The sequence below is a fragment of the Oceanicola sp. D3 genome (genome assembly GCF_006351965.1).
GTDB lineage: Bacteria > Pseudomonadota > Alphaproteobacteria > Rhodobacterales > Rhodobacteraceae > Vannielia.
This window is the reverse complement of sequence record NZ_CP040932.1, coordinates 2330873-2385582: the sequence shown is the minus strand read 5'-3', so window position 1 is coordinate 2385582 and position 54710 is coordinate 2330873. Positions and strand designations below refer to the sequence as shown.

The 54710-nt window shown below is 64.9% G+C and carries 56 protein-coding genes and 4 tRNA genes (2 of these 60 running past the window's edge); 36 read left to right on the top strand and 24 right to left on the bottom strand.

Translation table 11 applies throughout. The annotated features are described in order from the left end of the window. From FHY55_RS12080 to FHY55_RS12060, 5 genes are all read right to left on the bottom strand, one after another. Positions 1-183, bottom strand: the 5' end (the start) of a protein-coding gene (locus tag FHY55_RS12080; protein ID WP_140014432.1) for an ABC transporter substrate-binding protein. 1053 nt of this gene lie to the left of the window's left edge; 183 of the gene's 1236 nt are visible here — the first part of the coding sequence; its start codon is at positions 181-183; its stop codon lies beyond the left edge, outside the window. Next, complete coding sequence (locus FHY55_RS12075; protein WP_140016098.1) at positions 180-800, bottom strand: CDP-alcohol phosphatidyltransferase family protein; 621 nt, start codon at positions 798-800, stop codon at positions 180-182. The genes FHY55_RS12080 and FHY55_RS12075 overlap by 4 nt, the downstream gene beginning before the upstream one ends. Positions 801-909: 109 nt before the next feature. Next, positions 910-1815, bottom strand: a complete 906-nt coding sequence (locus tag FHY55_RS12070) for a YgcG family protein (protein WP_140014431.1) — start codon at positions 1813-1815, stop codon at positions 910-912. 42 nt (positions 1816-1857) lie between these two features. Further along, positions 1858-2208, bottom strand: coding sequence for an MmcQ/YjbR family DNA-binding protein (locus FHY55_RS12065; protein WP_140014430.1), 351 nt, complete (start codon positions 2206-2208; stop codon positions 1858-1860). A gap of 74 nt (positions 2209-2282) precedes the next feature. Then, on the bottom strand, positions 2283-3107 hold the full coding sequence (locus tag FHY55_RS12060) for an isocitrate lyase/phosphoenolpyruvate mutase family protein (protein WP_140014429.1): 825 nt from the start codon (positions 3105-3107) through the stop codon (positions 2283-2285). Between the two features lie 210 nt (positions 3108-3317). Between FHY55_RS12060 and cysS the strand changes: the two genes are divergently transcribed. From cysS to FHY55_RS12040, 4 genes are read left to right on the top strand one after another with little or no spacing between them, the layout of a single operon-like run. After that, positions 3318-4712 carry a cysteine--tRNA ligase gene (cysS, locus tag FHY55_RS12055; RefSeq protein ID WP_140014428.1) on the top strand — a complete coding sequence of 465 codons (1395 nt, stop codon included), beginning with the start codon at positions 3318-3320 and terminating at the stop codon, positions 4710-4712. Then, entirely contained in the window at positions 4709-6340 is a 1632-nt protein-coding gene (gene cimA / locus FHY55_RS12050) for a citramalate synthase (protein WP_140014427.1), read from the top strand. Before cysS ends, cimA begins: the two co-directional genes overlap by 4 nt. Next, the gene (locus tag FHY55_RS12045; RefSeq protein ID WP_168222991.1) at positions 6337-7056 is read left to right on the top strand and encodes a trans-aconitate 2-methyltransferase; all 720 of its coding nucleotides are present in this window, start codon (positions 6337-6339) and stop codon (positions 7054-7056) included. The genes cimA and FHY55_RS12045 overlap by 4 nt, the downstream gene beginning before the upstream one ends. Further along, positions 7053-7829, top strand: a complete 777-nt coding sequence (locus FHY55_RS12040; protein ID WP_140014425.1) for a squalene/phytoene synthase family protein — start codon at positions 7053-7055, stop codon at positions 7827-7829. The genes FHY55_RS12045 and FHY55_RS12040 overlap by 4 nt, the downstream gene beginning before the upstream one ends. Positions 7830-7864: 35 nt before the next feature. On the opposite strand, the gene grxD is transcribed toward FHY55_RS12040, so the two are convergent. From grxD to serS, 5 genes are all read right to left on the bottom strand, one after another. Continuing rightward, positions 7865-8224 (bottom strand): Grx4 family monothiol glutaredoxin, encoded by a 360-nt coding sequence (gene grxD / locus FHY55_RS12035; RefSeq protein ID WP_140014424.1) that lies wholly within the window; start codon positions 8222-8224, stop codon positions 7865-7867. 229 nt (positions 8225-8453) lie between these two features. Then, positions 8454-8702, bottom strand: coding sequence for a hypothetical protein (locus tag FHY55_RS12030; protein ID WP_140014423.1), 249 nt, complete (start codon positions 8700-8702; stop codon positions 8454-8456). A gap of 14 nt (positions 8703-8716) precedes the next feature. Beyond that, a complete protein-coding gene (locus FHY55_RS12025) occupies positions 8717-8914 on the bottom strand; it encodes a hypothetical protein (RefSeq protein ID WP_140014422.1) in 198 nt (65 codons plus the stop codon). 8 nt (positions 8915-8922) lie between these two features. After that, positions 8923-9156, bottom strand: a complete 234-nt coding sequence (locus FHY55_RS12020) for a BolA/IbaG family iron-sulfur metabolism protein (RefSeq protein ID WP_140014421.1) — start codon at positions 9154-9156, stop codon at positions 8923-8925. Positions 9157-9217: 61 nt separating this feature from the next. Next, positions 9218-10510, bottom strand: a complete 1293-nt coding sequence (gene serS / locus FHY55_RS12015; RefSeq protein ID WP_140014420.1) for a serine--tRNA ligase — start codon at positions 10508-10510, stop codon at positions 9218-9220. A 641-nt stretch (positions 10511-11151) separates the two neighbouring features. Here serS and yajC point away from each other — a divergent pair. The 11 genes from yajC to FHY55_RS11960 all read left to right on the top strand — a co-directional run bounded on the left by yajC (position 11152) and on the right by FHY55_RS11960 (position 18915). Next, the gene (gene yajC, locus FHY55_RS12010; RefSeq protein WP_140014419.1) at positions 11152-11442 is read left to right on the top strand and encodes a preprotein translocase subunit YajC; all 291 of its coding nucleotides are present in this window, start codon (positions 11152-11154) and stop codon (positions 11440-11442) included. 33 nt (positions 11443-11475) lie between these two features. Beyond that, positions 11476-13143 (top strand): protein translocase subunit SecD, encoded by a 1668-nt coding sequence (secD, locus tag FHY55_RS12005; RefSeq protein WP_140014418.1) that lies wholly within the window; start codon positions 11476-11478, stop codon positions 13141-13143. Between the two features lie 4 nt (positions 13144-13147). Next, complete coding sequence (gene secF, locus FHY55_RS12000; protein ID WP_140014417.1) at positions 13148-14119, top strand: protein translocase subunit SecF; 972 nt, start codon at positions 13148-13150, stop codon at positions 14117-14119. Then, the gene (locus tag FHY55_RS11995; RefSeq protein WP_140014416.1) at positions 14112-14861 is read left to right on the top strand and encodes a TSUP family transporter; all 750 of its coding nucleotides are present in this window, start codon (positions 14112-14114) and stop codon (positions 14859-14861) included. The genes secF and FHY55_RS11995 overlap by 8 nt, the downstream gene beginning before the upstream one ends. 53 nt (positions 14862-14914) lie before the next feature. Beyond that, positions 14915-15670 carry a sulfite exporter TauE/SafE family protein gene (locus tag FHY55_RS11990; RefSeq protein ID WP_140014415.1) on the top strand — a complete coding sequence of 252 codons (756 nt, stop codon included), beginning with the start codon at positions 14915-14917 and terminating at the stop codon, positions 15668-15670. Positions 15671-15676: 6 nt separating this feature from the next. Then, positions 15677-16039, top strand: coding sequence for an Mth938-like domain-containing protein (locus FHY55_RS11985; RefSeq protein WP_140014414.1), 363 nt, complete (start codon positions 15677-15679; stop codon positions 16037-16039). Beyond that, entirely contained in the window at positions 16036-16650 is a 615-nt protein-coding gene (gene ccmA / locus FHY55_RS11980; protein ID WP_140014413.1) for a heme ABC exporter ATP-binding protein CcmA, read from the top strand. Before FHY55_RS11985 ends, ccmA begins: the two co-directional genes overlap by 4 nt. A gap of 115 nt (positions 16651-16765) precedes the next feature. Continuing rightward, positions 16766-17422: a heme exporter protein CcmB gene (ccmB, locus tag FHY55_RS11975; RefSeq protein ID WP_140014412.1), complete on the top strand. Its 657-nt coding sequence runs from the start codon at positions 16766-16768 to the stop codon at positions 17420-17422. A gap of 56 nt (positions 17423-17478) precedes the next feature. Next, on the top strand, positions 17479-18234 hold the full coding sequence (locus FHY55_RS11970) for a heme ABC transporter permease (protein ID WP_140014411.1): 756 nt from the start codon (positions 17479-17481) through the stop codon (positions 18232-18234). Next, positions 18227-18373, top strand: coding sequence for a heme exporter protein CcmD (gene ccmD, locus FHY55_RS11965; protein WP_140014410.1), 147 nt, complete (start codon positions 18227-18229; stop codon positions 18371-18373). Before FHY55_RS11970 ends, ccmD begins: the two co-directional genes overlap by 8 nt. Further along, a complete protein-coding gene (locus FHY55_RS11960; RefSeq protein ID WP_140014409.1) occupies positions 18370-18915 on the top strand; it encodes a DsbE family thiol:disulfide interchange protein in 546 nt (181 codons plus the stop codon). Before ccmD ends, FHY55_RS11960 begins: the two co-directional genes overlap by 4 nt. On the opposite strand, the gene FHY55_RS11955 is transcribed toward FHY55_RS11960, so the two are convergent. Together FHY55_RS11955 and FHY55_RS20525 are read right to left on the bottom strand one after the other, a co-directional pair. Then, positions 18912-20312, bottom strand: coding sequence for an MFS transporter (locus FHY55_RS11955; RefSeq protein WP_140014408.1), 1401 nt, complete (start codon positions 20310-20312; stop codon positions 18912-18914). The genes FHY55_RS11960 and FHY55_RS11955 overlap by 4 nt on opposite strands. A gap of 67 nt (positions 20313-20379) precedes the next feature. Next, entirely contained in the window at positions 20380-20556 is a 177-nt protein-coding gene (locus FHY55_RS20525) for a hypothetical protein (protein ID WP_168222989.1), read from the bottom strand. A gap of 16 nt (positions 20557-20572) precedes the next feature. Between FHY55_RS20525 and FHY55_RS11950 the strand changes: the two genes are divergently transcribed. From FHY55_RS11950 to FHY55_RS11940, 3 genes are all read left to right on the top strand, one after another. Continuing rightward, positions 20573-20905 carry an HU family DNA-binding protein gene (locus tag FHY55_RS11950; protein WP_168222988.1) on the top strand — a complete coding sequence of 111 codons (333 nt, stop codon included), beginning with the start codon at positions 20573-20575 and terminating at the stop codon, positions 20903-20905. A 12-nt stretch (positions 20906-20917) separates the two neighbouring features. Continuing rightward, positions 20918-20992 (top strand) — tRNA-Val (locus FHY55_RS11945). A 121-nt stretch (positions 20993-21113) separates the two neighbouring features. Next, a tRNA-Val gene (locus tag FHY55_RS11940) sits at positions 21114-21189 on the top strand. Between the two features lie 226 nt (positions 21190-21415). Here the strand turns inward: FHY55_RS11940 and FHY55_RS11935 are convergent. Beyond that, a complete protein-coding gene (locus tag FHY55_RS11935) occupies positions 21416-22801 on the bottom strand; it encodes a gamma-glutamyl-gamma-aminobutyrate hydrolase family protein (protein WP_140014406.1) in 1386 nt (461 codons plus the stop codon). A 253-nt stretch (positions 22802-23054) separates the two neighbouring features. On the opposite strand from FHY55_RS11935, the gene FHY55_RS11930 reads away from it, so the two are divergent. From FHY55_RS11930 to FHY55_RS11920, 3 genes are all read left to right on the top strand, one after another. Further along, a complete protein-coding gene (locus tag FHY55_RS11930; RefSeq protein ID WP_140014405.1) occupies positions 23055-23900 on the top strand; it encodes a hypothetical protein in 846 nt (281 codons plus the stop codon). A 64-nt stretch (positions 23901-23964) separates the two neighbouring features. Continuing rightward, positions 23965-24041, top strand: a tRNA-Asp gene (locus FHY55_RS11925). Between the two features lie 28 nt (positions 24042-24069). Next, positions 24070-24146, top strand: a tRNA-Asp gene (locus FHY55_RS11920). Between the two features lie 249 nt (positions 24147-24395). Here the strand turns inward: FHY55_RS11920 and FHY55_RS11915 are convergent. Together FHY55_RS11915 and FHY55_RS11910 are read right to left on the bottom strand one after the other, a co-directional pair. Next, the gene (locus FHY55_RS11915; RefSeq protein ID WP_140014404.1) at positions 24396-25265 is read right to left on the bottom strand and encodes an alpha/beta fold hydrolase; all 870 of its coding nucleotides are present in this window, start codon (positions 25263-25265) and stop codon (positions 24396-24398) included. 130 nt (positions 25266-25395) lie between these two features. Continuing rightward, entirely contained in the window at positions 25396-26775 is a 1380-nt protein-coding gene (locus FHY55_RS11910; RefSeq protein ID WP_140014403.1) for a dipeptidase, read from the bottom strand. 217 nt (positions 26776-26992) lie between these two features. On the opposite strand from FHY55_RS11910, the gene hemA reads away from it, so the two are divergent. The 3 genes from hemA to ispG all read left to right on the top strand — a co-directional run bounded on the left by hemA (position 26993) and on the right by ispG (position 31347). Continuing rightward, positions 26993-28228, top strand: a complete 1236-nt coding sequence (gene hemA / locus FHY55_RS11905) for a 5-aminolevulinate synthase (protein WP_140014402.1) — start codon at positions 26993-26995, stop codon at positions 28226-28228. 197 nt (positions 28229-28425) lie between these two features. After that, the gene (locus FHY55_RS11900; RefSeq protein ID WP_140014401.1) at positions 28426-30129 is read left to right on the top strand and encodes a helix-turn-helix domain-containing protein; all 1704 of its coding nucleotides are present in this window, start codon (positions 28426-28428) and stop codon (positions 30127-30129) included. 96 nt (positions 30130-30225) lie between these two features. Next, positions 30226-31347: a flavodoxin-dependent (E)-4-hydroxy-3-methylbut-2-enyl-diphosphate synthase gene (gene ispG, locus FHY55_RS11895; RefSeq protein WP_140014400.1), complete on the top strand. Its 1122-nt coding sequence runs from the start codon at positions 30226-30228 to the stop codon at positions 31345-31347. Positions 31348-31414: 67 nt separating this feature from the next. On the opposite strand, the gene FHY55_RS11890 is transcribed toward ispG, so the two are convergent. After that, positions 31415-32164, bottom strand: coding sequence for a DsbA family protein (locus FHY55_RS11890; protein WP_140014399.1), 750 nt, complete (start codon positions 32162-32164; stop codon positions 31415-31417). A 125-nt stretch (positions 32165-32289) separates the two neighbouring features. On the opposite strand from FHY55_RS11890, the gene FHY55_RS11885 reads away from it, so the two are divergent. Then, positions 32290-33429, top strand: a complete 1140-nt coding sequence (locus tag FHY55_RS11885) for a pyridoxal phosphate-dependent aminotransferase (protein ID WP_140014398.1) — start codon at positions 32290-32292, stop codon at positions 33427-33429. Between the two features lie 148 nt (positions 33430-33577). Here the strand turns inward: FHY55_RS11885 and FHY55_RS11880 are convergent, their stop codons facing one another. Beyond that, the gene (locus FHY55_RS11880; protein ID WP_140014397.1) at positions 33578-34078 is read right to left on the bottom strand and encodes a hypothetical protein; all 501 of its coding nucleotides are present in this window, start codon (positions 34076-34078) and stop codon (positions 33578-33580) included. Between the two features lie 64 nt (positions 34079-34142). After that, positions 34143-36302 carry a phosphoribosylformylglycinamidine synthase subunit PurL gene (gene purL, locus FHY55_RS11875; protein WP_140014396.1) on the bottom strand — a complete coding sequence of 720 codons (2160 nt, stop codon included), beginning with the start codon at positions 36300-36302 and terminating at the stop codon, positions 34143-34145. Positions 36303-36565: 263 nt separating this feature from the next. On the opposite strand from purL, the gene FHY55_RS11870 reads away from it, so the two are divergent. Continuing rightward, a complete protein-coding gene (locus FHY55_RS11870; protein WP_140014395.1) occupies positions 36566-37222 on the top strand; it encodes a hypothetical protein in 657 nt (218 codons plus the stop codon). 362 nt (positions 37223-37584) lie between these two features. Here the strand turns inward: FHY55_RS11870 and FHY55_RS11865 are convergent, their stop codons facing one another. Further along, positions 37585-38490, bottom strand: a complete 906-nt coding sequence (locus FHY55_RS11865; protein WP_140014394.1) for a LysR family transcriptional regulator — start codon at positions 38488-38490, stop codon at positions 37585-37587. Between the two features lie 157 nt (positions 38491-38647). Between FHY55_RS11865 and FHY55_RS11860 the strand changes: the two genes are divergently transcribed. From FHY55_RS11860 to ccmE, 5 genes are all read left to right on the top strand, one after another. Next, positions 38648-42046 carry an indolepyruvate ferredoxin oxidoreductase family protein gene (locus FHY55_RS11860; protein WP_140014393.1) on the top strand — a complete coding sequence of 1133 codons (3399 nt, stop codon included), beginning with the start codon at positions 38648-38650 and terminating at the stop codon, positions 42044-42046. A gap of 168 nt (positions 42047-42214) precedes the next feature. Then, positions 42215-43093, top strand: a complete 879-nt coding sequence (locus FHY55_RS11855) for a lysophospholipid acyltransferase family protein (protein ID WP_140016097.1) — start codon at positions 42215-42217, stop codon at positions 43091-43093. A gap of 6 nt (positions 43094-43099) precedes the next feature. Next, positions 43100-43912 (top strand): glutamate racemase, encoded by an 813-nt coding sequence (gene murI / locus FHY55_RS11850; protein ID WP_140014392.1) that lies wholly within the window; start codon positions 43100-43102, stop codon positions 43910-43912. A gap of 36 nt (positions 43913-43948) precedes the next feature. Then, the gene (gene argC, locus FHY55_RS11845) at positions 43949-44977 is read left to right on the top strand and encodes an N-acetyl-gamma-glutamyl-phosphate reductase (RefSeq protein ID WP_140014391.1); all 1029 of its coding nucleotides are present in this window, start codon (positions 43949-43951) and stop codon (positions 44975-44977) included. Positions 44978-44987: 10 nt separating this feature from the next. Beyond that, positions 44988-45446, top strand: a complete 459-nt coding sequence (gene ccmE / locus FHY55_RS11840) for a cytochrome c maturation protein CcmE (RefSeq protein WP_140014390.1) — start codon at positions 44988-44990, stop codon at positions 45444-45446. 69 nt (positions 45447-45515) lie between these two features. Here ccmE and FHY55_RS11835 read toward each other — a convergent pair whose 3' ends face one another. Genes FHY55_RS11835 through FHY55_RS11825 form a run of 3 tightly spaced genes read right to left on the bottom strand, consistent with a single transcriptional unit; the run spans position 45516 to position 48120 of the window. After that, positions 45516-46622: a hypothetical protein gene (locus FHY55_RS11835; protein ID WP_140014389.1), complete on the bottom strand. Its 1107-nt coding sequence runs from the start codon at positions 46620-46622 to the stop codon at positions 45516-45518. Further along, the gene (locus FHY55_RS11830; RefSeq protein ID WP_168222987.1) at positions 46619-47119 is read right to left on the bottom strand and encodes a GNAT family N-acetyltransferase; all 501 of its coding nucleotides are present in this window, start codon (positions 47117-47119) and stop codon (positions 46619-46621) included. Before FHY55_RS11830 ends, FHY55_RS11835 begins: the two co-directional genes overlap by 4 nt. Further along, complete coding sequence (locus tag FHY55_RS11825) at positions 47116-48120, bottom strand: GlxA family transcriptional regulator (RefSeq protein ID WP_140016096.1); 1005 nt, start codon at positions 48118-48120, stop codon at positions 47116-47118. Before FHY55_RS11825 ends, FHY55_RS11830 begins: the two co-directional genes overlap by 4 nt. Positions 48121-48309: 189 nt before the next feature. Between FHY55_RS11825 and FHY55_RS11820 the strand changes: the two genes are divergently transcribed. Continuing rightward, positions 48310-49677, top strand: coding sequence for a class II 3-deoxy-7-phosphoheptulonate synthase (locus FHY55_RS11820; RefSeq protein ID WP_140014387.1), 1368 nt, complete (start codon positions 48310-48312; stop codon positions 49675-49677). Positions 49678-49771: 94 nt separating this feature from the next. On the opposite strand, the gene FHY55_RS11815 is transcribed toward FHY55_RS11820, so the two are convergent. Together FHY55_RS11815 and FHY55_RS11810 are read right to left on the bottom strand one after the other, a co-directional pair. After that, positions 49772-50833, bottom strand: coding sequence for an ATP-grasp fold amidoligase family protein (locus FHY55_RS11815; protein ID WP_140014386.1), 1062 nt, complete (start codon positions 50831-50833; stop codon positions 49772-49774). Positions 50834-50991: 158 nt separating this feature from the next. Beyond that, the gene (locus FHY55_RS11810; RefSeq protein ID WP_254695294.1) at positions 50992-51768 is read right to left on the bottom strand and encodes a PAS domain-containing protein; all 777 of its coding nucleotides are present in this window, start codon (positions 51766-51768) and stop codon (positions 50992-50994) included. 145 nt (positions 51769-51913) lie between these two features. Here FHY55_RS11810 and FHY55_RS11805 point away from each other — a divergent pair, with 145 nt between their 5' ends. The 4 genes in view from FHY55_RS11805 to FHY55_RS11790 are tightly spaced (at most 49 nt apart) and all read left to right on the top strand, a layout consistent with a single transcriptional unit that may run on beyond the window. Continuing rightward, positions 51914-52798: a YicC/YloC family endoribonuclease gene (locus FHY55_RS11805; protein WP_371706928.1), complete on the top strand. Its 885-nt coding sequence runs from the start codon at positions 51914-51916 to the stop codon at positions 52796-52798. 14 nt (positions 52799-52812) lie between these two features. Continuing rightward, positions 52813-53457, top strand: coding sequence for a guanylate kinase (gmk, locus tag FHY55_RS11800; protein ID WP_140014384.1), 645 nt, complete (start codon positions 52813-52815; stop codon positions 53455-53457). Then, positions 53454-53978 carry a gamma carbonic anhydrase family protein gene (locus FHY55_RS11795; protein WP_140014383.1) on the top strand — a complete coding sequence of 175 codons (525 nt, stop codon included), beginning with the start codon at positions 53454-53456 and terminating at the stop codon, positions 53976-53978. Before gmk ends, FHY55_RS11795 begins: the two co-directional genes overlap by 4 nt. Positions 53979-54027: 49 nt before the next feature. Further along, positions 54028-54710, top strand: partial view of a cell wall metabolism sensor histidine kinase WalK gene (locus tag FHY55_RS11790; protein ID WP_140016095.1) — the 5' portion only. 313 nt of this gene lie beyond the right edge of the window; 683 of the gene's 996 nt are visible here — the first part of the coding sequence; it begins with the start codon at positions 54028-54030; the stop codon falls past the right edge of the window.

Genomic DNA, 54710 nt, shown 5'->3' with positions numbered 1-54710 from the left:
GTTGGTGGTGGTCGAGCCGCCCCAGGCGTTCCAATAAACCGTCTGCCCCTCGGCAGCCTCCAGCACGGCCTGCCACTCGTCCGTCTGGAGCCCGTCAGCAAGGCTTTCCGGGTCAGGCCCGGCGAGGGCGGGCGTGGTCAGCGCGAGGGTGAGCGCGAGGCTGAGGGTGGCGGTGTTGGTCATTTGGTCTCCTCCCCGGAGAAGGTGTGGTGGGCGAGTAGCACCCGACTGATGGCGGTGACGAGGCAGAGGCCCCCGAAGGCCCATGCCAGCGGGTTGAACAGGTGCGGCAGCGCGCAGAGGGCACAGAAGAATACGATGGTTTCGGTGCCCTCCAGCAGGCCGCCGGTGAAATAGAGTGTTTTGGCGCCGCGCGACGTGGTTTGCATCTTGGCGCGCTCGGCCAGCACGGCATAGCCGAGGAAGGTGGAGCCGTTGATGTAGAAGCTCGCCAGCAAAAAGGCCCCCGCCGCGCCATTGGTTGCCGGGTCGGCGAGGACGAAGGCCAGCGGCACGGCGGCGTAGAAGGCGAAATCGGCGCAGATGTCGAGGTAGCCGCCGAAGTCTGTCTTGGTGGTGGCGCGCGCCACCGCGCCATCAAGACCGTCCGCGAGGCGGGAGGCAAGCAGCGGCACGAGGGCGAGGACGGGCCAGCCCGCCCAGATCAGCGCGGCGGCAAGCAGCCCGAGCGCCAACCCGGCCAGCGTGACATGATCGGCCTTCCAGCCGCGCGCGGCCAGTGCTGCCCCCGCCCGGTTCAGCGGCGGGTCGATCAGTTTGCGCGCGACGCCGTCGAGCATAATGAAAGCCATCCCCATGGTTTCAGGGGGTTATGGCGTGAGCCGCGCCTGCCTGACAACCGGCTGTAACAGCGCGTGACGTGTTTGTGAGAGCGGGTGCGCGCGGGGCCTACCACTTGCCCGAGGCACCGCCCCCTTCAGACTTGCCGCCGCCGGTCTTGGCCGCGGAGGAGGATTTGCTCTTCTTCGAGATCGTGTAGCGCTCGGTGGAGCTGTGGCCGCAGGCGCCGCAGGCGGTGGTCTTCTCGCCCACTCCGGTGGAGGTTTCTGTAGAGTCCTGCACCGTGCGGCGGGTGATTTCGACCTGCCCCTTGGCGCCGCAGCTTTCGCAAACCCGGTTGGCCTTGGCCTGCTTTGACTTGAACACGACAAAACCGATCAGCGCGACGATGGCCGCGCCGATGCCGCCCATGATCGCACCGCCACTGCCGCCGCCTTCGCCCTCAGCTTCGCCGCTCGCCGCCGCCGTCTCGCCGCCACTGGCCGAGGCCGGGGTGGCATAGGGTGTGGCGATGCGGGTGATGACGGCCTTGGTGCCCTCGGTGATGCCGTCGCCGTAGCGATCTTCGCGGAAGGCGGGCAGCATCACCTCGTCGATGATCCGTGCGCTTTCCTTGCCATAATCGGCCTGCAACCCGGAGCCCAGCTCGATGCGCACTTCACGGTCGGCGCGGGCGAGGAAGATGAGGATGCCGTCGGCCTTCTCCTCATCGCCCAGCCCCCATTCATTGAAAAGCCCGGTGGTGAAGGCCTCCAGCCCATCGAACCCGCCGTAATCGGCGGTGGACATGACGGTGACAACGGCCAGCTCGACGCCGGTGTCGGTTTTCACCTTGGCGATGGCCTCCGCCAGTTCGGTTTCCTGCGCGTCCGAAAGCACGCCGGCCTCATCGAGCACATAGCTTGCGGGCAGCTCGGGGTAGCTTTGGGCCATTGCGGCGGCGGGCAGGAGAATGAGGGCCAGAACGGCCAGAAGGAAATGGGCGGGGCGGAAAACGCGAAGATGAAAAGTCATGGCGCGGATTTGGCCATGATCCCCAGCATCTGGCAAGAATTTTCAGGGCGTGAAGGGGGCGAGCGCGGCCTGGGCCTTCTTGGTGAGCCCGGCGCGGATGAGCGCGTAGCTGGTGCGCAGACGCTCCTCCACCTCGGCGTCCTCAACCATGCCCCAGGGCAGCCGCACCCAGCTGCGGTGGAAATACGGAGCCTTGATGCCGTGCCCGGCCTCGATCACCAGCTGGGCCGTCTCGATGCTGTCGGTCTTCACGCTGACACCGTCTCCCATTGCCCCGATGCAGGCAAACATCTTGCCGCCCACCTTCCAGGCATCATGGCCGCCGCCCCATGGGTCCGACACGTCGGCGCCCGGAAACCCCGCACAAATCGCGTTCACCCCAGCCCTGTCCATCGCGCCATCCTGTTCATTTTCTTGCTAAAAATATCTCTGCGGGGGTGTGGGGGTGCAAAACCCCCACTCCGAGCTCAGCCGCCGGGAGCGCCCTTGTCGATCAGCTCCTGCACCTGCCCGCCCGGGATGGTCCGGGCCAGCGGGGTAAAATCGCCCTCTGCCAGCATCGCCTCGGCGGCGTCGAAGATCACCCGATGGGTGGCGCGGGCGAGGGCGGACCCCAGCGAAACCCGCGCCACCCCGGCGGCGGCAAAATCGCTGAGGCTTGAACCGGTGAAGGCCCCCGCAGCCAGCGCGTTCACCGGCTTCTTTGTGGCGGCGCAGATGCGGGCGAGGTCATCCATCGTGGGGGGCAGGGGCACATAGATGCCGTCGGCCCCGGCCTCGTCGAAGGCGGTCAGGCGGGCCAGTGCCTCTTCCATGTCGTAGACCCCGTTCATCACCCCGTCGGCGCGGGCGACGAAGAAGAAATCGCGCCCAAGAGATCGCGCCGCGCTGGCCCCGGCGCGCATGCGTTCGGTGGCAAGGTCCGCGGGGTAGGGCAGGGTGTCGGGGTAGCTCATGTCTTCGACGCAGATGCCAGCGAGGCCGACCTCGGCGGCGAGGCGCACGGTTTCGGCCACGGTCTCTGGGTCATCGCCAAAGCCGTTCTCGAAGTCGCCCTGCACCGGCAGGTCGATGGCGGCGACGATCTCTTCGGCATGGGCCAGCGAGGCATCGCGGGTGAGTGCGCCCATGTCGCGGCTGCCCTGCACGAAGGCCAGCGCCGCCGAGGAGGTGGCCAGTGCCTTGGCCCCCATGCCCGCCAGCATCCGGGCCGAGCCGACATCCCAGACATTGGCGATTATGAACGGATCACCCGGCACATGCAGGGCGCGGTAGCTTTCGAATTTGTCCATCGTGATCTCCCTCTTTGGCCGCAGGCTGAACCGCTGCCGGGGGTGGCACAAGAGGCTTGGCAGGGGGCGGGTGGGCTGCTACTGACATCTCATGACCCGCGCCGCGATCATCATCTGCTGCATTATCCGCTGACATCGTCACGCGGGCCCGGTCTCTTTTCTCATCAGGATGAAGTTGCTAAAGCCCGCGGGGACACCCGAGGACCGACCATGAACATCTATCTGCATAATACGAAAACCCGGAAGAAAGAGCTTCTGGAGCCGGTCGAGCCGGGACGGGTGGGCATGTATGTTTGCGGGCCGACGGTTTATGACCGGGCGCATATCGGCAACGCCCGGCCCGTGATCGTGTTCGACGTGCTTTTCCGGCTGCTGCGGCACGTCTACGGGGCGGAAAACGTGCGCTATGTGCGCAACTTTACCGATGTGGATGACAAGATTATCGCGCGGGCCGAGGAATCTGGCCGCGAGATCGGGCAGATCACCGAGGAGACGAGTCGGTGGTATCTGGAGGATATGGCCGCCGTCGGGGCGCTGGAGCCCACCGATATGCCGAGGGCGACCGATTGGATTGGCGCGATGGTGGCGATGATCGAGGGGCTGGTTGAGGCGGGCCATGCCTACGCCGCTGAGGGGCATGTGCTGTTTCGCGTGCGTTCTTACGAGGCTTACGGGGCGCTGTCGGGCCGCTCGGTGGATGACATGATCGCCGGGGCGCGGGTGGAAGTTGCGCCCTATAAGGAAGACCCGATGGACTTTGTGCTCTGGAAGCCTGCGAAGGCGGGGGAGCCGGGGTGGGAGTCGCCTTGGGGCAAGGGGCGGCCCGGTTGGCACATCGAATGCTCTGCGATGGCGGATGCGCTGCTGGGGGCGAGCTTTGACATTCACGGCGGCGGGAACGACCTGATGTTTCCGCACCATGAGAACGAGATTGCGCAGAGCAAATGCGCCCACCCCGAGGGGGAATTTGCCCGGATCTGGATGCACAACGAGATGCTTCAGGTCGAGGGCAAGAAGATGTCCAAGAGCTTGGGGAATTTCTTTACCGTCAGGGACTTGTTGGATCAGGGCGTGCCGGGGGAGGTGATCCGGTTTGTGTTTCTGGGCACGCATTATCGCAAGCCGATGGATTGGACGGAGAAGAAGCGGCAGGAGGCGGAGGCGACGCTGCGTGATTGGCGCGGGTTGGTGGCCGGTGCGGAGGAAACGGGCCCGGACACGGCAGTCGCTGAGGCGCTGGCGGACGATCTGAATACCGCGGGTGCCATCACCCGACTACACGCCATGGCCAAGGAGATCGCAGCCAATCCGCAGAAGGATTGCTTCTATGAGAAGGGCACGTTCCTTGCATCCGCCCGCCTGATGGGGATCCTGACTGAGGAGCTCGCAGGCTGGAACGCTGCGCCGGGGGTTGACCTGTCTGCCTATGCCGAGCGCCTTGGGGCTTTGCGGGAGGCGGCGATGGAGAACAAGGACTTCTCCGCCGTTGATACGCTGAAAGCGGCGTTGATCGAAGCCGGGGTGGAGGTGAAGATGAGCAGGCTTGGCGTGGATCTGATAGTGAAACCGGAGTTTGACGCGAGCAAGCTGGAGGGGTTGCTATGACCGAACGGCTTTATCTCTACGACACGACCCTCCGCGACGGGCAACAAACCCAAGGCGTGCAGTTTTCGCTCGATGAGAAGCAGGAGATTGCGGCGCTGCTGGATGGGTTGGGCGTTGATCATATCGAGGGGGGATGGCCGGGGGCGAACCCGACGGATTCGGCGTTTTTTGAGGCCAAGCCGCAGCTTAGGGCGACCTTCACCGCCTTCGGGATGACCAAGCGGGCCGGGCGATCTGCCGAGAATGACGAGGTCTTGGCGGGGGTGCTCAATGCGGGCACGCCTTCGGTTTGCCTTGTGGGCAAGACCCATGATTTTCATGTGACCGATGCGCTGGAGATCACGCTCGAGGAGAACGTGGACAACATTCGCGCTTCGGTGGCGCATCTCGTGGCGCAGGGGCGCGAGGCGCTGTTTGATGCCGAGCACTTCTTTGACGGCTACAAGGCCAACCCGGCCTACGCGCTGGAGTGCCTGAAAGCCGCGCTGGAGGCCGGGGCCCGCTGGGTGGTGCTCTGTGACACCAATGGGGGCACTCTACCCGGAGAGATTTACCAGATCGTAAAGGATGTAATCGAGGCAGGGGTTCCGGGCGATCATCTGGGGATTCACACCCATAACGACACCGGCAATGCGGTGGCGGGCAGCCTTGCGGCGGTGGATGCGGGGGCGCGGCAGATTCAGGGCACGCTCAATGGCCTTGGCGAGCGTTGCGGCAATGCGAGCCTGACGACGCTGATCCCGATTTTACTGCTGAAGGAGCCCTATCGCAGCGCCTATACGACGGGTGTGACGGAGGAGAGCCTTGCGCGGATGACGCTGATTTCGCGCAAGCTGGATGACATCCTCAACCGCGTGCCGATGCGCGCCGCGCCCTTTGTTGGGGCCTCGGCCTTTGCCCATAAGGCGGGGCTGCACGCGAGCGCGATTTTGAAGAACCCGACGACCTATGAGCACATCGAGCCGGAGCTGGTGGGCAATGCGCGGGTGATCCCGATGAGCAACCAGGCGGGCACGTCGAACCTGCGGCGACGTCTCGCGGAGGCCGGGCTGGAAGCGGAGAAGGCGCAGCTGGCGGCGATTTTGAACACCATCAAGGCGCGGGAATCGCAGGGGTTTTCTTACGACACCGCGCAGGCGAGCTTTGAGCTTCTTGCCCGCCGCGAGCTTGGGCTGCTGCCCGAGTTCTTCGACGTGGAGCGCTACCGGGTGATCTCGGAGCGGCGGCGCAATGCCAAGGGGCAAATCGTGGTGGAAAGCGAGGCGGTGGTGGCGGTGAGCCTGCCCGGCGCGGGGCTGACGACCAATTATTTCAAGAACGAGCACCCCGAAGAGATGCAGGATGCCGGGCCGGTGCACGCGCTGTGGAACGCGCTGATCGCCGATCTGGGGCCCTATGCGGGGCGGCTGGAGGGGATGCGGCTGGTGGACTTCAAGGTGCGCATCACCAATGGTGGCACCGAGGCGGTGACGCGGGTGATCATCGACAGCGAGGATGCATCCGGGCGGCGCTGGAGCACGGTGGGGGTGAGCGCCAATATCGTGGATGCCAGCTTTGGCGCGCTGATTGATGCGGTGACATGGAAGCTGGTGCAGACCGGCGCGGAGTTGCGAAAGGTGGGAGAGTGAGCGCTTTTCTGGAGCTCTTCGCCTCGGTGCCACGGCAGGGCCCGGGACTGGCCAAGGACGTGGCCTGGGCCGTGGCTGAGGCGGGGGCCGGGGAGGCCCTGAAGGTGTGCGACGCGGGCTGCGGCACGGGTGGCGATACCGAGGCCCTGCTGGCGGCCATGCCGGGCGCAAACATTGTGGCCTGCGACAAGGAAGAGACGCTGCTGGAGGCCGCGAGGGCGCGGCTGGCCGGGGAGGCGCGGGTGCGTGTAGGGCCCGGCGACCTTGCCGCGCTGGAGACGCTGCCGGAAGCGCCGTTTGACTTTATCTGGTGCGCCGGGGCGATCTATTTCTTGGGCACGGTCAATGGTTTGCGCGGATTTCGCAAGGCGCTGCGTGCGGGCGGGGCGGTTGCGTTTTCGGCGCCGGTCTACTTTCGCTCCGATGCCTCGGTAGATGCGCGGGCCTTCTGGATGGATGTTCCGGTGCCGACGGAAGCGGAGTTGCGGGCAGAGGTGGCCGAGGCGGGCTATGAGCTGATTGCCGACCGCCCGCTGAGCAATGCGGCATGGGCGGCGCTCTATTCGCCGCTGAAGGCCGAGATCACCCGGCGACGGGACGCCGGGGCAACGCCGGAAATGGAGAGCGTTTTGGCGGCGATGGAGCAGGAGATGGCGCTGTGGAGCCGGGTGAAGCGGGAGACCGGCTATCAACTGGTCGTGGCGCGCCGTCCATGAGTTTGCAGGCCTGTGCAGATCTGGTGGCCCGCTCCGGCCGTGAGGGCTTTGCCGCCATCATGGCTGCGCCGGTTGAGGCGCGGAAAATTCTCTTCCCTGTTCAGGCCTTTGCACTGGAGGTGGCGCGTGCGCCATGGGCCAGCGAAGAGCCGATGATTGCGCAGATGCGGCTGCAATTCTGGCGCGATGTGCTGGAGGAGGCAGAGGCCGGGAAAGCGCGGGCTCATGAGGTGGCTGCCCCGCTTGCAGAGGCGGTGAAGGCCGGGGTGCCGGTTGCGCCGTTGATGGCCTGTGTGGATGCGCGGGAGTGGGATGTGGGGCGTGAGCCCTTTGCCGATGAGGCGGCCTTCTGGAACTACCTTGATGCCACGGGCGGCGGGCTTGTCTGGGCGGCTGCCGCGGCGCTTGGCGCGGGGACGGAGGCCGAAGAGGGCCTGCGCCACTGGGGCCGGGGCGCGGCACTGGCGAGGTATTTTCAGGCGGTGCCGGAGCTGGAAAGCCGGGGGCGCTACCCGCTGGTGGATGGTCGGCCCGAGGCGGTGAAAGCACTGGCAGAACAGGGGCTTGCCGAGATGACTTCTGGTGCGCAATGGCGCGGAAAACTCGGCAGCGAAGCCTCTGCGCCGATGCTGACCGGGGCCATGGCACCGGTGCTGATGCGCAAAGCAATCAGCGCGCCCGGCCGGGTGGCTGCGGGCGCGCTGGGGATGAGCGAGTTTCGCCGCCGGTTCCGCCTGATGCGGATGGCGGCGACGCCGGAATGGCGGATGTGAGCTTCGGCCCGTAACGCCTTGGCTTTAGGCGAAAATCAGGCGTTGGCTTCGCGGATCTTGTCGGCGGCGGCCTTGTCGTAGGTGACGCCGTTTTGCTCCAGCAGCGCGTCAAGCTCGCCCGAGAGGGTCATCTCGGTGATGATGTCGCAGCCGCCCACAAACTCGCCCTTCACGTAGAGCTGGGGGATGGTGGGCCAGTCGGAGTAGTCCTTGATGCCTTGGCGGATGTTCTCGTCGGCCAGCACGTTCACATCGGTGAACTCGACACCCATGAAGTTGAGCACCCCGGCCACGCGGGAGGAAAACCCGCATTGCGGCATCTCCTTGGTGCCCTTCATGTAGAGCACGACATCGTTGGCTTTGACGGTTTCGGCGATCTGGTCTTGTGCGGACATTGCTGTCTCCTTCGGCCTGCGCGGCCTTTCGGGCGGTGTGTTTCGGGCTACAGATAGAGGGCTTGGGCCGGGATTTCCAGCCGGATCGGTGATGGAAACAGGGGCGCAGGCGGCGGGCGCGTTCGGCCCTGGCATCTGCGCGGGCCGCGCCGCCCCTTGCGGATGATCTCGATTACCCCGAGTAAGGCAATGACGGCGATGGCACCCCAGAAGAGGAGCAGACCCGTGCTCATTTGCGTGGCTGCATGGCCTTGGCATAGGCTTGCGGGTCGCGCGGCACGAGGGTGGGGCGGCTGTAGCCGCCGCCAGAAGTGCCGCCGCCGTGGCCTTCATGCAGGATGGACGATCCCTGTCCGGGCGAGACACCCCGGTTCCGCCGGGGGGCGCGGCGCTGCCTGCGGGCCTGAACGATCATGCCGGCGATCAGGGCGAGGCCGATCAACCCAAGGATGATCCAGACGGCGGTTAGGATGCTCATGCCAAAAAAGTCATTTATTTCAAGTTGTTGCGGGTTCTGGAGCGGGCGGCGCCATAGGACGCGCGGCGCTTTCGGGCGGGCTCTGCCGGGGTGTCTGGCGCGTCTGGCTCCGGGTCGGGGTTGATCCGGTGTTTCTTGCGCGAGGCGAAAATGGCGCGGTAGGCGAGGATGGCGACCAGAAACCCGCTTATGAGGATCAGGCCCGGGTCCATCGCGGCGCCTAGGGGGCCCGGGTGGTGAGCGCCAGTGCGTGCAGCTCGCCGGCCGGGCCGTCCATCTTGCCCTTGAGGGCGGCATAGACGGCGCGTTGCTGTTGCACGCGGTTCTGGCCGCGAAAGCTTTCGTCCACGACCTCGGCGGCGAAATGCTGGCCGTCATCGCCCTGAACGGTGATCTTGGCCTCGGGAAAGGCCTCGCGGATGAGGTTTTCGATGTCCTGCGCGTCGATGGCCATTTGGCCTCCTTCGTATTGCTCCCCCAAGATGTAGGCTGCGGGCCTCGGGGGAGCAAGGGGATCAGACGAGGGTGCCCTCGGGGGTGAGGGTTTCGAGGCCGCCAGTATAGGGCAGGAGGGCTTCGGGAAGGGTTACTGAGCCGTCCTCTTGCTGGCCGTTCTCCAGAACCGCGATTAGCGCCCGGCCGACGGCGAGGCCGGAGCCGTTGAGGGTGTGGAGGAACTCGGGCTTGCCGCCACCTTCGGGGCGGAAGCGGGCGTTCATCCGGCGGGCCTGAAAATCACCGCAGTTGGAGATGGAGGAAATCTCGCGATAGGTGTTCTGGCCGGGCAGCCAGACCTCGATGTCATGGGTGCGGCGCGCGCCGAATCCGGTATCGCCCGAGCAGAGCACGACGGTGCGGTAGGGCAGATCGAGCGCTTCAAGCACAGCCTCGGCGCATTTGGTCATACGCTGCTGTTCTTCAACGCTTTTGTCGGGATGCACCACCGAAACCATCTCGACCTTTTCAAACTGGTGCTGGCGCAGCATGCCCGCGGTATCTCGGCCCGCGCTGCCCGCCTCGGAGCGAAAGCAGAGCGAGTGGGCGGTGTAGCGGCGGGGCAGGTAGCTTTCGCTGACGATACAGTCGTTGACGATGTTGGTCAGCGTCACCTCGGAGGTGGGGATGAGCCACCAGCCTTCGCGGGTTTGGTAGCTGTCTTCGCCGAACTTGGGGAGTTGGCCGGTGCCAAGCATCATCTCTTCGCGCACCAGCACCGGGGCGTTCACCTCGGTCAAACCGTGCTTGGTGGTGTGCAGATCAAGCATGAACTGGGCGAGCGCACGGTGGATGCGGGCAATGCCGCCCGACATCAGCACGAAGCGGGAGCCTGCAAGCTTGGCGGCGGTTTCGAAATCCATCGCCTCCTTGGCCCCGGGCAGCTCGTAATGCTCCAGTGGGGTGAAGCTGAACTTGCGGGGGGCGCCCCAGCGGTTGATCTCGACGTTGTCATTTTCATCGGCGCCGTCGGGCACATCGTCTTGCATGACGTTGGGCAGGCCCATCAGCATGTCGCGCAGCTCGGCGTCACGGGCCTTGGACTCTTCTTCCAGCCGAGCAATTTCTTCTTTCTTTTCAGCCACAAGTGCGCGGAGCCGCTCAAACTCGGCCTCATCGCCGGAGGCTTTGGCGGCACCGACCTGCTTGGAGGCGGCGTTGCGCTCGGCCAGCGCGGCCTCGGCGGCGGTGATGGCAGCGCGGCGGGCTTCGTCCAGCGCAAGGATGGGGGCGGAGGCAGAGGAGATCCCGCGCCGCGCCATGGCGGCATCGAAGCCGGCGGGGTTGTCACGGATGGTGCGGATATCGTGCATCTCTCTCGTCCTTTGTTGCCGTTGGTGGGGGTAGCAGACCCACCGTACAGAGGGGTTAACGCGGCAGGGATATGGCGGAAAGAGTTAAGATGCACAATCCATGCACAGGCGATGCACAAGTGATGCATGCGCGATGGGCGCACAGAAGGGGCGGGTTAACGGGGTGGACTGTGCGGGGGTGTGGGGGGGTGTGCCTGCCCGGTGCGCGCCGTAAGGCGCCGGGCAGCGTTATGCTGGAAGCATGCCTTTGGCATGAGCCGTCCGCCGCACCGGAGGTACGCCGTTTTTCATCGGCCCGCCTTGGGCGGGACGGGGCGGCGCTTTGGTGAGGTTGGGGATTCCCTCGGAGGGAAGATGACCACTGCACCATAAAGTGCCCCGAACCGCCGTTGCGGGCGCCACCCCATGGGACGGCGCTGCCCGGCTTGCGGGGGGCGGGGGGTGGTTGGCGGGGGTGGTGGGCAGATTGCCCACCCTACGCGATGGGCCGCGACAGTTTCACCGCCGCCTCTGGCGTTCCGGGCAAATCGTCCTTATCTGCCACCGCACGCGCTTGCATCGCCCCAGACCGGGCCATAGGGTGCGCGCCGAAACGCCCGCCGCGGCTGCGGGGGCCGGGACAAGAACAACAAGGAGCCTCCATGCAGGGCATTCAATCGCTCGTGCCGCTGATCCTGATCTTCGGGATCATGTACTTTTTGCTCATCCGTCCGCAGCAGAAGAAGCTGAAGGACCATCAGGCGATGGTGTCGGCGCTGCGCCGGGGCGATCAGGTGATCACCCAGGGCGGGATCGTCGGCAAGGTGACCAAGGTGCGCGACGACAACGAGGTTGAAGTCGAGATCGCCGAGGGCGTGAAGGTGCGTGTGGTCAAGGCGACCGTGGCACAGGTGCTCAACAAGACCGAACCGGCTGCCGACGCGAAATCGTAAGGCAGGCCGCAGACAACTCTCGGCGGGGGCGCAATGCTTCAGATAACCTTTTTCAACCGGCTTGTGATCTGGCTGCTGGTGGCCGCAGGGCTGCTGGCGGCAATGCCCAACGCCTTTTACTCGCGTGTGGAGAGCCACAATGACGCGGTGGCGGCCATCGAGGCCACGGGCGCCACGCCTGAGCTGGAGGCGGATGCCGCCACATGGCCGGGACTGTTGCCCAACAACCTCGTCAACCTCGGGCTCGACCTGCGGGGCGGCGCGCATTTGCTGGGCCGTGTGCGGGTGGAAGAGGTTTATGCCGAGCGGATGACGGCGATGTGGCCGGAGGTGCGCGATGCGCTGCGCGATGAGCGTGCCACGATTGGCACCATTCGGCGCGTCGACGGGCCGGAAGACCAGTTGCAGGTTCGCATTCAGAACGCCGACCAGATGGCCTCTGCCATGGAGACGGTGCGCGGGCTGGCCCGGCAGGTTGTTTCGCTCTCCTATCCGGGGGCGACCGACATTGAGGTGAGCGCCAATGGTGACGTGCTGGTGGTGCAGCTCAGCGAGGCCGAGCGCGAGCTGAGCGATCAGCGGACGGTGCAGCAGAGCCTTGAGATCATCCGCCGCCGGGTGGATGAGGTGGGCACCCGTGAGCCGACCATTCAGCGCCAAGGCAGCGACCGGATCATCATTCAGGTGCCGGGGATCGGCTCGGCGCAGGAGTTGAAAGACCTGATCGGCACCACCGCGAAGCTGACCTTCCATCCGGTGGTGCAGCGTGTTTCCAGCCCCGATGCCGACGCCTCGGGCCGCACCATTACCCTGCCCAGTGCCGACCCCTCGGAAGAGGGCGTTTACTACGTACTGGAAGAAAGCCCGGTGGTGAGTGGCGAGGAGTTGGTGGACGCGCAGCCGGACTTTGACCAGAACGGCCAGCCAGCGGTGAACTTCCGGTTCAACGCCAGCGGGGCGCGCAAGTTTGGCGATTACACCGCCGAGAACGTGGGTAGCCCCTTTGCCATTGTGCTGGACGGCGAGGTGATCAGCGCCCCGGTTATCCGCCAGCATATTCCGGGCGGCACCGGCATTATCTCGGGCAACTTCTCGGTGCAGGAGAGCAGTGACCTTGCGGTGCTGCTCCGCGCGGGGGCTCTGCCGGCGGGCATGGACTTTTTGCAGGAGCGCACGATTGGCCCCGAGCTTGGGGCGGACAGCATCCGCGCCGGTGCGATTGCCTGTCTGGTGGCCTTTGCCGCAGTGCTCGTGTTCATGGCGCTCAGCTATGGGCTGTTCGGGATTTTCGCCAATATCGCGCTGCTCATCAACGTGGGCCTGATCTTCGGCCTGCTCAGCACCATCGGCGCGACGCTGACCTTGCCCGGTATTGCCGGGATCGTGCTGACCATCGGGATGGCGGTGGACGCCAATGTGCTGGTGTTCGAGCGGATCCGCGAGGAGTTGAAAACGGCCAAGGGGCCGAGCCGGGCGATTTCGCTGGGCTATGAGAAGGCGCTGAGTGCGATTATCGACGCCAATATCACCACCTTCATCACGGCCGCGATCCTGTTCGTGCTCGGCTCGGGCCCGGTGCGGGGCTTTTCGGTGACGCTGGCGCTGGGGATCATCACCTCGGTGTTCACGGCGATCTATGTGACCCGTCTGCTGATTGTGACGTGGTTTGAACGGGCGCGGCCCAAGACGATCGAGGTGTGAACCGATGCGCTTGAGACTTGTACCGCAGGAAACCAACATCAACTTCTTCCGCGCCCGGAAGGTCACCTTTGGGGCCTCGATGGTGCTGATGGTGCTTTCGCTGGTGGCGTGGTTTGCCATGGGGCTGAACTTTGGCATCGACTTCCGGGGCGGCACCACGATCCGCACCGAGAGCACGCAGGAGGTGGATGTGGCCGCCTACCGCGATGCGCTGGCCCCGCTGGAGCTGGGTGATGTGGCGATCAGCGAGGTGTTTGACCCGACGTTCGACGCCGATCAGCACGTGGCCATGCTGCGCATTCAGGCCCAAGAGGGCGAAGAGAGCGCGGGCAATGAGATGGTGGCCAATGTCGAGGCGGCGCTGAAGGGGCTGGACGAGAGCATTCGGTTTACCTCGGTGGAGAGCGTTGGCCCCAAGGTGAGTGGCGAGTTGGTGCAGAGTGCGGTGCTGGCGGTGCTGGCCGCGCTTGGGGCGATCATGGTGTATATCTGGCTGCGGTTCGAGTGGCAGTTCAGCCTTGGCGCGGTGGTTGCGCTGTTCCATGACGTGCTGCTGACCATTGGCCTCTTTGCGGTGCTGCAGATCCGGTTTGATCTGGCCACGATTGCGGCGCTGCTGACGATTGTTGGCTATTCGATCAACGACACTGTGGTGATCTTCGACCGGGTTCGGGAGAACCTGATTAAGTACAAGAAGATGGCCTTGCAGGACGTGATGAACCTATCCGTCAACGAGACCCTGAGCCGGACGGTGATGACCTCTGGCACCACGCTGATTGCGCTGATTGCGCTGCTGGTGCTGGGCGGGGACGTGATCCGGGGCTTTGTTTTTGCCATCACTTGGGGCGTGGTCGTGGGCACCTATTCTTCGGTCTACGTGGCCAAGAACGTGGTGCTGATGCTGGGCACCAAGCGCGATTGGAGCAAGCCGAGCGACGGGCCGGGGGGCACGCAGTTTTCTACATCGGATGCCTGAGGCGCTTGCCGCTGCTTTGGCGGTGCCTGGGATTGTCTGGGTGCTGGCGGCAGCGGGCGCGGCGGGGCTGGCCTATGGCTTTGCGGGCTTTGGCGCGGCGCTGATCTTCATGCCGGTGGCCGCCGCACGGGTTGGCCCGGTAGAGGCGGTGACGCTGGAGGCCTGCATGGGGCTCGCGAGCGTGGTGACGGTTTTGCCGCGCGCGCTGAAGCTGGCCGACACGCGGGACACCGGGCTGCTGCTGGTTGCATCGCTGATTGGCCTGCCGCTCGGCGTGTGGCTGCTGAAGGTGGCGGACCCGGAGGTGATGCGCTGGGGCATTTGCGCGGTGGCGGCGCTGACGCTTTGCGCGCTTGTTGCAGGCTGGCGGCGCAAGACATCGGACACGCCGCGCGCGTTGATCGGCGTGGGCGCGGCCTCGGGGGCGCTTGGCGGCGCGACGGGGCTGACCGGGCCGGTGATGATCTTGTTCAAGCTCTCCGGGCAGGGCAGCGCGGTGGAGGTGCGGGCCTCGACGATCTCTTTCCTGACGCTGCTCTCGATGTTGCTGCTGCCGATGCTTTGGTTGCAGGGGCTGATCCGGGTGGAGGCGCTGTGGCTCGCGCTGCTGGTGGTGCCGGTATATGCACTGGGCGCGTTGTGCGGGCAGGCGCTGTTTCGGCCCGAGATGGAGCGGCTCTATCGGCGGGTGGCCTATGGGCTGATTGGACTTGCGGTGGCGATGAGCCTGCCGCTGTGGTGAGGGAGGTGGCGTTGTGATGGCATTTGGGGTGGTGGGATTTACCCACGCTGCGCATGGTTGAGGCGTTTCAGCAGGCCTGGGCCACGGAGGGCTTCTGGTGGCTGATGGCGATCATCGGGCTGGCCGGGCTGGTGCGCGGCTTTGCAGGGTTTGGCACGGGCATGGTCTTCATTCCGCTGGCCTCGCTCTTTCTGCCGCCGCTCTGGGTGCTGGCGGCTGTTATCTCGGTGGATGTGGCGGGCTCCGCCCCGGTGTTGCCCCGGGCGATCCGCGATGTGCGGGGGCGTGACTTGGGGTGGATGCTGCTGGGCTGCGTGGTGACGCTGCCCTTGGGCACCTTTGCGCTGACGGCCTCGGACCCTGCGGTATTTCGCTGGGGCGTTTCGGGCCTGTCGCTGGCGCTGGTGGCGCTGCTCATTTCGGGCTGGCGGCACCATATTGAGCTTGGCCCGAAGGGCTTGGCGGGCGTTGGCGCGGCCTCGGGCTTTTTGGGTGGCTTCGTTGGCATGCCGGGGCCGCCGGTGGTGCTGGCCTATCTGGGCGGGCAATACCGGCCCGAGCGGGTGCGGGCGACGACGCTGCTGTTCATGCTGCTTTTCGTGGCGATGCTGGGGGTGGTCTTTGCCATTCGGGGCGTGCTGGAGGGCGGCGGGCTTGCGCTTGGGATATTGCTGATCCCGGCCTACGTGGCGGGCAATCTTGCGGGGCAGGCGCTGTTTGATCCGGAGAAGGCGCGGCTTTATCGCGCGGTGGCCTTTGCCGTCTTCATCGCCTCTGCCCTTGCGGGGCTGCCGATCTTTGGAGATTAAGGGCACATGCGGATACATGAGGTTGAGTTCAGAGGCGAGATGCCGGTGGAGGGCTACGGGCCCGGATTTTGGCGTGTTGGCGGGCAGGTGGTGCAGGGGCCGGTACTGATTGGCCCGGGCGGGTTGCACGACTGGGCCGGGCTGGACGATGCGGCGGCGCTGGTGGAGATGGCTGGCAAGGTCGATGTGCTGTTTCTGGGCATGGGTAGCGAGATTGCCCCGGTGCCGCGCGCGCTGCGCGAGGCGGTGGAACTGACTGGGCAGGGGCTGGATGTGATGGCCTCGCCCACGGCGGCACGCAGCTACAACGTGCTGCTGAGCGAAGGCCGCCGGGTGGCGGCGGCGCTGATTCCGGTGGGTGGCGTTTGAGCCTATTGGCCACAGAGGGCTTGGCCGTGTCACGCGGCGGGGTGCCGGTGCTGGAGGGGCTGACGTTTGAAGTGTCACCCGGCGAGGTGCTGGTGCTGCGCGGGCCGAACGGGGTGGGCAAGACGAGCCTGCTGCGGGTGCTGGCCGGGCTGGCGGAGCCGCTGGAGGGCCGGGTGGAGAGTGAGGGCGCGGGTTATGCCGCCCATGCGGACGGGCTGAAGGCAACGCTGAGCGTGCGCGAGAACCTGAGCTTCTGGGCGGAGTTGCACGGGCAGGGGCTGAGCGATGCGCTGGAACGGATGAACCTTGCGGGCCTTGCGGAGCGGATGGCCGGGAGCCTGAGTGCCGGGCAGAAGCGGCGGCTGGGGCTGGCGCGGCTCTTGGTGACCGGGCGCAGCCTGTGGCTGCTGGACGAGCCGACGGTTTCGCTCGATACGGCCTCTGTTGAGCTGTTCGCGGGCGTGGTGCGAGACCATGTCGCAGCGGGCGGCGCGGCGGTGATTGCGACGCATATTTCGCTGGGGCTGGAGGAGGCGCGGGTGTTGGAGCTGGGCGCGTTCAAGGCTGTGGAGCGGGCCGCGCCGGGCGGGTTTGACGAGGCGTTCCTGTGAGCGGGGCGGGCTCATCCGCCCTTCGAGGCGTCTTCGCGGGGGCGCGCGCCGCAGCCGTAGTGGACGGGGCCGGACGCGGGATTGAGTATTTTCAGCAAGAAAATGGAGCGGGGCGGTGAAGGCCTTGCTGATCCGGGATTTGCGGCTGGCGGTGCGGGCCGGGGGCGGCTTTGGGCTGGCCTTGGCCTTCTTCCTGATCGTCGTCACGCTGGTGCCCTTTGCCGTAGGCCCTCAGCCCGAAGTGCTGGGGGAGATCGCGGCCGGGGTGTTGTGGTTGGGGGCTTTGCTGGCCTGTTTGCTCTCGCTCGACCGGATCTTTGCGCTGGATTACGAGGATGGCTCGCTGGAACTGCTGGCGACTGCGCCGGTGCCGATGGAAGGTGCGGTGTCGGTAAAGGCGCTGGCGCATTGGCTGACCACGGGGCTGCCACTGGTGCTGGCCGCGCCGGTGCTGGGGGTTCTGTTGCACCTGCCGGGGCCGGGATTTTTGTGGCTGACGATCTCGCTGGCGGTGGGCACGCCTGCGCTTTCTGTCATCGGCTGCTTTGGTGCGGCACTGACCGTGGGGCTGAAGCGGGGCGGTTTGCTGTTGAGCCTGATCGTGCTGCCGCTTTACGTGCCGGTGCTGATCTTTGGCGCCGAGGTGGCGCGGCGGGGCGTTGACGGGCTGGCCGTGGGCACGCCGCTGGCGTTGCTGGGCGGGCTGACGGCGGGCGCGGTGGCGCTGCTGCCTTTTGCGGCGGCTGCGGCAATACGTATCAACCTGCGCTGAGGGGCTCCGGGGTATGTGTATTGAGCCTGACCAAGGCGGAGCCTAGGGTGCGCGGCATGTCGATTTGGGAATATGCAAATCCGGTGAAATTCATGGCGACGAGCGGGCGGATTCTGCCCGCCTGCGCCGTGTTGGCTGCTGTGGTCACGCTGGTTGGGCTTGGCTGGGGGTTCTTTGCGACGCCGGAGGACTACAAGCAGGGCGCGACGGTGAAGATCATCTTCATCCATGTGCCTGCCGCGATGATGGCGATCAACGCATGGGCGATGATGCTGGTGGCCTCGCTGATCTGGGTCGTCCGCCGCCATCATGTGAGCGCGCTGGCGGCGAAGGCGGCGGCCCCGGTGGGCGTGGCGATGACGTTGATTGCGCTGTTCACAGGTGCCGTTTGGGGCCAGCCGATGTGGGGGACATGGTGGGCGTGGGATCCGCGGCTGACGTCCTTTTTGATCCTGTTCCTGTTCTATCTCGGTTACATGGCGCTTTGGGCGGCAATCGACGACCCGGACACGGCGGCCGACCTCACCTCGGTGCTTTGCCTTGTTGGCTCTGTCTTTGCGATCCTGAGCCGCTATGCGGTGAACTTCTGGAATCAGGGCCTGCATCAGGGTGCTTCGGTGCTGCGGGCGGGCGCGGTGACGGGCAGCGACACGGAGGAGAAGGTGAGCAACGTCTATGCGCTGCCGCTCTTCGTTTCGATGGCGGGATTTTTCCTGCTGTTTCTGGCGCTGGTGCTGATGGGCACGCGCACCGAAATTCGCGCCCGGCGGATCAAGGCGCTGGAGGCGCGGGCGCGGATGGCAGATGCCTGAGTTGGGAAAATATGCGGCTGAGGTGTTGATCGCCTATGCTGGCTCGATCGCCATTTTGGTGGGGTTGCTCGTTGTTACCATCAGGCGTGGGGCGAAGGTGCGTGCGCGGCTGCGGCAGATGGAAGAGAGCCGGAAATGAAACCGCTTTATTTTGTGCCCTTCGGGGTGATCCTTCTGATCGGGCTGGCTTTTTGGTGGGGCAACGGGCGCGAGGGGCAGAATGAGCTGCCCTCGACCTTTATTGGCCGCACCGCGCCGGAGCTGAAGCTGGAGCCCTTGGCCGGCGAGCCGGTTTTTACCCGCGAGATGCTTGAGAGCGAGGGGGTGAAGCTGGTGAACTTTTGGGCCAGCTGGTGCGCGCCGTGCCGGGTGGAGCACCCGAACCTTGTAAAACTCGCCGAGGCGGGCGTGCCGATTTATGGGATCAACTTCAAGGATGACCCGGAAAAGGCGGCGGATTTTCTGGCCGAGCTGGGCAACCCCTATGCCGCCATTGGTGCGGATGTTGAGGGGCGCAGCGGCTTTGCCTGGGGCGCCTATGGCGTGCCGGAGACCTTTTTGATCGACGGGGAGGGCAAGATCCTCGCACGGGTGGCGGGGCCGGTGACAAGCTCGACCTATGCGCGCGATCTCGGCCCGGCACTGGCGGCGGCGGGGATAAAGGTGACTCTGGCCGATTAGGCGGGCAGCGGGCTGCGGGCATAGAGCCTTCGGGCTGCCAGCAGCGCTGCGAGGGCCAGCAGCACGGCGGTGCCCCAGAGCGCGGTGAGGGGCGTGGTGGTTGAGCCGCTATCGAGCGCCGGGACAAGGCCGCTCACCGCCGCGATCCATCCGAAGAGACCTGCGCCAGTGGCGTAGCCGAGGGTTTGCACCGTGGGCATGAAAGAGGCGGTGCGGGCGCGCTCGGCCTCGGGGGCGGCCTCCATGATGAGCTGGTTGGCGGGGCCCCATGAAAAGCCGAAGGCGGCGCCCGAGAGCGATTGGCCGAGCAGGACCAGCGGCAGGGTGGCGGTGACGAAGCCCGCACCAACGCAGGCCGCGCCCGCCACTTGCAGCGCCGGGGCGAAGCGCAGGGCGGCTTGGCGGTGGTGAGCGGGCAGGCGGCCTGCGACCATGGCCCAGAGGCTCCAGTTGAGCGCCATTGTTACAACCACCCAACCTGTCAGAACGGTGGAGAGGCCGAAGATGGCGCGGGCGCATAGGGCGGTGAAGATCGACGAGACGCTTTGCGCCACTGGCATCAGGAACACCAGCCAGGTTCCTGCGCCGATGGGGGAGAGGGTGAAGGCCTCGGACGGGAAGAAGCGCGTTCCGCCCCGGCGCCGCGGGCGACGGTCGATGACGAGGGCGGCGGCGATGAGCGCGAGGCCAGCAGGCAGGCCAAGCGCGGCAGCGGGCGAGGCGGGCAGGGCAGAGGGGAGCGCCAGCACGGCGGCCCCGGCAAGGCAGAGGGCGACGGGGCGCAAGGGTGTGCGGCGCTTGATGACGAAGCTATCGGCGGCCCGGCCCGGCAGGATCAGGGACGCCGCCGCAAGAAAGGTGAGCGCCAGTGGCAGGCCGGTGAGCATGGCGATGGGCCAGCCGAGGTGCTCGGTGGCATAGCCGCCCGTCAGCGGGCCGAGCGCAGCCGCGAGCGCCCAGACTGTGGCCTCTACCGCGAAGACGCGAGCAACGATGGTAGCAGCGAAGAGTTGGGGGATCAGTGAATAGCAGAGCGCGGCGATCACCCCATCGGAGAACCCCTGCAAGGCCCGCCCAAGCACGAAGGCCGGCCCGCTCCAGGCAAGGGCGGTGAGCGCCGTTCCGGCCAGAAAACAGGCCGCCGCGCCGAGCGCTGTGGCCCGCGCCCCGAGGCGGGCCCGGATCTCTGCCGAGGTGACGCCGCCTGCGACCACGCCGATGAAGAACATCGCGTAGACCAGCGGCAGCATCGGCAGCGCGGAGAGCGCCTCCATCGCCACGGGGATGGAGGCGGTGATGGCCATGTCGTTGAAGGCGTGCATGCCAATTCCGGCGGAGATGGCCAGCACCGGGCCACGGGTGCCGGCGGCGAGGAGGGAGGGGGTTTGCGTGCTCATGTGGGGCAATCTGCGCTCTCAAGTATGGTTGAGGTCAAGAGGGCGATTGCACGACGTCGACAGCCTGTTAGGTTGGGCGCAAGAGCAGCAGCATAAAAAGAGAGGCGAAGATGGCCGGAACCCGCAAGAACACCGGAAGCAGCAAGAGCACATCGACCAGAAAATCCACCTCGACCAGCCGGAGCCGCAGCAAGAGCAGCAGCGCCAGCAAATCGACCGCGGCGGCCAGCAAGACCGCAGTCAAGGCGACGCCGCCCGCGGTGAAACTGGTGGAGCCCGCGCCGAAGCCGGAAATCACCGTTGTTACCCCCGCCGAGCCGGTTGTGGCCGAAGGGATCGTGAAGAAGGTGGAGCTGGTTGCGCGGGTCGTCGAGGCGACGGGCCTGAAGCGCAAGGATGTGAAGCCCGTGGTGGAGGCCACGCTGCAAGAGGTGAACCGGATCATCGGGGAAGGCTCCAACCTGCAGCTTCCGGAGCTGGGCAAGCTGATGATTCACAAGCGCAAGGACGTGCCCAACGGCGAGATGGTGATGCTGAAGCTGCGCCGAAAAACTGCCCAGAAGCCTCTTGCAGAGAGCGACGACAACGGCTAAATCGCCCCCCACGGGTGATTAGCTCAGTGGTAGAGCGCTTCGTTCACATCGAAGATGTCAGGAGTTCAAATCTCTTATCACCCACCAGTTTGGAGGCCTCGGGCGTGAAGAATGCCCGGGGCTTTTCTCTGCCACAGGGCCCAATTTGGGGCCGGGCTCATCTAGGGCTTGCGGGGCAGGGCCGTGGCGGGGTAATCCGCTGCGCAATGGGTCGTTAGCTCAGTTGGTAGAGCGCTTCGTTTACACCGAAGATGTCGGCGGTTCGAGCCCGTCACGACCCACCATTCTTTCTGTTTCACGCTGACGCCACTGGGGTGCCCGGCAGAGGGGCCGACCGACGCATGCCGCTTTGCGGCACACTGGGGCGGCGGTTCGAGCCCGTCACGACCCGCCACAGCTTCACGTCCCGCCGAAACGATGGGCCCGGTCCGGGCGTCAAGTTTCGGTCGACGCAACCGGGCCGTCGCGGACCGCCGGGGCGAGGATTCTGCGGCACTTCAGGGAGCGCTGCTACAGCTCTTCGGGCCCTTCCTCGGGGGCATCTCTGGGCCATGTGTTCAGCACCGTTCTCTTGTCTTCGGCTTTCAGATATTTGCCCGCCCAAACGTTCTTCTCGAGGAATGCGGCGATCGGGGCGCCGTGGCGTAGCTGCTTCAGGCGGAAGGCGGGGAGCGGGGCGCCGAGGGCGAGGTTGAGCATTTCGTCGGGGGTGAGGTAGAGGTTTTCCTTCCGACCGAGGTTGTACAGGTAGGCTCTGACGAGGAGTTCGGAGCGTGACTTCCAGGCCGGGTTTTCGGTGTCTTCCTTGTGCCTCGGGATGCTGGCGGGGCGTGCGGGACGGCCAGGGGTGGCGCTGGTGTGAACGGGCGCGCCGCGCCAGCGCACGGCGGAAGCGTTGCCGATTGGCGTCTTGCGCTTGTGGCGCTTGATCAGAAGCTCGACGGTTTCGCGGTGGACCTTATAGGCGGATGCCGCCTCGATCATGTATTGGATCAGCCTGAGGTTGGCGGCACGGGAAGTTGGGTGCTCTTCATCATCCGCGCCGGTGGGCAGTTGATATTCCGGATGCCATTGGGCGCCGATGACCGGCGCGCCATGGGCGCTTTCGACTGCTTCGCTGGTTTTAAGCGCGCTCGGATCGCGGGCGCTCATGTTGAGCATGTTGTTGGGTGCAACTTCGTAGGGTTGTTCTTGCAGATCGGGACGGGTGCCCATGCTGCGGGTGCGGACGGCGGCCCAATGGACTGAATTGGCGTGCATCTCGGGCAATTTTTGCCCGGGCTTCAGATCGGCGCGGGCCTTGGTGCGGCCTGTGGCGTCTTCGAGCAGGCTGCCGGGGCGGGTTTCCAGCGGGTGTTTGAACTGGGTTTCGACCCGGTTCATCGGCCCGGCGTGGCGGGTGCGGTTGCCGGAGCTGGCCCCGGCCTGCATGATCTTGCCATCGCGCCCGAGGGCGGCCAGCTCGATGGTGGAGCCGCCGTAGTTTTCGACCAGCCGCCAAGAACCGCCGCAGAGCGCGAGGATGGGCATGCCGAGGACGCGGGCCTTCTCTATCAAGTCAAGTTCGGACTGTGCGCGCTGGCTTGCATAGGCCGCGGCGTTGCCCTTGGCCACATTGTCTTTTGCCTGGGTGACGGGGCGGCCCCTTCCGTTGGTTTTGACGGTGGGGATCTGGGTGTCATTGGCGTGGGGGCCGCCGGGCACCACCAGCAGGTGCATGTTGGCCAACTCGCCGAGGCGCACGTCATCGGCGGTGTCGGCCTCGTCCCAGGCGAGGGTGAAGGTTTCGATATCGCGCCGCAGGGCGATATGGTCGAACACCGCGAGATCGCCACGGTGGGCCGCGTTGCGGCCATCGCGGCGCCATGTGACGCCGATGTTGATGTTGCCCGGCATGGTGGAGCCCTCCCTGTGGCTGCGGTGCTGGCGGACCGTCTCGGCGCGGGCAGGTGGCGGGGCAGGCAAAATTGCGCCAGCGGAGAGGGTGCGAGTGTAGTTAACCCTACGGAAGGCAGTTTTGTCAAAACCTCAGATTGTGGGGCGGCCCTCGCTCGCAACCCCTGCGATTGCCCGCTGCTGGCTGGACAGCTTGCCCCTGCGTCGCTTAGCCTTCGGCCGCAATAGTTGAGTGATTTCAGCGAGGGACAGGATGGTCAGACCGTTTGTATTGGTCTGTGGCGTGGCGCTTTTGGCCGGGCCGGTGGCTGCGCAGGACAGCCCGCCCTGTGACGCGCCGATTTACCTTGAAGGCGCGACGGAAGGGGCGGCGGCGGATGTGGTGCATCGGCTGGAGGCCTGGCCCGGTGCTTTTGGCGGTGAGGTGCAATGCGTGCGCGGCCTGCGGGATGGCAAGGTGGCGCAATATTGGGCGGAGTTTTTGCCGGGTGGGAGCGAGACGCAGGAACATGTGACCTATACCGAGGGGCGAATTACCTATTTTTTGAAGTTCAAGAGCGAGGAGGGCGCGGCCCGCCCGGTTGCCGATTGCGCGCGGCGCAGCGGTGGCGGCTATGTGTGCCGGGTCGATCTGGCAGCGGGCAAGGGGCTGTTTCTGGTGCGCTTTTTTGACGACGCGCTGCAATTTACCGGGATTCGGGTGATGGCCTTTCCCGCCGATGGTGTGGTGAATGCCGCGCTTTGGGAGATGGTGGGCGCCGATGTGGAGGCCGGGCGCATGGAGATGGAGATGGAGCTGCTGCTGCCGGAGACCGGGCAGCGCTGGCCGCTGAGGCCAGAGGCAGAATCGGCCCCCGGCGCGCCGGTGCTGGGCTTTTCGGGCGATGCGGCATGGGATGTGATGAAGGTGATTTACACCAAGGCGCAGCTGCTGGTGCTGGAGACTCGGGTGCGCAACGAGGTGGAGGGGCAGGAGGTGACGACCACCGCCACCCATGATGTGAGCGCGGGCAATCTGACCTATCTGATCGACAAGCTTGCGAAGGTGGAGGAACTGATGGTTTCGGACCTCGAAGAGACGAGAACGTTCAAATACTAATTGGGCGCGATTGGCCGCTTGACGAGGCTTTGCCGCCCGCTTAGAAGGCCCCCTACAGCGCTGCGCGGTTGTAGCTCAGTTGGTTAGAGTGCCGGCCTGTCACGCCGGAGGTCGCGGGTTCGAGCCCCGTCAACCGCGCCACGCTGTATTTGCCTTTTCAGGCCCATGCGCGGTTGTAGCTCAGCTGGTTAGAGTGCCGGCCTGTCACGCCGGAGGTCGCGGGTTCGAGCCCCGTCAACCGCGCCACTTTTTTCCATTGGTTTTGTGATTGAGTGCGTCCGCTTTTGGCGGGCGTTTTGCTGTTGGCGGGGGGTGCGGGCCGGCAGCCAGATCGCGATTTTTGGTGAGGGCTGGCCCCCCACACCACGCGCTTTAGTGGGGGGCCAGCCCCCCACACCCCCCGGAATATTTGCAGCAAGAAAATGGGGCGGGAGTCGGGGCTTTGTGGGTGCGTTAACCTTAACAGGGGTTAGGGTTAATGGCGTATGGCGGGCGTCAGAGGGTGTCGAGAAAGGCCTTGAGGGCTTTGGTGGTCTCGTCCGGGGCGGTGTCGGGGAAGAAGTGGCCGCCGGGGATGGCTGCGTGGGTCATGGTGGTGTTTTTGGGGGCCCAAGTTTCGGGGACGTCGTAGAGCTTGGCCATGGCACCGGAGGCGCCGTAGAGGATTTGCGCGGGGCATTGGATGCGGGCGCCGAGATCGGCGGTGTCGTCAGCCAGATCGAGGGTGAGGGTGCTGCGGTAGTCGTTGCACATGGCGCGGCGGGTCTCGGGATTGGCCCATGCGGCGCGGTAGGCGGCGAGTTGGCTTTCGTGGAAATCGGTGATCTTGGCGGCGCCCCAGCCGAGGAGGCAGGATTCGTAATAGGCGTTCGGATCGGGGGCGATGAGGGATTCGGGGAAGGGCTCCGGCTGGGCGAGGAAGAACCAGTGGTAGTAGCTTTGGGCGACCTTGAGCTGGAGGTCGGTGAGGAGGGTGTGGGTTGGGACGATGTCCATCAGTGTGACGGCCGCGAGGCGGTCGGGGTGGTCGAGCGCCATGCGGTGGGTGACGCGGGCGCCGCGATCGTGGGAGATGACGGCGAACCGTTCGTGGCCGAGGTGGGACATGAGGCCGGTGAGGCGGCGGGCCATTTCGCGGAAGGAATAGGGGGTGAGGTCTTGCGGCTTGGCGGAGGCGCCGTAGCCGGGGAGGTCGGCCAGCACGATGGGGTGGTTGTCGGCGAAGGCGGGCGCGATGGGGTGCCACATGGCGCGGGTTTGCGGGAAGCCGTGGAGGAAGAGGAGGGGGAGGCCGGTGGGGGCACCGCCAGTTTCATAGGCGATGGAGAGGCCGTCGATTTCAGTGGTGTGGGCGGTGAAGGTCATGGTGCTGTCATCCTCGGGCTTGACCCGAGGATCTCTTGCGGAGGGAGACCCTCGGGTCAAGCCCGAGGGTGACGGTGGGGCTGGTGGAGAGAGGTCCTCGGGTCAGGCCCGAGGATGACGGGGGGTGGGATCAGCCGTTGGTGAGTGCCGCCAAGATGCGGGCCCAGCTTCGGGTGCCTTTGTGGAAACTCTCCACGTCGTACTTCTCATTGGGGGAGTGGATCGCATCGTCGTCCTTGCCGAAACCGATGAGCATGGCGTCCATGTCGAGGATGCTCTTGAAGTAGCCGGCGATGGGGATGGAGCCGCCGCAGCCAACATAGGCGGCTTCGCGGCCATATTCTTCGGTGAGGGCTTGGCGGGCGGGCTCGAAGGCGGCGTGGCTGGTGTTCATGTGGCCTGCGGGGCCAGCGCCGTGGGGGTGAAACTCGACCTCGCAATCGGGCGGCAGCATATCCTGCACCATCTTGCGGAAGTTCTCGCGGATGGCCAGCGGGTCTTGCTCGCCGACGAGGCGGAAGCTGACCTTGGCGGAGGCCTTGGAGGGCAGGACGGTTTTGAAGCCATCGCCGGTGTAGCCGCCGGTGATCCCGTTGATCTCGCAGGTGGGGCGGGACCAGAGCTGCTCTAGCGCCATGCGGCCCTTTTCGCCTGCGAGTTCGGAGAGGCCGACGTCTCCAAGGAAGGATTTTTCATCAAAGCCGAGGGCTTGCCAGCTTTTCTTCAGGTTGTCGCCGATCTCGGGGACGCCGTCGTAGAAGTGCGGCACGGTGATGCGGCCTTCGTCGTCGTGCAGCGCGGCGAGTATTTTTGTGAGCACGCGGATCGGGTTCATCGCGGCACCGCCATACATGCCGGAGTGCAGGTCTTTGCTGGGGCCGGTGATGGTGAGCTCTTCGCCCAGAAGGCCGCGCAGCTGGGTGATGATCGCGGGCACGGTATCAGCGAAGAGGCCTGTGTCGCAGATCAGGGCGATGTCGGCCTGCAGCTCTTCGGCGTGCTCCTTCATGAAGGGGATGAGGGAAGGGGAGCCGGACTCCTCCTCGCCTTCAAAGAAGATGGTGAGCTTGCAGGGGAGTGCCCCGTGCTCGGCGACCCAGGCGCGGAGGGCTTCGACGAAGGTCATCAGCTGGCCTTTGTCATCGGAAGCGCCGCGGGCGCGGATGACGCGGCCTTTGGGCGTGTCTTGCACTTCGGGGTCGAAGGGGGCGCGGTGCCAAAGGTCGAGCGGGTCGACGGGCTGCACATCATAGTGGCCGTAGAATAGGAGGTGGGGGCCTTCATCCGGGCCGCCGTGGGCGACGACCATGGGGTGGCCCGGTGTTTCACGGGCGGAGGCCTCGAAGCCGAGCGATTTCAGGTCTTCCACCAGCCAGTCGGCGGCGCGGGCGCAGTCGGCCTTATAGGCGGGATCGGTAGAGATGGAGGGGATGCGGAGCAGCTCCATCAGGCGCTCGAGCGCGTCGGGCAGGGACGAATCGATACGGGCGAGGACGGGATCGACAGACATTGGGCCTCCTTGGTTTCGGCGGAGGGTAGCACTGGCTGGGCGGGTGTCCAGCGGGGGCAATTCACGCAGAAGCGTGCATGGGCCGTGAAATTCACGTGATCTGGATCAAAGTGCCAAAATACCGCAGGAGGTATGTGTTCCCGTAGGAACATCGCTCTGTTAATAACTTCAGACACGCAGAGCGGACAAGAAGAGGACGCGCCCCGTGACATGCCCTATGAGCTCCAAGGCGGATAGCCTGCAAAGCATTGATACCGCGCTGGAAAAGCTGCACGAGGAAGGCCGTTACCGGACTTTCATCGATATCGAGCGCCGCAAGGGGCACTTTCCGCATGCGGTCTGGATGAAGCCCGATGGCTCCGAGCAGGAGATCACGGTGTGGTGCGGCAACGATTACTTGGGCATGGGCCAGCACCCGGTGGTGCTTGAGGCGATGCATGAGGCGCTGGAGGCCACGGGCGCAGGGTCGGGCGGGACGCGCAACATTTCCGGCACCACGGTTTATCACAAGCGGCTCGAGGCGGAGCTGGCCGACCTGCATGGCAAGGAAGCGGCGCTGCTGTTTACCTCGGCCTATATTGCCAATGACGCCACGCTGAGCACGCTGCCCAAGCTGCTGCCCGGCCTCATCATCTACTCCGACGAGCTGAACCACGCCTCGATGATCGAGGGCATTCGCCGCAACGGCGGGGCCAAGCGTGTGTTCCGGCACAATGACGTGGAGCACCTGCGGGAGCTTCTGGCCGCCGACGATCCGGCCACGCCGAAGCTGATCGCCTTCGAGTCGATCTATTCGATGGACGGCGATTTTGGCCCGATCAAGGAGATCTGCGATCTGGCCGACGAGTTTGGCGCGCTGACCTATCTTGATGAGGTGCACGCGGTGGGCATGTATGGCCCGCGCGGCGGCGGCGTGGCGGAGCGGGACGGGCTGATGGACCGGCTCGATATGATCAACGGCACGCTGGGCAAGGCCTTTGGCGTGCATGGTGGCTACATCGCCGCCAGCGAGAAAATCTGTGATGCGGTAAGGTCTTACGCGCCGGGCTTCATCTTCACCACCAGCTTGCCGCCGGTGGTGGCTGCGGGGGCTGCGGCCTCGGTGGCGCATTTGAAGAGCGACAGCACGATCCGCGAGCAGCACCAGACCAACGCGCGCATTCTGAAGACCCGCCTGAAGGCGCTTGGCCTGCCGATTATCGACCACGGCAGCCATATTGTGCCGGTGATCGTGGGCGACCCGAAGCATACCAAGATGATCTCGGATATGCTGCTGGAGGACTACGGGGTTTACGTGCAGCCGATCAACTATCCGACCGTGCCGCGCGGCACGGAGCGGTTGCGGTTTACCCCCTCGCCGGTGCATGGGCCCAAGATGATCGACGGGCTGGTGAAGGCGATGGACGGGCTCTGGAACCACTGTGAGCTGAACCGGCAGGAACTCTCCGCCTGAGCGGCGCTTAAGTTTTAAGACATTTGCAGAGTTCCTAGCCGATGGGTCTTTACTCATCGGCAAGAAGCCTCTGGTAATCGCATCTGCAAGTGCATCACTGTTAGCATCATGGTAATCTGTACGTGATCTTGGCGTGTAGCGCACGAATCGCCATAGGTCTTGGGGATACATATGGAAATGCGCACGGGGCAGGCCACATGATAAGGCGCAGGACGCCAAAGCCGGATGCGGAGGAAGCGCCGCCGAAGGGTTTTGATGATTTCGATCTGAGGCTCGGCGATATCATGCGCGGCGAGCGAGCGACCATGGGCAAGAGCCTGTTGGACGTGCAGCGCGAGCTGAAGATCAAGGCCACCTACATTGCCGCAATCGAGAACTCTGACCCGAGTGCCTTTGAGACCCCCGGCTTTATTGCCGGTTACGTGCGCTCTTACGCCCGCTATCTGGCGCTGGACCCGGAATGGGCCTTTGAAACCTTCTGCCGCGAGGCCGATTTTGCCACCCTGTCCGGGCTGGAGCAGAACGGCCGCAAGGGCGAGGTAAGCAAGGTTTCCAAGGAGGCAACCGCTGCCGCCGAGGGCGCGCTTGGCGGGATGCTGACGCGGCTCAAGGGGGGCGGCCCCAATGGGGCTGGCAAGCCCAAGGCACGCCCGCTTACCCGGGTGGCCGGTGCGAGAGACCCGTTTGCCGAACCGAATGTGACCTTCACCCCGCGTGGCGACAGCCTGCTTTCGCGCATCGAGCCCGGCGCGATTGGCTCGTCGCTGGTGCTGCTCGCGCTGATTGGTGCAGTGGGCTATGGCGGCTGGGCCGTGTTGCAGCAGGTGCAGCGCGTTTCAGTGGCCCCGGTGGATGAGGCGCCCGGTGTTGTGGCCGATCTGGACCCGCTGGCTGCGCCCTCCATGCCTGAGAGCGCTGCGCCCGAATATGCTGGCGTGGATGCCGCGACCCCGGATGCGCTGGACCGGCTCTATCGCCCGCAGGCGCTTGATACGCCGGTGATGACCCCGCGCGATGGCCCGATTGCGGCGCTGGACCCGGCCACGCAGGGGGCCTTGGCGCCCGGAGCAGGGCTAGGAGCCGGGCGGGGCGCAGAGCTTGTGGCCGGCACCAGCGAGGTGCGCCGCGATGACGGCACCGTGGTGGAGAGCGCCGATGTGCTGGAACTGGTTGCCACCGCTCCGGCCTGGGTGAGGGTGCAGGACGCTGAGGGCAACATCCTGTTCGAGAAGACCCTGAACGCTGGCGAGCGCTGGATTGTGCCTGAGGGCGATGATGTGGCGGTGCTGCGCACGGGCGCGGCGGGGGCCGTCTACTTTGCGATGGACGGCAAGACATATGGCCCGGCTGGTGCGCGGGGTAATGTGGTTTCGGGGCTGGAACTGCGCCGCGACGCGTTGCGTGACAGCTTTACCGTGGCCGACGCCGGATCGGATGGGGCGCTGGCCCGTGTGCTGGCAGAAGCGCCGCAGAAGCCTTTGAATGCGCCGGAGAATTACGAAGAGCTGCGCGCCGCCGCCGAGGCGATTGTGGCTGGCGCGCCGAAGGTGACGGCTGATGGCCAGCCGCTGGTGGAGCTTGTGGCCGTGCGCCCGAGCTGGGTGCGGGTGCGCGCCGCTGACGGCAGCACCATCTATGAGCGCATCATGCAGCCGGGCGACCGCTACAGCCTGCCGCAGGCCGAGGTTGCGGCAACGCTGCGCACGGGCGATGCGGGCTCGATCTATGTGGTTGCCGGTGGGCAGGCCTATGGGCCGATTGGCAGCCGGGGTGAGGTGGTTTCGAACTTCGCGCTCAGCGCAGAGGGTGCGACCGAGAGCCTTGCCGTGGCCGACCTCAGCCGCGATCCGGCGCTGCAAAGCGTGATGGTTGCCGAGAACGGGCAGCTGGTTTCGGAATAACCGCGCCAGCGGAGCCCCCGCGCTGAAATCTCGCATTGTCGGCAGGGCAGGCGCGGCCTATCTCTCGGCGTGACGCGAGCAGTTGCCGGAGGTTTCATGTCGATCAACGAAGTGCGCCCGTGGCGGAGCATCTACCGGCGAGAGAGCCGGCAGGTGATGGTGGGCAATGTGCCGGTGGGTGGCGGTGCGCCGATTTCGGTGCAGACCATGACCAACACCGCCACGACGGATGCCAAGGCGACCATTGAGCAGGTGTTGCGCTGCGCCGAGGCGGGGGCCGACATTGTGCGGGTTTCGGTGCCCGACGAGGCCAGCTCGAAGGCGCTGAAGGAGATCGTGCGCGAAAGCCCGGTGCCGATCGTGGCGGATATTCACTTTCACTACAAACGGGCGCTGGAAAGCGCCGAGGCGGGCGCGGCCTGCCTGCGGATCAACCCCGGCAACATCGGGGATTCGGCGCGGGTGAAGGAGGTTGTGCGGGCGGCCAAGGACCACGGCTGCTCGATCCGGATCGGGGTGAATGCCGGGAGCCTCGAAAAGCACCTGCTGGAGAAATACCGCGAGCCCTGCCCGGAAGCGATGGTGGAGAGTGGGTTCGACCATATCAAGCTGTTGCAGGACAACGACTTTCATGAGTTCAAGATCAGCTGCAAGGCCTCGGACGTGTTCCTCAGCGCGGCGGCCTACCAGCAGTTGGCTGATGCCACGGATGCGCCGATTCACCTGGGCATCACCGAGGCCGGTGGGCTGACCAGCGGCACGATCAAGAGCGCGATTGGCCTCGGCAACCTGCTGTGGATGGGAATTGGCGACACGATCCGCGTGAGCCTCTCTGCCGATCCGGTGGAAGAGGTGAAGGTGGGCTATGAGATCTTGAAATCGCTGGGCCTGCGGCACCGGGGGGTCAACATCATCAGCTGCCCGAGCTGCGCGCGGCAGGGGTTTGACGTGATCAAGACGGTGGAAGCGCTGGAGAAGCGGCTGGAGCACATCAAGACGCCGATGAGCCTGAGCATCATCGGCTGCGTGGTGAATGGCCCCGGCGAGGCGCTGATGACGGATGTGGGCTTTACCGGCGGCGGTGCGGGGCACGGAATGGTGTATCTGGCCGGGAAACAGGACCACAAGATCAGCAACGACGAGATGGTTGAGAAGATTGTGGAGCAGGTTGAGGCCAAGGCTGCGGAGATCGAAGCGAAGGCCGAGGCCGCAGAGTAGCGAAGCAGGGCGGGCGGGGTGCCCGCCGCTGCGGGAGCTTCAGCGCGTGGTGGGCAGATTGCCCACCCTACTTGGCGCCGCGTGCCTCTGCCACGAGGCCCATCATGGCTTGCAGCGGGACGTAGCCGCGCAGCATCTGGTCTTGCAGCACGAAGGTGGGCGTGCCGGTGATTTGCATGGCTTGGGCGAGGGCGTGGTTTTCGGCGATGACGGCGCTGACCTCGTCGCTCTCCATCGCGGCCAGCACGGGGGCCGGGTCGAAGCCTGCGTCTTTGGCAAGCGCGCTCAGCGTGGCTTCGGTGTATTCGCCGCGCAGTTCCATCATCCCGTCATGCACGGCCTTGTAGGCCTCGGGGCCGACTTGCTGGAGCGTGGCGATGGCAAAGCGGGAGGCGACAACGGATTGCTCGCCGAGAATGGGGAATTCCTTGACGATGAAGCGGATGTTGCCATCGGCCTCGATCAGGCTTTCGACCTCGGGGAAGGCCTTTTTGCAGTAGCCGCAGCGATAATCCATGAATTCGACGATGGTGATATCGCCCTCGGGATTGCCGCCGACATAGGAATTGGCGTCGTTGAACAGGGCGTCGGCGTGGTTTGCCACGAGGGCGACATCGCCTTGCGCCTGCTCGGCGGCCTGCCGCTCTTCGAGCACGCCGATGGCCTCCATCAGCACCTCGGGGTTGTCGAGCAGGTAGGCGCGGATCTCGGCGCGGAAAGCCTCGCGCTCGGCGTCCGTCATGGCGGAGGCGTCGAAGGCGGCGGCGGGAAGCGCCGCGAGGGCGAGGGTTGCGGCGAGAAGGGGGGCGCGGAACATGGGCGTCGTCCTTTGGATAGCGGTCGTGCGCGGGTGTGGCACGGTTAGGGCTGTGCCGCAAGCTGGCGCGGCATTGACGGCAGGGCGCCGCTTGATAGTGGTGGCAGCAGGTTAAGGAGAGGCGCATGCGGGTTTCAAGACGAAGCGAGGTTGATCCCTTCATCGTGATGGACGTGATGGAGGCGGCGCGGGCGGCAGAGGCGGCCGGGCGCTCGGTGATCCACATGGAGGTGGGCCAGCCGGGCACGCCAGCGCCCGCGGGCGCGCGGGCGGCGGTGGCGGCGGCGCTGGAGGCCGGGCCGATGGGCTACACGGTGGCGCTGGGGCTGCCGGAGCTGCGGGCCGGGATCGCGGCGCTTTACAAGCGTTGGTACGGCGTGGAGCTGAACCCGGAGCGGGTGATCGTGACGACGGGCTCTTCCGGGGCATTTCTGTTGGCGTTTACGGCGCTGTTCGACGCGGGCGAGAAGGTGGGGCTGGGGGCGCCGGGGTATCCGAGCTATCGGCAGATCTTGCGGGCGTTGAGCTTGCAGCCGGTGGAGATTGAGGCGCGGTTGGCGACGCGGATGCAGCCTGCGCCGGAGGATGTGCCGGAGGGGCTTGCGGGGTTGATCCTTGCTTCGCCGGGGAACCCGACGGGGACCATTCTGGACCGCGCGGCGCTTGGGGCGTTGCTGGAGCGGGCCGGGGAGGTTGGGGCCTCGGTTGTGAGCGACGAGATCTATCACGGGCTGCATTATGGCGACCGGGCAGTGAGCGCGCTGGAGTTGACGGACGATGTTGTGGTGATCAATTCGTTCAGCAAGTATTTCTCGATGACCGGCTGGCGGGTGGGCTGGATGGTGGTGCCGGAGGCCGACATTCGCACCTATGAGCGGCTGGCGCAGAACATGTTTATCTGCCCGCCGCATGTGGCGCAGGTGGCGGCGCTCGCGGCGCTGGATTGCGAGGAGGAGCTGGAGGGAAACCGGGCGGTTTATGCCCGCAACCGGGCGGCGATGCTGGAGGGGTTGCCGAAGGCCGGCTTTACCCGTTTCGCGCCGCCGGATGGGGCGTTTTACGTTTATGCGGATGTGTCGGAGATGACCGACGACAGCTTGAAGTTTTCGCAGCAGATCCTTGAAAAGACAGGGGTTGCCGTGACCCCGGGGCTGGATTTTGACTCCGGGCGCGGGGCGAAGTGGCTGCGGTTTTCCTATGCGCGGGGCGAGGCGGATATTGCCGAGGGGTTGCGGCGGTTGATTGAGGCGGTGCCCGGGATGTAGGGGGTTTGGTGGGCAGATTGCCCACCCTACGGATGTGGTGCCGTGAGGCCGGGGCTGGAGTTTGACTCTGGGCGCAGGGCCAGGTGAATATGCCGAGGTGTTGCGGCGGATGTAGGGGGTGGTGGGCAGATTGCCCACCCTACGGGCCTTAGATGTAGTCGCGCAGGGTGGCGAGGAAGGCGGGCACGCGTTTGAGGGTGTCGCCGGTGGCGGCGAGGGTTTCGGGGGTGAAGCCCTCTTCTGGTGTGAGCGCAGTGAGGAGGGCCTCGCGGACCTCTTCGTCGTCATCTTCCAGCCCGAGATTTTCGGCCATGGCGAGCAGTTCGAGCGCCTCATGCACCGACTTCATCTGCCGTAGGGCCTCGGACATGGGGGTGGCGAGCTCTGGCTCATCGTGCCAGCTCTTTCCGGCAAAGACCTCTTGCGTCACCCGCTGGCCCGCGCCGTTGCAGGTGTAGCGGGCGCAACCGGAAAAGCCCTCTTCTTCAAGGTCTTCGTAGATGGAGCAGAGGTGGCGCTCCAGCTTGGGGCAGGGCAGGCCCGCGGGCTTGTCGATGGCGAAATCTTCCCCCGCATCGAAGGCCAGCGCCATGCAGCAGAGCGCGGCGCAGCGGGAGCAATCGGGGGTGAGGTCTGGGAATTGGCTCATGCGTCGGAGCGGGGGCGCTGCCCCCGCACCCCCGGGAGTATTTGCAGCAAGAAAATGGAGCCGGTCACGCGAAACTTGCAGCGAAGGTGCTGCGATAGGTTTCGGAGAGTTCTGAGAGCGGGGCGGAGCTGCCGCCGAGGCTTACCGTATCGCCGCCAAACTTGCCGACGGTGGTTAGCGGTACGCCTGCCTGGCCTGCAGCGACCATGAGGGCCTCGGCCTTGTCGAAGGAGCAGGCGATGAGGTAGCGGGCCTGATCCTCGCCGAAGAGAGGGCCGTTGCCGGCGGCGTCGATCTGCACGCCCACGCCTGCGGCTTCGGCCATTTCGAAGGCGGCAAGGGCAAGGCCGCCATCGGCGAGGTCGGTGCAGGCGTCGATGTTGGCGACATTTGCGCGGATGAAGTCGCCGTGCAGCTTTTCGGCGGCGAGGTCGACATGGGGGGCGTCGCCATCTTCTCGGCTGAAGGCTTCGGCCAGCAGGGCGGATTGGCCGAGGTGGGCACCTTCGGGGCCAATCAGCAGGGCGACGTGGCCGGCACGGGCGGTGCCGTCGATCAGCTGGTCGAGCGTGTCGAGCAGGCCCACAGCGCCGATGGTGGGGGTGGGCAGGATGCCTTGGCCATCGGTCTCGTTGTAGAGCGAGACGTTGCCGGAGACGATGGGGGTGTTCAGCGCCTCGCAGGCCTCGCCGATGCCCTTCAGCGCGCCGACGAACTGGCCCATGATCTCGGGCTTTTCGGGGTTGCCGAAGTTGAGGTTGTCAGTCGTTGCCAGCGGCAGGGCGCCCTTGGCGGTGAGGTTGCGATAGGCCTCGGCCACCGCCTGCTTGCCGCCCTCGTAGGGGTTGGCCTTCACGTAGCGGGGGGTGACATCGGAGGTGAAGGCGAGGGCCTTCTCGGTGCCGTGGACGCGCACCACGCCGGAGCCCGCGCCGGGGGCGATGACCGTATCGGCCATGACCATGGTGTCATATTGCTCCCAGACCCAGGATTTGTGGGCGTAGTTGGGGGAGGCGAGGAGGCTCTTGAGGCCGTCGATGGCGTCGATCTCCGGCACCGGGTCCATCTCGGCGGCCGGGGGCGTTTCAACCCAGGGGCGGTCATACTCGGGGGCGGAGCCGGAGAGTGTGGCCAGCGGCAGATCGGCCTTGGTTTCGTTGCCGTGGAGCACGCGGAACCGGTCTTCGGCAATGGTTTCGCCGACGATGGCGAAATCGAGATCCCATTTTTCGAAGACGGCGCGGGCCTCGGCCTCTTTCTCGGGGTTCAGCACCATGAGCATGCGCTCCTGGCTTTCCGAGAGCATCATCTCATAAGCGGTCATGTTGGTTTCGCGCTGAGGCACGGCATCTAGGTTGAGCTTGATGCCAAGGCCGCCCTTGTCGCCCATCTCGACGGCGGAGCAGGTGAGGCCGGCGGCGCCCATGTCTTGAATCGAGATCACCGCGCCGGTTTGCATCAGCTCCAGCGTAGCTTCCATCAGGCGCTTCTCGGTGAAGGGGTCGCCGACCTGCACCGTGGGGCGCTTCTCTTCGATGGTGTCGTCAAACTCTGCCGAGGCCATGGTGGCGCCGCCGACGCCATCGCGGCCGGTTTTGGCGCCGAGGTAGACCACGGGCATGCCGATGCCGGAGGCGGCAGAGTAGAAGATGGCGTCGGTGTCGGCGAGGCCAGCGGCGAAGGCGTTGACGAGGCAGTTGCCGTTGTAGGCCGGGTGGAAGCGGACCTCGCCGCCCACGGTGGGCACGCCGAAGCAGTTGCCGTAGCCGCCGATGCCCTCGACCACGCCGTTGACCAGCTGGCGGGTTTTGGGGTGGGACGGCTCGCCGAAGGACAGCGCGTTCATCGCGGCGATGGGGCGGGCGCCCATGGTGAAGACATCGCGCAGGATGCCGCCAACGCCGGTGGCGGCGCCTTGGTAGGGCTCGATGTAGGAGGGGTGGTTGTGGCTCTCCATCTTGAAGACAACGCATTGACCATCACCGATATCGACGATGCCAGCATTTTCGCCGGGGCCGCATATGACTTGCGGGCCCTCGGTGGGCAACTTGCGCAAATGGAGCTTGGAGGACTTGTAGGAACAGTGCTCGTTCCACATGGCAGAAAAGATGCCCAGCTCGGTGAAGGTGGGCTCGCGGCCGATGATTTCGAGGATGCGCTCGTATTCGTCGGGCTTCAGGCCGTGGGCTTCGATCAACTCGGGCGTGATGGCGGGTTCGGTCATGGAGGCTCCCCTGATGCTCATGCGCCTTTTAGGAAAAGGGCCGTAGGAGGGAAAGGCGCAATTTTAGGTGGGGCAGGGCGGGGCGCCTCTCAGATTGGGCTGGCACGATTTTGACTCAGTTTTTTGTAACTGTCGCGGTCTTGGGGACAATCGGGCGTAAACGCGGCAAATGTGTCTAAAATTTTAAATGAATGGACGCAATTAGGACCGAATGCTGTCTCAGGGTTGAGTCGGGTGGAACAGACCTCACGAAAGGTAGAAGAATGACCAACTCGAGCAAGACTGGACTGAAGGGCGGAACGGCGATTATTGCAGCGGCTCTTTGCTTTGCACTTCCTAACTCCGCTGAGGCGCTTGGCCTTGGTGGTGGCGGCGGCGGCGGTGGCGGCATCGGCGTGGATGCCGATGTGTCGATCGGCGGCGGCGGCATTAGCGCTGATGTGGATGTGTCGATTGGGGGCGGCAGCGGCGTTGATGCAGAGGCAGATGTGGCGATTGGCGGCGGCACCGGCTCTGGTGGCACGGGCGGCGTTGATGCTGAGGTTGACGTTTCTGTTGGTGGCGGCAGCACCACCGGGACCAGCCCCGATGCGCCCGAAGTGGCGACAGCTGTGCCGGGCGGCAGAACAAACCTGTCCGCCGAAGAGCGCGCCGCACGTGAACGGCTGCTGCTTGCAAAGCGGTTGGCTGCTTACAAGGGCACCGCGCTGCTCTCGTCTGATGGCCAGGTGCTGGGTCGGGTGATTTCTGTCAGCTACTCCGGCCAAGGCGTGACGATTGTGGCGAAGCTTTCGGCGGCGGTTGGCGAACACGCAGGCAAGACGGTTCGCCTCACGGCTGATCCGCGGGCGCTGGATGAAAAGCGGGTGAAGCTGCGCCAAAGCGAGCGTCGCTTCGTTCGGGGTTTGCGCAACCTCTAAGGCGCTGAAAACAGGATCGCGGGCACTGTGGCGTTATCGGCTGCGGTGCCCGTTTCTATTTTGGAAACAGACTGTTTGGTGGAGCGAAAGCGAAGGCTTGCAAGACGATTTGATTCGGTGCACGCTCCGCGCAATTCGGCCCCCGCCCGGGCCCCTCACATCGCTGGATCACCAGACCGTTGGACAAAAAAAGAGGCCGAGACAAGCTCGGCCTAAGTCCAACAGGGAGGTAAAAGACGCGCTGGCCTGAGCCGGTGCGCCTGATGTCTTCACATATGGTGACGCAGCGCTTTCGTTCAAGCCAAAAAATGCCGCATCTGCGAATGGCAGCCATGACTGTGGCGCATGGCACACAGGGTGAGCTATTCGGCAGCAGCCTCTCGCACAGCCCTGCGTTGTGCTTGAATTTCGCTGGTCACGAAGTCGCGGAATGCAGCTATCCGCTTGGATTGACGCAATTCTTCGGGGTAGGCGAGGAAAACCGGAACCTCGGAACTTTCCTCCTCGGGGAGCACCCGAACCAACCCAGGCGTGTCGAGGGCGACATAATCGGGCAACAGGCCGATACCAAGGTCGTTGATCACCGCTTGAAGCACACCGAAGTAGTTGTTGACGGTGAGTCGCTTGGTCACGTCATGGGTGAGCAGGGCCTGAATCATCTCGGCCCCGGCCCGCACTTGGGTGGAATGTGAGGCCTGAGAGATCAGCCGGTGCTGCGAAAGATCATCAAGATCCTTTGGCACGCCATTGCGCGCGACATAGCCTTCGGACGCATAGAGACGCATGCGCACGCCCATCAGGCGGCGGCGGATCAGGTCGGCCTGGGAGGGTTCTTTCATGCGGATGGCGACATCGGCCTCGCGCATCGGCAGGTCCAGCACCCGCTCTTCAAGATTGAGGTCGATCGAAAGATCTGGGTAACGCTCATACAGTGCGGGCAGGCGGGGCGTGAGCCAGAGGGTGCCGAAGCCGGTGGTGGCTGTGACCCTGAGCTCTCCAAACACCTCTTCTTCGCTGTCACGAATACGCGCGGCGGCGGTGTCGAGCCGGCGGTTCATCACCTGCGTGGCGTCAAACAGCAGCTCGCCTTGCTCGGTGAGAATCAGCCCGCGGGCGTGACGGTGAAACAGGGTGGCGTTCAGGCTCTCTTCAAGAGCGCGAATCTGCCGGGAGACCGCCGATTGCGACAGCCCCAGCGTCTCACCCGCGTGGGTAAGTGACCCGGCATCAGCCACGGCGTGAAATATTCTGAGCTTGTCCCAATCCATTGGTAACGGTTCACTATGTTCAAAGCGGTTGCAACGCAGCATCCTTATGCACGTCATCAGCCTATGCGCAAATCATTAACGAGCACAGAATTGTGTTTGTAGGTCAGATATTATGACCTAATATCACATTATGCCCGCTACTGGGAGGAAGCGCGTAATGACTAGGCAAGATGTAAGTCTCACCGACCGTTTCGATCTGGAGAAATCGCCGGTTCTGCTCAATGGCACGCAAGCGTTGGTGCGCTTGATGCTGATGCAGAAGGCGCGTGACAGGGCCGCCGGGTTGAATACGGCGGGCTATTGCACCGGATATCGCGGCTCGCCGCTGGGGGGCGTGGACCAGTGGATGACCCGTGCGGGCAAGCTGCTGGCCGAGAATGATGTGCGCTTCGAGCCGGGGCTGAACGAAGACCTCGCGGCCACCGCGCTATGGGGCAGCCAGAATGCCGAGCTGCGGGGCGAGGGGCGCTATGATGGCGTGTATGGCCTCTGGTACGGCAAGGGGCCTGGGGTGGACCGCTCGGGCGATGTGATGCGCCACGCCAATATGGCGGGCACCAGCCCGCATGGCGGCGTGCTGATGGCCATGGGAGATGACCACACCGGCGAAAGCTCGACCGTTTGCCACCAGTCCGACTGGGCGCTGGTGGATGTGCATATGCCGGTGCTGAGCCCTGCGGGGGTGCAGGAGATCCTTGACTATGGGCTCTATGGCTGGGCGCTGAGCCGCTATGCGGGCGTTTGGGTGGGCCTGAAGGTGATGAAGGACACCGTTGAGGCGACGAGCGTGGTGGATGGCCGGGCGGACCGGCTGAACTTTGTGACGCCTGAGTTTGCGCTGCCTGAGGGCGGGCTGAACATTCGGCTTGGGGATCACTGGATTGCGCAGGAAGAGCGGCTGTTGGCGCACAAGAGGTTTGCCGCCGAAGCCTTTGCGAATGCGAATAAAATAGACCATCGGATGCATGGCAAGCCGGGGGCGAAGATTGGCTTTGTCGCGGCCGGGAAGAACTGGCTCGATCTGTGCCACGCGCTGGAGCTTTTGGGCATTGACGCGGATGAAGCCGAGCGGCTTGGGGTGACGACCTACAAGGTGGGTCAGGTCTGGCCGTTGGATATGAAGGGCTTCCACGATTGGGCCGAGGGGCTCGAGGTGATCGTGGTGGTGGAAGAGAAGCGCAAGCTGATCGAGGTGCAGGTCAAGGAGGCGATCTTTGATGATCGCCGGGGGCGGCGCGTTTACGGCGGGATGAAGAATGGCGAGGTGCTCTTTCCAACCCATTTTGCGCTTGATCCCAATGACATAGCGCTCGAACTTGGGCAAATTCTGATCGAGGAAGATTGCGGCACCGACCGGATCAAGGCGGGGATGGCGCGAATTGAAAGCGCGCGGCTGGCCGACAATGCGCCCGATATCGCGGCCCGGTTGCCCTATTTCTGCGCGGGGTGCCCGCATAACTCCTCCACCAAACTGCCCGAGGGCTCCGAGGCGGGCGCTGGCATTGGCTGCCACTTCATGGCCCGCTGGATGGACCGCTCGACCGACCGATTTACCCATATGGGCGCGGAAGGGGCGAACTGGATGGGCGAGGCGCCGTTTTCCAAGCGCGAGCACCTGTTTCAGAACCTCGGGGACGGCACCTACAACCACTCCGGCACGCTGGCCATTCGGGCCGCACTGGCGGCGGGCACCAACATTACCTTCAAGATCCTGTTCAACGACGCGGTTGCGATGACCGGGGGGCAGCCGAATGAAGGCGGCCTGTCACCCCAGCAGATCGCCCGCGAAGTGCTGGCGATGGGGGTGAAGGAGGTGGCGCTTGTCTTCGATGAAAAGGAGGATGTTGATCTTGAGGCCTTTCCGGCGCAGGTGACGCGGCACGAGCGTGCCGAGCTTGAGAGCGTTCAGGAGAAGTTTAGCAAAATCAGAGGCGTATCGGCCATTATTTATGTACAGACCTGCGCGGCGGAAAAGCGGCGGCGGCGCAAGCGCGGCACCTTCCCCGATATCGACAAGCGGGTGTTCATCAACACCGATGTCTGCGAGGGCTGCGGCGATTGCGGGGTGCAGAGCAACTGCGTGGCGATCCTGCCGAAAGAGACCGAGCTGGGCCGCAAGCGCGAGATTGACCAGAGCGCCTGCAACAAGGATTTCTCCTGCCTCAACGGGTTTTGCCCCAGTTTCGTAACGATACAAGGCGCGAAGGTGAAGAAGGCGCCCGAAAAGGCGGTGGATCTGCCTGACCTGCCGGAGCCGGTGCTGCCCGCGATCGAGGGCACCCATAACATGGTGATTACGGGCGTTGGCGGCACCGGGGTGGTGACCGTAGGCGCGGTGCTGGCCCAGGCCGCGCATATCGACGGCAAGGGCGTTGGCATGATTGAGATGGCCGGGCTGGCGCAGAAGGGCGGCGCTGTGCACATCCACATGCGGATTGCCGAGAAGCCGGAACTGATCAATGCCATCCGCGTGGGCACCGGCGAGGCCAATGCGGTGATTGGCGGCGATCTGGTGACCACGGCAGGCTCCAAGACCTTGGGGCTGATGCGCGAGGGGCAGACCGGGGCGGTGGTGAACGGGGCGGATATCATCACCGGGCATTTCACCCGCGACATCAACTTCAAGCTGCCCCATGACCGGATGGTGCTGGCGCTACAGGCGCGCCTGAAGGACGGCTTGCAAGTGTTTGATGCGCAGGCGCTTTCTCGCGTGCTTCTCGGTGATAGCATCTATTCCAACATGATGATCCTCGGCGCCGCGTGGCAGGCCGGGCTGGTGCCGGTGAGCTACGCGGCGCTGATGCGTGCCGTCGACTTGAACGGGCAGGCGGTGGAGGGCAACAGGCGGGCCTTTGAGATCGGGCGATGGGCGGTGGTTGAGCCTGAGGCGGCTGCGGGGATGCTTGCGCCCGGGGCGGCGCAGGAAAAGACCTTGGCCGAGCGGATCGACTATCGCGCGCGCCACTTGGAAGCCTGGGGCAATGCCGAAACGGCTCGCCGTTACCGCGCGCTGGTGGACCGCGCCCCGGATGAAGAGATGAAGCTTGCGATTGCCAAGGGCTACCACAAGCTGCTGGCCTATAAGGACGAATACGAAACCGCCCGCCTGCTGCTGGAGACCGAGACCAAGGCGGCGGAGGTGTTTGAGGGGGAGATGCGCTTCAGCTACCACCTCGCCCCGCCGATCTTTGGCACCAAGGGGCCTGGCGGGCGGCCGAAAAAGCGGGCCTTCGGGCCTTGGATGCGGCAGGGCTTCAAGCTGCTGGCGGCGATGAAGCCCCTGCGCGGCACTCTGTTTGACCCGTTCCGCTTCGCCCATGAACGCAAGCTCGAACGTGCCCTGATCGCGCAGTACGAGACCGACATGGCCGATATCCTCGCCGGCCTGAACGACCACAACCGCGCCCCGGCGCTGGCACTCGCCGAACTCCCGCTGACCATCCGCGGATTCGGCCCGGTAAAACTCGCCAACGCCGAAAAGGCCGCCAAACGACGCGAAGAACTGCTCGAAGCCTTCCGCAACCCCGAAGCGCCCATGCGCCAGGCTGCGGAATAACCTGTTCATTTTCTTGCTGAAAATATCTCCGGGGGGTGCGGGGGGCTGGCCCCCCGCTGCGCAACGCTCCCAAAAGGGTGTCACACAGGCTTTACGCACCCGTCATAAAGCCTTCCCAGATCGGCCCCCGCGCCCTATCTGAGCGCCATGAAAAAGAGGACGCGCCCCATGGACCAGCGCCACCAGGTCGCCCGTGACATCACCTATGCCAACTCGGTGCGCTCCAAGCCGGGCCGTGCCTTCGTGAAGCTGCTGGAAAACGCCACCGGGCGGATCGGGCTGATAAAGCGGGCCGATGGCTACGAGAGCGACGTGGCGCAAGGCGAGGACTTTTGGGATGTGATCCGCCGCCGCTATGGGCTGAGCCTTCGCGTTACCCGGGGCAGCCTTGAAAACATCCCCACCACCGGCCCGCTGGTGCTGGTGGCCAACCATCCCTATGGCATCCTCGACGGGCTGATGATGGGCCATATCCTGAGCGAGACGCGGGGCGATTTTCGGATTCTGGCGCATCAGGTCTTCAAGCGGTCCGAAGAGCTGAACCGGATCATCCTGCCGATCGACTTTGACGGCACGCGCGAGGCGCAGGCCACCAACCTCGCCACCCGCAAGGCTTCGCTCGACTATCTGGGGCAAGGCGGGGCGATTGGCGTGTTTCCGGGCGGCACGGTGAGCACCTCGGCGCGCCTTCTTTCGCGCCCGCTCGATCCGGGCTGGCGGCGCTTTACTGCCAAGATGATCGCCAAGTCGGGGGCAACGGTGGTGCCGGTGTTCTTTGAGGGTGCCAACAGTCGCTTGTTCCAGATGGCCAGCCACATTCACTCGACCCTGCGGATTGCGCTGCTGATCAAGGAGTTCCGCGCCCGCATCGACGAGCCGGTGGATGTGGCCATTGGTCAGCCGATCCCGCGGCATGAAATCGACAGTCGCGCCCGCGATCCCAAAGCTCTGATGGATTTCTTGCGCGAGGCCACGTATAGCCTGTCGAACACGCCTGTTCGTGCACGCGAATACGGCAAGGAATTTGAGGATTTTCACAAGGCGTAACCTGCCATGGCGGTTGGCATTTTCGACTCAGGGATCGGCGGGCTTACCGTGCTGGACGCGGTGCAAAAGCGGCTGCCCGATCAGGCGTTTGTCTACTATGGCGACCACGCCCACAGCCCTTATGGCGTGCGCGATGCCGACAATATTCATGACCTGACCCGCGGCGCGGTGGAGCGGCTCTGGGCCGAGGGCTGCGACTTGGTGGTTCTGGCCTGCAACACGGCGAGCGCGGCGGCCTTGCGGCGGATGCAGGAGGCCGGTGTGCCCGAGGGCAAACGGGTGCTTGGTGTGTTCGTGCCGCTGATCGAGGCGCTGACCGAGCGGCAGTGGGGCGACAACTCGCCCCCGCGCGAGGTGGCGGTGAAGCATGTGGCGCTGTTTGCTACGCCGGCCACGGTGGCCTCGCGCGCGTTTCAGCGCGAGCTTGCTTTTCGGGCGATTGGCGTGGATGTCGAGGCGCAGGCCTGCGGCGGGGTTGTGGATGCCATCGAGGATGGTGACATGATCTTGGCCGAGGCGCTGGTGCACAGCCATGTGGACGCGCTCAAGCGCAAGATGCCCAAGCCTGAGGCGGCCATTCTAGGCTGCACTCATTATCCGATCATGGAAGAAGCCTTTCAGGAGGCGCTGGGGCCGGAGGTGAGCGTTTATTCGCAAGCCACGATCGTGGCGGAGTCTCTGGCCGATTATCTCACCCGCCACCCCGACAAGCTGGGCAGCGGGGAGAAGACGAAATTTCTGACCACGGGCGATCCGCGCAAGGTGACGGATCAGGCCACACGCTTCTTGCGACGAAAAGTTGAATTTCAGCCTGCCTGACTTCAGCTTACACATCGCAAGACCAAGGAAAGACCAATGACCGCAAAGATCGCCATTCTGGGCGCCTCCGGCTACACCGGCGCCGAACTCGTGAGGATTATTGCCACCCATCCGGGCATGGAGGTGGCCGCGCTGGCTGCCGAGCGCAAGGCAGGCATGGAGATGCGTGACGTGTTCCCGCATCTGGCCCATCTTGACCTGCCCAAGCTGGTGAAAATTGACGAGATCGACTTTTCTGCCATCGACCTCTGCTTTTGCGCCTTGCCGCATGTGACCAGCCAGCAGGTGATCCCCGGTTTGCCCGAGGGGCTGAAGGTGGTGGACCTCTCCGCCGACTTCCGGCTGCGCGATCCGGCGGAGTACGAAAAGTGGTATGGCCAGCCGCATCAGGCGGTGGAGTTGCAAGAGCAAGCGGTTTACGGGCTGACCGAGTTTTACCGCGATGAGATCAAGGGCGCGCGGTTTGTGGCCGGGACGGGCTGCAATGCGGCAACCGGGCTGTTCAGCCTGCTGCCGCTGTTCAAGGGCGGGCTGATCGACCCTGACTCGGTTATCATCGACATGAAGGTTGGGGTTTCTGGCGCTGGACGGGCGCTGAAGGAGAACCTGCTGCATGCCGAGTTGAGCGAGGGCTGGATGCCCTATGCGGCGGGCGGCAAGCACCGGCATTTGGGCGAGTTCGATCAGGAGTTTTCCAAAGCGGCGGGGCGCGAGGTGCGGGTGCAGTTTACCCCCACGTTGATCCCGGCGAACCGGGGCATCCTTTCGGCGGCCTATGTGCAGGGGGACGCCAAGGCGATTCACGCGACGCTGGTTGAGGCATATCAAGACGAGCCGTTCTGCCATGTGCTACCCTTTGGGCAGGTGCCTTCGACCCGCTCGGTCCGGGGCAGTAACATGGTGCATTTCGGCGTGGCCGCAGAGCGGGCCGAGGGCCGGGCGACGGTGTTTGCCGCGCTTGATAACCTGACCAAGGGCTCCAGCGGGCAGGCGGTGCAGAACGCCAACCTGATGTTGGGGCTGGAAGAAACCGAGGGGCTGATGATGGCCCCGTTGTTCCCGTAGGGAGGGGCTGATGGCCGGTCTTAAGGGGCTGAAAAAGAAGCGTCGGGTGCAGGTGATCCTCGTCGCCGTTGCAGCACTGGCACTTTCTGCCGGGCTGATCGGCTATGGCTTTCGCGACGGGATCAACTTTTTCCGCTCCCCCAGCCAAGTGATGGAGAGCCCGCCCAGCCCGAATGAAGTGTTTCGCATCGGCGGGCTGGTGGAAGAGGGCTCCATCGTCCGCGGCGAGGGCGAGACGGTGCGCTTTTCGGTGACGGATGGTGGTGCGGTGGTGCCGGTGGAGTTTACCGGCATCCTGCCGGACCTTTTTGCCGAGGGGCAGGGCATGGTCGGAACCGGTAGCTATGACGGGAAGGTCTTTGTGGCCAGCGAGATTCTGGCCAAGCACGACGAGACCTATATGCCCAAAGAAGTCGTGGACGCGCTGAAAGAGCAGGGCGTTTACGTGGAGCCTGAGCCGGACTCTTGATTTTGGCGAGTGCAGGCCGCCAGAGGCCTTGCGCACCCCCGGCGTATTTTCAGCAGAACGATCCGAGCGCTAGTCGCTGCGCGGCGCGATGTGGCGGACGCGGGTGGTGTAGGGCTGTGTTTCGGCCAGTCTTGTCTCAAGGTCGGCAAGGTCCGTCGTGTTGGGGGTGGAGTAGTCGTGGGGCCCGGCGGCCGGATCGCGCAGGCTTTGCTCTGCTCTCATTGCCTTATCGAAGGGCACGGCGGCAGCGAGGGCTTGGGCCAGCACTGCCTTGGGGCGAAGCGGCGTGACGATCGAGGTAAGGTTGAGATGGTCGAGGCGGGCGCAATCGTCAGGCGCGCAGGAGACTTTGACGTAGGGGGCGTAGAGGTAGAGCCGGGGCAGCACGACGGCGCCGGTCTCGGTTGAGATGTAGGAGCCCCAGACCATTTCGTCGGCCTCATCGGGATAGAAGGACGCGTAGTTGTGACGGTCGTTGTAAAGCCGTAGCGCGTGGGGTGCGCCGTTCAGGGCGGCGGCGACCTCGGCAGCGATCAGACGCTCGAATTCTTCCTGGGTTTCGCGCGAGAGGCCCCCTTCTGCCCAAAGCATGGGCGGGCGCAGGGCACGGTAGTGGGTGAAGGGCAGCGGCTTGGGCGGCACATCGACGAAGCGGCGGGTCGGGTCGGCGGCGATCTCGGTGCGCAGGGCGGTCAGCTCGGCTTCGGTCATGTCCGCGTCGGTCAGGGTGACGGGGGTGGCGTGGGGCAGGAGCGGGGCGAAGTCCATCCGCGAGACGTTGCAATAGGCCATGGCGGCCACCTCCTGCCCGTCGCGGATGGCCCAGATGATCTTGGCGTCCTTGTCGCCCTCGCAGTAGTTGGGCGATGGGCCGGTTTTGGTGAGTTGGCCGAGGAAGCGGGGGCCGTAGAAGCCGATTTCGGTGTCGTTGAGGGGGGCTGGGGTATCGACGAGATACCAGCCGCGCGGGCCGTCGTGGAAGACGAGAAAATCGACCGCGGTTAGATCTTCGGAGAGTACGCGGGAAAGGGGTGCCTTCGGCAGGTTTGACGTGTCTTCGCGGCCCCAATTGGAAAAGGCGGTGGCGATGCCCCAGAGGATCGCAGCGCCCCAGAGGGCGAAGCCGATGGCGGAGAGACCGAGGATAAGGCCGATGATGACAGGCAGGCGCTTCACGGGGCGGGGCGATCCAGCCGGTAGTAGGTGCTGTCAGACCATTCGCCGTTGATGCAGAAGGTGTTCTTGGCGTGGTGGGTGGCGATGAAACCGGCCTTCTCCAGCACCCGGCCTGAGCCGATGTTGCGCGGGTCGATATCGGCAGTGATGGCGTCACAGGCGGGGTGGCGGGCGAAGACCTCGGCGGTGACGGTTTGCAGCGCCTCGGAGGCAAAGCCTTGGCCCCATGCTGCGCGGGAGAGGATGTAACCGACTTCCCATTTGCGCCAGAGGCCGACGCGCCCGATGAGGGTGCCTTGGTGGAGGATCATCCACTCGGGGCCCAGCTCACGCTCGCCGCGCATGAAGCCTTCGAGCCGGTCGGCGGTGGCGTCGATGGTTTCATCCGGCGGGGTGGACCAATGGCGCATCACGTCCGGGTCGGAGAAGATGGCGTGGAGCGCGGGCAAGTCGCCGGGCTCGGCCGGGCGAAGGGTGAGCCGCGCCGTCTGGATCATACCGAGAGGCGCGCGCCGTGGGAGCCGCGCTCGCGGTAGGGGGTGGTTTGATATTGCGCGCGGTAGCATTTGGAGAAATGCGAGGGCGAGGTGAAGCCGCAGGCCAGCGCCACGTTGATGACCGACATATCGGTTTGCATCAGCAGGTTGCGGGCCTTTTGCAGACGGAGTTCCATGTAGTAGCGCTTGGGGGAGCGGTTGAGGTAGCGGCGGAACAGGCGCTCAAGCTGGCGGGTGGACAGCACGACATCTTCGGCCAGTTTGGCGGGTGAGATCGGCTCTTCGAGGTTTTGCTCCATGATCTGGATCACACGGCTCAGCTTGGGGTGGCGCACGCCGATGCGGGTGGGGATGGAGAGGCGCTGGGTGTCCTGATCGGTGCGGATCGAGGAATAGATCAGCTGGTCGGCCACGGTGTTGGCCAGCTCCTCGCCATAGTCTTCGGCGATGATCTGGAGCGCGAGGTCGATGGAGGCGGTGCCGCCTGCCGTCGTCATCCGGTTGCCGTCATGGACGAAGACGGTTTTGGTCAGGCGCACCTCTTCGAACTCTTCGGTGAAGCTGTCGGCGTTTTCCCAATGGATCGTCGCGCGCTTGCCGTCGAGCAGCCCGGCGCGGGCGAGCAGGTAGCCTGCGGTGCACAGCCCGCCGATGGCGAGGCCGCGGCGGGCCTGTTTGCGCAGCCATGCAAGGATTTTGGGGCTGGCCTTGTCCTCCACGTCGAGCCCGGCGCAGGCGAGGATCACCTCTTCACGGTTGAGGTCGTCGAGCCCGCCGTTGACCTGAAAGACCGAGCCGCAGGAGGCCTGCACCGGCACAGCGCCCTCGGAGATCAGCTGCCAGTCGTAGAGCTGGTTGCCAGAGGTGCGGTTGGCCAGCCGGAATGCGTCGATCGCGCCAGCAAAGCTGAGAAGCGAGAAATCGGGGACGAGGAGGAAGGCAAAGCGCTTCGGCTTGGCCGGCACCTCGACCACCAGAGTTTGCGCTTCGGGCCGCCGCATCATTCTGGCTCCATGCTGGAAATTGTCCCCGCCGGGGAGGCAAGCAGGATTTGACATAGGGCGCAAGAGCGTTGGGTGCAGAAAATCGCGCGATGACCGCGCGCGGGGGTAGAGGTTTTGCTGCTCTGGCCCTATAAGGGCGGCCTTACCCGCGCGGGGAGGCGCGGGAGCGATGAAGGACATGAGACGATGAGCACTTGGACCAAAGCCGACTGGCGTTCGAAGCCTCGGGTGCAGATGCCCGACTACCCTGATGCGGCAGCGCTGAATGCCGTTGAGGCGCAGCTTGCGAAGTATCCGCCGCTGGTGTTTGCCGGTGAGGCCCGCCGTTTGCGCGATGAGCTTGGCAAGGCGGCGCGTGGCGAGGCGTTTTTGCTTCAGGGCGGCGATTGCGCCGAGAGCTTTGCAGAATTCAGCGGCGACAACATCCGCGACACCTTCAAGGTGATGCTGCAGATGGCCATCGTGCTGACCTACGGCGCCAAGGTGCCGGTGGTGAAGGTGGGCCGTATGGCCGGGCAGTTTGCCAAGCCGCGCTCTGCGCCGATGGAGGTGAAGGGTGATGTGGAGCTGCCGAGCTACCGCGGTGACATCATCAACGAGCTGGATTTCACCCCCGAGGCCCGCATTCCGGACCCGAAGAAGATGCTTCAGGCCTACACCCAGGCGGCGGCGACGCTGAACCTGCTGCGCGCTTTCTCGCAGGGTGGTTTTGCCGATATTCACCGGGTTCACGCCTGGACGACGGGCTTCGCGGATGAGGACCGCGCGGCACGCTACAGAGACCTCAGCAACCGGATTCAGGATGCGCTGGACTTTATGTCTGCCGCCGGAATCGACGCCGACTCGGTGCACGCCATGCAGTCGGTTGATTTTTACACCAGCCACGAGGCGCTGCTGCTTGAATACGAAGAGGCGCTGACCCGCGTGGACAGCACCACGGGGCAGACGGTGGCTGGCTCGGGCCATATGGTGTGGATCGGGGACCGCACGCGCCAGCCCGACGGCGCGCATGTGGAGTTCTGCAAGGGGATCATCAACCCCATCGGCCTGAAGGCCGGGCCGACGATGGAAAGCGACGACCTGAAGCGGCTGATGGCGGATCTCAACCCGAAGAACGAGGCTGGGCGGCTGACGCTGATCACCCGGTTTGGCGCTGGCAAGGTGGAAGAGCACCTGCCGCGGCTGATCGACGTGGTGAAGAGCGAGGGCGCCAATGTGGTGTGGGTCTGCGATGCGATGCATGGCAACACCATCAAGAGCGACAGCGGCTTCAAGACCCGGCCCTTCGAGCGGGTGCTGGGCGAGGTGCGCGAGTTCTTTGGCGTGCACCGTGCAGCGGGCACCGTGCCCGGCGGCGTGCATTTCGAGATGACCGGCCAGGATGTGACCGAATGCACCGGCGGCGTGCGGGCCGTGACCGACGAAGACCTCGGCTCGCGCTACCACACCGCCTGCGACCCGCGCCTGAATGCCAGCCAATCGCTGGAGCTGGCCTTCCTCGTGGCCGAGGAGCTTGAGCGGCGCGGGGTTGATGCGCGGCGCGATGCTGTCTGACCCTTTGAGGGCATGACCGAGAGACAGCGAAACGGCGCGACGAGGTTCGCGCCGTTTTGCATTTGTGGGGATGTCTGAGGGTCTTGGCCTCGCCTCAGGCGGCTTTGCTCGCCGTGGCCGGCACCTTGGCCACCCGTTTGACGGTGGGCATGGGATCCCAGAAGCTGCAGAGGTAATTATCAATATAGGCCGAGCGGACCGGACGCCGCCCGGCATTGGGCAGGAATGTCAGCTCGCCCAAGAACAGATCGTCACCGCGCACATAGATATCGACCCGGATGTAGGGGAAGGGCTTTGAGATTTCCTGCGCGATGTCGCGGGCTTCCTGCGTGACGGCGGGCAGGGGCACTTCGGCCCGGTTGGGGCGGAGGAAGGGCTTGGCGATGTAGTTGAGATCCTTGTCGTAAATCGCATTGTTGCGCTGGCTGGTGCCAAGCCCGACATCGACCTGCAACAGCGCGGCGGTGCCGTTTATGCAGTGAAAGCGGAAGTCTGGCACGATCTCGTCTTCGGCGCGGGCGATGGAGCGCTCAAGGAATACCTTGCGGTCGATCAACCGATACCACCATTGCGAAGAGGCGGTGCCATAGGGCTCGTCGAACCACTTGGGCAGTTTCTCGTCGATCTTTGCGCTGGTCTCGTCATCGAGCGTGCCGGAGAGATCGCAGCGGATGTTCTGGCTGCTGCCGTGGTTGGTTTTCAGAAAATAGGTGCCCTCGGGCACGCTGGAGAGGTCAAACTCGGCTTGGTTTTCGAAGACCTTTTCGACCGGGCAGGGCTGGATCCGCTCGCGCAGATGTTCGGGAATATAGTGGCCGACGTTCAGCTTGTCGGCGGCGTTGAGGCGCGGCATGGGAGAGATCAGGCTGTTGAGCAGCATCATCTCGGTGAAGCGGCGGGGCTGGGAAAAGTCGGGAAAGAGCCCGGTGGAGCGATAATAGGCCCCGATTCCACGCTTTGCGACTGCGCGGGTTTCCTTGAGGCCCAGCTCGGAGAGGCAGGTCATCCACTGGTCGCCGGGGACTTTGGGGGCGTCTTTGAGGTTGTCGCGGAACCAGTCCCAATAGTCGCGCAGGTATTCGCGCACGAAGCCATCGCCCATGCTTTCGCGATCCCGCTTGTTGTAGAATGCCTGTTCGTGGAATTCGCGTGCCATTTGCCCGTTACCTAACCCGTTCCACCTGTGTTTGTTTTTGAGGAGACCACACCAAGGGGGGATGGTCAAACCTGCTGAGTGAGGTGACGGGGGACAGTGACATCTGCGTTTCGGTCAAGGGGCGGCGGCTCGATTTGGCAAGCGTGAGGGCCTTCTTATCAGCCCTTTGCGTCAACCTCTTCGCCGTCCGAGCGCACGAGGCGCAGGCGGGGTTTGTCGCCGGGTGCGGGGGGGGACGGGGGCGCGGGAGTGAAGCCGGGGGCGGGCTCGGCGAAGCCTTGCGGGGCGGCCTCGGGCGTGGTCTCGGCCTTTGCTTTGGCGGCGGCCTTGCGTGCTTTCAGCCGCTCTTCGCGGGTCATGGGGGTGCCCAGGTCTTCCGCGCCAGCGGTGACGCGGACCGGGCGGATGATTTCATCCTTCACGGTAAAGCGGCGCGGGGAGCGGCCGATGGGACCGATGGTGCAGAGGCAGCCCAGCGCCCGGGTTACATCGCCGAAGTCGGAGGTGAGCGGCAGAAGCAGCATTTGCCCGTCCATCGGCGGGCGGCCCACGCCGCGCTCGCCAGCAAGGGTGAGCAGGGCGGTGGAGGGGCCAGCGAAGACCTCCTCTAGCGCGCGGCTCAGGGTGGCGCGGTGCTCGGGCATGAACATGGAGGTGCAGGGCATACCGCGCACTTCCATGCCCATCAGGTCATTCAGGTGCATCCCCGCAAGGCGGAAGCGGCCCACACCGGGCGCGATCCGCTCAAGGATGAAGGCATATTCCAGCGTTTCCTCAATGGCGCGGGGATCGACCTCGGCGCGCGAAGGCACTTGGCGCGGGCCGCGCAGCTCATCCCAGTAGCGGCGCAGAGTGTGGATGGCGGGGAATCGAATGTCGTTGTTATACTTCATCAGCGAAACCACCCCACGGCCTCTATCCTCTTGATGTTCCACGTCACCGCCCTCGCTAGAATTCCCGCTGGCTTTATTGTCCAAGAGCATCTGGTCTGTTAACCCATGGACAAGAAAGATTACCTATCCGTTAATAGCACAGAGCCCGACGAATTTCCGGGGGGAAAATTCATAAATGGTTAACTCCATGACAGGATTCGCCGCCCGTACCCAGCAGGGCAGCGACTTTACCTGGAGCTGGGAAATGCGGGGCGTGAACGGCAAGGGGCTGGACCTGCGTTTGCGGCTGCCCGAGTGGATCAGCGGGCTGGAGCAGGGGCTGCGCACGGAGCTGAACCGTTCGCTGGTGCGGGGCAATGTGTCTCTCACGCTTCGGGTGGAACGGAGCCGCACGAGCGGGGCGATGAAGCTGGATGGCTCGCAGCTGGCACAGGTTTTGGCGGCGCTCAGCGAGATCACCCGAGAGGCGGAACGGGCCGGGGTGGAGCTGAAGGCGCCGACCACTGCCGAGATCCTTGCGATGAAGGGCATTGCCGACGATCCGCAGCAGTTGAGCGAAGGCGAGATGGCGGCGCTGCGCGGCAAGCTGATGGCCGATTTCCCGCCCTTGATGGATTCATTCTTGGAGATGCGGGCCACCGAGGGGGCGGCGCTGCATGCCGTCATGCTGGCCCATCTCGACAAGGTGGCCAAGCTGGTGCGCGAGGCCCGCCCCGTGGCCGAGGAGCGCAAGGCCGAGATGGCTGAGAGCCTGAAGGAAAACCTCACCCGTGTGCTGGAAAACGCTAAGGGCCTCGATCAGGACCGGGTGGCGCAGGAGGTGGCGCTGCTGGCGCTGAAGAGCGACGTGACCGAAGAGCTTGACCGGCTGGAAGCCCATGTAACGGCAAGCCGCGAGTTGCTGGCCAGTGAAGACGCCGTGGGCCGCAAGCTGGATTTTCTCTGTCAGGAGTTCAACCGCGAGGCCAACACGCTTTGCTCCAAGGCGCAGGCGGTGGAGCTGACCCGCATCGGGCTTGACCTCAAGGCCGCCATCGACCAGATGCGGGAGCAGGTTCAGAACATCGAGTGAGGGGGAGCCCAGCCTTGGCCAGACGCGGATTGCTCATCATCCTGTCGTCGCCCTCCGGGGCGGGCAAGACAACCCTTGCACGCCGGTTGATGGCCTGGGACAGCGATCTGCGCTTTTCCATCAGCGCCACCACCCGCAAGCCGCGGCCGGGCGAGGAGGATGGGGTGCACTACCACTTTCTCAGCGAGACGGAATTTCGCCAGCAGGTGGCCGAGGAACAGATGCTGGAACACGCCCATGTGTTTGGCAATCACTACGGCAGCCCCGCCGGCCCGGTGCGCGAGGCGATCAACGCGGGCCGTGATGTGCTGTTTGATGTGGACTGGCAAGGCGCGCAGCAGATTCGCAACTCCGAACTTGGCAAGCACACGCTCTCGATCTTCATCCTGCCGCCCTCGATCGACGAGCTTCGCCGCCGCCTCATCGAGCGCGGGCAGGACGAGGAAGAGACAATTGCCAAGCGGATGCAAAAGAGCTGGGACGAGATCAGCCACTGGGACAGCTATGACTATGTGCTGGTAAACGACGATCTGGACGACAGCGAAACGCACCTGCGCACCATCGTCAGCGCCGAGCGGATGCGACGGGCGCAGCAGCCTGATCTGGCCTCCCATGTGCGCACGCTCCATGAGCAGTTTCGGGTGAAGGAAGGTCGATGATTTACGAGCTGGACGGGCTTGCGCCGCAGTTTCCGGGCGATGGCGACTATTGGGTGGCCCCCGATGCCAACCTGATTGGCAATGTGGTGCTGGAGAGCCGGGCCTCGGTTTGGTTTGGCTGCACGCTGCGGGGCGACAACGAGGAAATTCGCGTGGGCGCGGGGGCGAACGTGCAGGAGAACACGGTGTGCCACACCGACCCGGGCTGCCCGCTCACGATTGGGGCGGGGGTGACGGTGGGCCACAAGGCCATGCTCCACGGCTGCACCATTGGAGAGAACTCGCTGATCGGGATGGGGGCCACGGTGCTCAACCGGGCTGTCATCGGCAAGAACTGCCTGATCGGGGCGGGCGCGCTGATTACCGAGGGCAAGGAAATTCCTGACGGCTCATTGGTGATGGGCGCGCCGGGCAAGGTGGTGCGCCAGCTTGACGAGGCGGCCATCGAGGGGCTGCGGCGCTCGGCGGTGCACTACCAAGAGAACATGCGGCGGTTTCGCACCGGCCTGAAGGCGATCTGAGCCGGTGGATACGCTGGCCGGGATCGAGGGGTTTCTGGATGCGGTGCCGATGCCGCTGATCACCATTGGCGCGGATGCGAAGATCGAGGCGATCAACGCGCCCGCCGCCGCGCTTTTTGGCCGTGTGGGGCAGGGGCGGCATTATAGCCTGCAATTGCGCCAGCCCGCCGTGGCCCAGCTGATCGAAAACGCGCTGGATGGCGGCCTTTCGGGGCAGGCGCGGGTGCGGCGGGTTGAGGGCGAAGGCGAGCAGATCTTTCAGGTGAAGGCGACGCTGGTGAAGGGGCGGGTGGTGCTGGCCTTCGAGGATTTGAGCCAGACCGAGGCGGCCAACCAGATTCGCCGGGATTTTGTGGCCAATGTGAGCCACGAGTTGAAAACGCCGCTGACCGCGCTGACCGGCTTCATCGAAACCCTGCGGGGCCCGGCGAAGAACGACGAGGCGGCGCGGGAGCGGTTTTTGGGCATCATGGAGCGCGAGACGGCGCGGATGAACCGGCTGGTGAATGATTTGCTCTCGCTCAGCCGGGTGGAGGCGGTGGCGATGCAGCGGCCCTCCTCGCTGGTGGATGTAGGCCAGCTTCTGGCCTCGGCGGCGAATGCGCTGAAGCCGCTGGCGGAGGAGGCCCGGCTGGAGTTGGTGCGGCACTTCCCGCCGGACCTGCCGAAGGTGCCGGGCGATGCCGACCAACTGACGCAGGTTTTCACCAACCTTATCGAGAACGCGCTGAA

Bases quoted from the DNA above. Each gene is read 5' to 3' on its own strand.
- FHY55_RS12040 (WP_140014425.1), top strand. From the start codon at position 7,053: ATGAGTTTGCAGGCCTGTGCAGATCTGGTGGCCCGCTCCGGCCGTGAG.
- FHY55_RS11995 (WP_140014416.1), top strand. From the start codon at position 14,112: ATGCCTGAGGCGCTTGCCGCTGCTTTGGCGGTGCCTGGGATTGTCTGG.
- FHY55_RS12065 (WP_140014430.1), bottom strand. From the start codon at position 2,208: ATGGACAGGGCTGGGGTGAACGCGATTTGTGCGGGGTTTCCGGGCGCC.
- cysS (WP_140014428.1), top strand. From the start codon at position 3,318: ATGAACATCTATCTGCATAATACGAAAACCCGGAAGAAAGAGCTTCTG.
- ispG (WP_140014400.1), top strand. From the start codon at position 30,226: ATGTCGATCAACGAAGTGCGCCCGTGGCGGAGCATCTACCGGCGAGAG.
- FHY55_RS11805 (WP_371706928.1), top strand. From the start codon at position 51,914: ATGACAGGATTCGCCGCCCGTACCCAGCAGGGCAGCGACTTTACCTGG.
- FHY55_RS11910 (WP_140014403.1), bottom strand. From the start codon at position 26,775: ATGTCTGTCGATCCCGTCCTCGCCCGTATCGATTCGTCCCTGCCCGAC.
- FHY55_RS11935 (WP_140014406.1), bottom strand. From the start codon at position 22,801: ATGCCGGGCAACATCAACATCGGCGTCACATGGCGCCGCGATGGCCGC.
- secD (WP_140014418.1), top strand. From the start codon at position 11,476: ATGCTTCAGATAACCTTTTTCAACCGGCTTGTGATCTGGCTGCTGGTG.
- ccmE (WP_140014390.1), top strand. From the start codon at position 44,988: ATGGCCGGTCTTAAGGGGCTGAAAAAGAAGCGTCGGGTGCAGGTGATC.
- FHY55_RS11885 (WP_140014398.1), top strand. From the start codon at position 32,290: ATGCGGGTTTCAAGACGAAGCGAGGTTGATCCCTTCATCGTGATGGAC.
- purL (WP_140014396.1), bottom strand. From the start codon at position 36,302: ATGACCGAACCCGCCATCACGCCCGAGTTGATCGAAGCCCACGGCCTG.
- FHY55_RS12075 (WP_140016098.1), bottom strand. From the start codon at position 800: ATGCTCGACGGCGTCGCGCGCAAACTGATCGACCCGCCGCTGAACCGG.
- cimA (WP_140014427.1), top strand. From the start codon at position 4,709: ATGACCGAACGGCTTTATCTCTACGACACGACCCTCCGCGACGGGCAA.
- FHY55_RS12030 (WP_140014423.1), bottom strand. From the start codon at position 8,702: ATGAGCATCCTAACCGCCGTCTGGATCATCCTTGGGTTGATCGGCCTC.
- FHY55_RS12070 (WP_140014431.1), bottom strand. From the start codon at position 1,815: ATGACTTTTCATCTTCGCGTTTTCCGCCCCGCCCATTTCCTTCTGGCC.
- FHY55_RS11860 (WP_140014393.1), top strand. From the start codon at position 38,648: ATGACTAGGCAAGATGTAAGTCTCACCGACCGTTTCGATCTGGAGAAA.
- serS (WP_140014420.1), bottom strand. From the start codon at position 10,510: ATGCACGATATCCGCACCATCCGTGACAACCCCGCCGGCTTCGATGCC.
- murI (WP_140014392.1), top strand. From the start codon at position 43,100: ATGGCGGTTGGCATTTTCGACTCAGGGATCGGCGGGCTTACCGTGCTG.
- FHY55_RS11890 (WP_140014399.1), bottom strand. From the start codon at position 32,164: ATGTTCCGCGCCCCCCTTCTCGCCGCAACCCTCGCCCTCGCGGCGCTT.
- FHY55_RS11880 (WP_140014397.1), bottom strand. From the start codon at position 34,078: ATGAGCCAATTCCCAGACCTCACCCCCGATTGCTCCCGCTGCGCCGCG.
- FHY55_RS11815 (WP_140014386.1), bottom strand. From the start codon at position 50,833: ATGGCACGCGAATTCCACGAACAGGCATTCTACAACAAGCGGGATCGC.
- ccmD (WP_140014410.1), top strand. From the start codon at position 18,227: ATGCCTGAGTTGGGAAAATATGCGGCTGAGGTGTTGATCGCCTATGCT.
- grxD (WP_140014424.1), bottom strand. From the start codon at position 8,224: ATGTCCGCACAAGACCAGATCGCCGAAACCGTCAAAGCCAACGATGTC.
- FHY55_RS11960 (WP_140014409.1), top strand. From the start codon at position 18,370: ATGAAACCGCTTTATTTTGTGCCCTTCGGGGTGATCCTTCTGATCGGG.
- FHY55_RS11830 (WP_168222987.1), bottom strand. From the start codon at position 47,119: ATGATCCAGACGGCGCGGCTCACCCTTCGCCCGGCCGAGCCCGGCGAC.
- FHY55_RS11855 (WP_140016097.1), top strand. From the start codon at position 42,215: ATGGACCAGCGCCACCAGGTCGCCCGTGACATCACCTATGCCAACTCG.
- yajC (WP_140014419.1), top strand. From the start codon at position 11,152: ATGCAGGGCATTCAATCGCTCGTGCCGCTGATCCTGATCTTCGGGATC.
- hemA (WP_140014402.1), top strand. From the start codon at position 26,993: ATGAGCTCCAAGGCGGATAGCCTGCAAAGCATTGATACCGCGCTGGAA.
- FHY55_RS11985 (WP_140014414.1), top strand. From the start codon at position 15,677: ATGCGGATACATGAGGTTGAGTTCAGAGGCGAGATGCCGGTGGAGGGC.
- FHY55_RS11865 (WP_140014394.1), bottom strand. From the start codon at position 38,490: ATGGATTGGGACAAGCTCAGAATATTTCACGCCGTGGCTGATGCCGGG.
- FHY55_RS12025 (WP_140014422.1), bottom strand. From the start codon at position 8,914: ATGGACCCGGGCCTGATCCTCATAAGCGGGTTTCTGGTCGCCATCCTC.
- FHY55_RS11930 (WP_140014405.1), top strand. From the start codon at position 23,055: ATGGTCAGACCGTTTGTATTGGTCTGTGGCGTGGCGCTTTTGGCCGGG.
- argC (WP_140014391.1), top strand. From the start codon at position 43,949: ATGACCGCAAAGATCGCCATTCTGGGCGCCTCCGGCTACACCGGCGCC.
- FHY55_RS12020 (WP_140014421.1), bottom strand. From the start codon at position 9,156: ATGGCCATCGACGCGCAGGACATCGAAAACCTCATCCGCGAGGCCTTT.
- FHY55_RS11900 (WP_140014401.1), top strand. From the start codon at position 28,426: ATGATAAGGCGCAGGACGCCAAAGCCGGATGCGGAGGAAGCGCCGCCG.
- FHY55_RS11825 (WP_140016096.1), bottom strand. From the start codon at position 48,120: ATGCGGCGGCCCGAAGCGCAAACTCTGGTGGTCGAGGTGCCGGCCAAG.
- FHY55_RS11870 (WP_140014395.1), top strand. From the start codon at position 36,566: ATGACCAACTCGAGCAAGACTGGACTGAAGGGCGGAACGGCGATTATT.
- secF (WP_140014417.1), top strand. From the start codon at position 13,148: ATGCGCTTGAGACTTGTACCGCAGGAAACCAACATCAACTTCTTCCGC.
- FHY55_RS11820 (WP_140014387.1), top strand. From the start codon at position 48,310: ATGAGCACTTGGACCAAAGCCGACTGGCGTTCGAAGCCTCGGGTGCAG.
- FHY55_RS11915 (WP_140014404.1), bottom strand. From the start codon at position 25,265: ATGACCTTCACCGCCCACACCACTGAAATCGACGGCCTCTCCATCGCC.
- FHY55_RS11795 (WP_140014383.1), top strand. From the start codon at position 53,454: ATGATTTACGAGCTGGACGGGCTTGCGCCGCAGTTTCCGGGCGATGGC.
- FHY55_RS11955 (WP_140014408.1), bottom strand. From the start codon at position 20,312: ATGAGCACGCAAACCCCCTCCCTCCTCGCCGCCGGCACCCGTGGCCCG.
- FHY55_RS11970 (WP_140014411.1), top strand. From the start codon at position 17,479: ATGTCGATTTGGGAATATGCAAATCCGGTGAAATTCATGGCGACGAGC.
- FHY55_RS12060 (WP_140014429.1), bottom strand. From the start codon at position 3,107: ATGGACAAATTCGAAAGCTACCGCGCCCTGCATGTGCCGGGTGATCCG.
- FHY55_RS11990 (WP_140014415.1), top strand. From the start codon at position 14,915: ATGGTTGAGGCGTTTCAGCAGGCCTGGGCCACGGAGGGCTTCTGGTGG.